Genomic DNA, 57,671 nt, shown 5'->3' with positions numbered 1-57,671 from the left:
CGACTCGCCGGCACCTTCCGCGGCACCCCCGACGTGATGGCCGCGATGGCCGACGGCACCAAGTCGATGGCACCGACCATCGTCCTGTTCTTCGCGATGTCCCAGTTCCTCGCCTACTTCAAGTGGACGAAGCTGGGCGACATCCTCGCTGTCAAAGGCGCCGAGACCCTGCGCGACCTGCACCTCAGCGGCTGGCTCGTGCTGCTCGGCGTCGCCGTGCTGATCGCGGTGATGAACCTGCTGGTCACCAGCGGCTCCGCACTGTGGGCGCTGGTCGCCCCGGTCCTGGTGCCGATGCTGATGCTCGTCGGCGTCCACCCGGAGGCCACCCAGGCCATGTACCGGGTCGCCGACTCGGTCACCAAGTGCATCACGCCGATGAGCCCGTTCTTCATGATGGCCGTCGCCTACCTGCGGCAGTACCGCAAGGACGCCGGCATCGGCACCCTCGCCTCCTTCACCCTCCCGGTGGCCGCCGTCGCCTGGGTCGCCTGGGTCGCCTTCTTCCTCGCCTGGTACCTGCTCGGCATCCCCTTCGGCATCGGCTGAGCCGCCCGTCCACCGTTTCGACCCGATCCGTCCGCACGAGAAAGTCGATCATGAACCCCGCCACAGTTGCCCTCACCGACCGCGCCCACGAGGTCTCCTCGGAGATCGTCACCGACATCATGACCCTCGTCGGCCAGGAGACCAGCAGCTACGACCTGGCCGGCCTGGCGGCCGGTCGGGACCTCCTGCACGATCTGGCCGTCCACCGACTCGGGCTGCCCGGCGAGGAGCACCGCCACCGCGGTGGCGAGCGCGGAGACACCCTCACCCTGACCTACCCCGGCACCGGCCCCGGGCACGTCGCACTGGTCGGCCACTACGACACCGTGTGGCCCACCGGCACCCTCGCCGGCTGGGCGCCGTCCGAGTCGGACGGCCGGGAGAGGCTCAGCGGGCCGGGCATCTTCGACATGAAGACCGGCCTGGCCCAGGGCATCTGGGCCCTCAAGCTCGCCCGGGAGTACGGCGCCCCGGTGCCCACGGTCACCTTCGTCTTCAACGGCGACGAGGAGGTCGGCTCCCGGTCCTCGCGCCCGGTGATCGAGGAGGTCGCGCACCACGCCGACGTGACGCTGGTGCTGGAGCCGAGCGCGCACGGCGCGGTCAAGACCGCCCGCAAGGGCAACGGGACCTTCCGCGTCACCGCCAGCGGCGTCGAGGCGCACGCCGGGCTCGCGCCCGAGGACGGGGCCAGCGCCATCACCGCGCTGTCCGAGTTCGTGGTCGCCGCCGCAGCCGTCGCCGCCCCCGACAGGGGCACGACGATCAACCCCGGGCTCATCACGGGCGGCTCCGCCGCCAACGTCGTCGCCGGGCAGGCCACCGCGAGCGTCGACATCCGGGTCAGCAGCGAGGCCGAACGGGAGCGCGTGGACACGGAGCTGGAGGCCATCAAGGTCAGCGACCCGCGCGTCCGCATCGACATCGACCACGCCTGGAACCGGCCCCCGATGACCCTCAACGCCGCCTCCGCCCCGCTCCTCGGCCTCGCCCGCGAAGTCGCCCGCGAGCAGGGCCGCGACGGACTGCCCGCCGCCGCCGTCGGCGGCGCCAGCGACGCCAACTTCGTCGCCGCCCTCGGCCTGCCGGTGCTGTGCGGCATGGGCGCGGTCGGCGACGGCGCCCACGCCCAGGGCGAGTTCATCTACCCCGACACGGTCCCCGCGCAAACAGCCCTGATCGCGGGCCTGCTGGGACGACTGGCCGAACCCCTGCGCGGCTGAGCGGCGAACGCCCGCGCCCAGCCTCGCTGTGCCGTCGGCACAGCGAGGCTGGGCGCGGCAGGGTGAATCCCCTGCGGCGGGCCCGTGGTCGCTCGTCCGGCAGGTGATCAAATATGCGCGAAAGAGCTCCGAATCAAGCAGATTCGCGCTAACGTCACCGCTGTCCGGTCAGCGCGGCGGGCGACGGTGAGTGGTCACGATGCCCGACGCCCAGCCAGCTGGACGCCCGCGTGCGCACGGGAGTTGACCGGATCGGAACCTGCCCACCCCCTCGGAGGAACCGACCGTGATCACGCAGAAGCTCTTTCCGAGCGTCCGAAACCGGCGGCGAACGCCGGGCGGGCTCACGGCCGCCGTCATGGCCGCCGCCGTCTCGCTCGTGGGCGCCGTCGCCGGACCCGCCACCGCCGCCACGCCCTCCGCGGCGGCCTCCACGACGACCGCCACGACGGACTCCGCGGCGCTGCCGCGTCCGGACCACGTGGTCATCGTGATGATGGAGAACGAGGACTACGGCGACGTCATCGGCAACATCGCCCAGGCCCCGTACATCAACTCCCTTGCGCAGACGGGTGCGTCGTTCAGCGACGCGCACGGCGAGTGGCACCCCAGCCTGCCGAACTACTACGCCCTCCTGTCCGGCTCCACCCATGGGCTGACCAACAGCACTCCCCCGTCACCCGGTTCGGTCGACGGGGACAACCTGCCCAACGAGCTGATCCAGCACGGCCTGGGCTTCGCCGACTACTCCGACGAAGCCACCCCCGCCGCCTGGCTGCGCTTCGCCGACCTGCCGGGCACCGCCACCGCCCCCAACCCGGTCGACAAGTGGCTGACCTGCCCGTCCCCGACCGCCGGCCAGGACTGCGGCTTCCCCACCGCAGCCGCCGGCTACGCCGCCCTGCCCGCCGTCACCTTCGCGCACGGCAACGAGCACGAGTCCATGCACGACGGCAGCATCCCGGGCGGCGACACCTGGGTCAAGAACGTCTTCGGCGGCTACGCGGAGTGGGCCAAGACCCACAACAGCCTGCTGATCGTCACGTGGGACGAGGACAACTTCACCTCCGCCAACCACATGCCCACCGTCTTCTACGGCGCGAACGTCCACCCGGGCAGCTACAGCGAGACGATCAACCACTACAGCATGCTCCGCACCGTCGAGGACATGTACGGCCTGCCCCACCTGGGCGACGAAGCCGACGTGGCACCCATCCTCGACGTCTGGGGCCGCACCACCTTCGGCACCGGCAGCGGCCCCGGCCCGGTGACCGGCCTGAACAACTGGTGCCTGGACGACAGGAACGGCTCCACCGCCGACTTCACCCCGGTCACCCTCGCCGCCTGCACCGGCGGCGCCGGCCAGAACTGGACACTGCCCGGCGACGGCACGGTGCGGGCCCTCGGCGCGTGCCTGGACGTCCTGCACAGCGGCACCGCCAACGGCACCGTCGTCCAGCTCTACCACTGCAACGGCGGCGGCGCCCAGCAGTGGGTCGCCCGCGCCGACGGCACCCTGATGAACCCCCAGTCCGGCAAGTGCCTGGACGACCCCGGCTACAGCCTCGGCAGCCCCCAGCTGATCATCTGGGACTGCAAGGCCGGCGACAACCAGAAGTGGCACCTCCCGGCGTAGGCCCGGGGCAGCGGCGGAGGCGGCGGCATACCCATGTCGCCGCCCCTCGTGACGATCACCCGGCACGACCGTGGCGGTACGGGCAGCGCGGGCGCGGACACCGTCGCCCTCGGTTCCGCCCTGGCGCTGCTGGGTACAGGCGGCCTGACATCCCGTCAAAGTCGACCCACCGGCGGCGGAAGGACGACAGTTTCGCTCGCCGCATCCGGTCGTCCCATGAGACGATCGAGGATATGTATTCGCTCCGCGGTATAGGTATAAACGATACGGCCGAGAACACCTACCTCCTCCTCGTCGAGCGCGGCCCGCTGACCCGTGCCGAACTGGCAGGCGCCCTGCGGGTGACCTCGCACGCCATGAGCAAGGCCGTCGACGAACTGACCGGCCTCGGCCTGGTCGAACCGGACGGCACACGGCTGGTCGCCCGACCCCCGCGCGCCGCGCTGGACGTCGTGGTGGACAAGCGCACCAAGGAACTCGCCGCCCTGCACGACGGCGTCGAGGAACTGTCCCGCTTCTGGCGCGACCACCACCACGCCGACGGAGCCGACTACATCGAAGTCGCCCGGACGGAGGCGGCCCGCAGCGCACTGGTCCGGCGGCTCTACGACGAGGCCACCGAACGGGTGCGCGGCCTGACCATCGGCTTCACCGGCCGATCCGCACGACCCAACGTGCTGGCCCCCGGCTGCCGGGAGGCGCTGACCCGCGGCGTCACGTGCACGGTCGTCTACGGGTCCCGGGTACTGCGGGACGGGGCCGCCCGGCAGGCCGTCCGGACCTCCGTCGACCTCGGGGAACGGGCCCGCGTCTTTCCCGAGGTCCCGCTGAACATGGGCATCTGCGACGACCGGTTCGCCCTCGTGTGCCCCCCGGCCGGCGACTGGGACCGTCGGCACCACATCCTCGTGCGGAGATCGGACCTCCTCGACTCGCTGATCGGCGTGTTCGAGTCGTTCTGGCAGATCGCCGTCCCGCTGCCGGCCGCCGCCGAGGCGGCGGACGACGCCGGGACGGCTCCCGAAGTCGAGAGCCGGCAGCTGCTCACCTACCTCAGTGGCGGTCTGACCGACGAGTCGATCGCCCGCGAGATCGGCGTCAGCGAGCGGACGGTGGCCCGCCGCATCACCCGCCTCCAGGAGCTCCTCGGCGCGCGGACGCGGTTCCAGCTCGGCGTCCAGGCCAGCCGTCGCGGCTGGCTCTGAGGAGCCGAGCCGTGCGGTACCCCGCGGCGGGCGACGACCGGCCTGATACCGCGCTTCCACCGCGGCCGGCGGTACGGGCTGCCGCCGTCGGTGGGTCTCGTCGCGGTGGACCCGCACGTCCGCGGCCCGGGTGCGCGGCCCGGGTGCGGTGCGGGGCCCGCACCGGCGCCGGGCCGCGCACCCGGGTACGTCCTCAGTTCGTCGCGTCCGGCTTCACGAGGTCGGGCAGCTTCGCGTCGAAGAGCTCGCCGAGCTTCAGCGAGGGCAGGATGTGGCCCTGGTCGGCGGCGTCGTTGACGACGCTCGCGGCCCACGTGGACGCCGCGAGGCGCTGGTTGGGCGTGCCGTGGTGCCCGTAGCTGCGGAAGCCGCAGTCGCCGACCTGGTAGTAGGACTGCTCGGAGGCCAGCAACCGCTTGCTGTTGAGGGCCTCGCCGCGCGAGTGGGTGAGGAAGTACGTGCCGAACGCGTCCGCCATCATCTCGACGCGGCGGCTGGCCTCCGGCCCGGTCAGTGCGGTGTTGGAGATCAGGTTGTCCTCGAACTGCACGTGGTGGCCGAACTCATGGGCGAGGATGCTACGCGGAGCGGTGTCGCCCAGACCCACGGCTGCCATGCCCTGCAGGATGCCGTCGCCCACGACGATGTGGTCGGAGAGGCCCCGCGGGTGCGAGCTGCCCTTCTCGGTGTAGGCGATCGCGTTGAAGGTGAAGTACGGGTTGGCGCCGCCCTTGAGGGCGGGCTCCGAGTTGATGAGCTCGATGAGCCACCGGGCCACGGGGAGCTTGCCCTCGACGCTGCCGATGGGAACCTGCATGTACAGGGCGCGGGCCAGCCGTTCCGGGGAGGAGAAGACGTCGCCGCCGTGCATCGGCACGATCTGGATGTCGTCGGAGTTGATGTCCCAGAACTTCTTGAGATCCTTCCCTTCGGACCTCAGCTCGTTGGTGTACTCGCCGTTGACGCCGAAGGTGGTGGACTTGGGATCGTCGGCGGTCAGCATCGCGTCGTACATGGCGAGGGTCCCCACCCCGATCATTGGCAGGGCATACCGGAAGACCGGGTCGGCGTCCTTGAGCGTGTCCCTCGCGTAGGCCGTCAGCGCCGTGTTGTTGCACTGGTAGTCGCCCGGGTTGATGACGCCGTCGAGGATGTTCGCCCACGGGGTGTCGTCCACGCCGAACTCGGCGGCGGTGGCGGCGGCCCGCTCCTGCCAGCCGGCCGGCATCGCGGTCAGGATCTTGTCGACGAGATCCCGCTGATGCGGAGTGAGCGAGGAGGTGTCGAGCCCGTAGGCGGAGGCCGCGGCGCCGGCGGTGGCCGTCGTGCCGTCCGCCGCCGCTGCCGGCAGGGAGGCGCCGAGGGCGCAGGTGGCCGCGGTGACAACGGTGACGGCCCAGGCGAGCGTCTTCTTCACGAGAACTCCTTCTGCGTACCGGAGCCGACACGCCTGCTCGCCCTGTGGGGCGCACGAGGCGGTCGGCCGTGCCGTCGGCAAGAGTGCGTGGAGAAGCACTTCCGGAGACAGCCGTCTGCACTGTCCGAATCCGGCATGACAGGAACTCGACATACTCCACACGTCAGCGGGAATCCGCTATGTGACCGTCTCTCACGTCGGAAAGCCGAGCAGGTCACCGCCCTCCTCATCGTGCGCCGCGTCCCCCGGCTGAGCGCTGAATCCGCCGCTGGTCAGGGCAAGTTGTTCACCGCCTGGCGTTACCCCCCCGTCTTCACCGACAGCCCCTTCACCACGCTCCAGACCGAGCTCCAGCACCTGGCAGCACACGGTCGTCGAGCAGGTGATCGCGGACGGCAAGTCCGGCGTGCGTCAGTGGAAGCTTCTACGATCCGTCGTATGCCGGTCGGCACGTACACCACAACCAGCCTCGGAGATGCAATGAACGGCGCGTACTCGCCCGTCGCGGAGCTCAACCTGCTGAAGGACTTGCAGGACAGGCTCGGCTTTGAGTACTACGCCGAAGGGTTCGAGCTGTTCGAGTACGGAGACACCTCTGGGCTCGTAGCCGGCTGGTCGAAGGAGCCGGAATTCACCACCCGGCTTGTTCCCTTCGCACAGGCCAACGGGACCGGTTCGTTCTACGCGCTCTGGCGGCTCGACGACCGAGCGGACCTCGCCACCCTGCCCGTAGTCGTTTTCGGGGACGAGGGCGGACAGCATGTCGTCGCGCGCAATCTGCGGGAGCTGCTCCAGCTCCTCGGTTTCGACTCGGAGATCTCGGTGTGGTGGGACAGTGCCTACTTCTACCGCGGGCGGGACCACCGGAACAGCAAGGGCCACGGCGAATTCGTCGCCTGGCTCGACCGGCAATTCGGCCTGCCCGTGACACAGGACCCGGACGCCGTCGTCGCAGCAGCACAGGCGGAGCTGGGGCAGCGGTTCACCGACTGGGCTCAGCCCTTCCTACCCGACTGACCGGGCAGACGCCCCCGCCGGGACTCACGCCGACACCATCGGCCGGCCGACGTCGGCGGGATCGTCCAGCACGGCACGCCGATCAGGAGCGGCGATCAACTCCGACACAGGCCCTGCGTCCGGTGAGCAGTACAGCCCTCAACGACACACTCCCGGTCCACGGCAACTGGGGATCACACACCCTCCTCGATCACCGTCAGGTGGACGGGCGCCACGTCGCCATCTGCTCTCGGAAGGTCGGGCAACTGACGATGTCCTTCTTGCCGCACTGGAGGGCATGGAGCAGGAGCTGGTGGGCGTGGTCGAGGTCGACCATGCGCTGCTCGATCTCGACGAGCTTGCCGCGGATCACGGCCTGCCTGCGCGGCTGGTCCTGTTGGAACTCACCGATCTCGGCCAGACTCAGTCCGGCCTGCTGGAACTTGCGCAGCAGCACGATCCGTTCCGCGGCCTGCGGCGGATAGCGCCGCTGCCCGCCCTGCCGTTCGGGCGCGGGCAGCAGGCCGTGGCGCTCCCAGAACCGGATGGCCGACGCGGGTACTCCGGTGCTTTCGGCGAGCTGACCGATCGTCATGCGCACGCTTCGCTCCTGCCTATCGCCGTGTCCGCCCCGCGCTTGACTTGAACCTTAGTTCAAGTCGCAGAGTGATGCGTGCGCAGCGGAGGCGGAAGGGCCGGCCGCTGGCCGAGGAACTCGGAGATGACGAGATGACAGCCACAACTGAACTGAAGAGCCGGGCTCACCAGCTCGTCGAGGCCGCCAGGGAGCTGTTCGTGGCGGGGGTGATGTCGCACTCCGGGCACGCCAACCTGAGCGTGCGGCTCGACGCCGAGCGCTTCCTGTTGACCCCGGGGTTCGTCCGCGACCTGCAGCCCGACCAGTTGGCGACCGTCAGTCTCGACGGGCGGGTCCTGGCGGGAGAACTGCGGTCCGTCAGCGTCGAGATCATCACCATGCACAGCGTCGTCTACCGCGCCCGCCCACACGTGGGCGCGATCATCCACACCCACTCGCCCGCCGCGACGGCCTTCGCGGTGGCCCACCGGCCGCTGCCCTGCCGCACCGAGCCGATGCTGCGCTTCGGACAGGCCGAGGAGGTACCGGTGGTGCCGTGGGGGCCGCGCGGGTCGGACGTGTCGGTCCGGGGTATCGCCGAGGTCCTGGAACGACGCCCGACGACCTCCGCAGTCCTGCTCGCCAACCACGGCCTGCTGGTCTTCGGCCCGGACGCGGCGGCCACCGGCCAACTCGTGGTGGCGATCGAGGAAAGCGCCGAAGCGGAGCTCGCCGCAGCGGCGATCGGCGGGGCCGTGGACTTCCCCGAAGGCGCCCTGGAGTCCGTCCGAACCTCGATCGCACGGGTCGCGTCATGACCGTCGAAACAGACCACGCGGACCAGACTGACCGCACGGACCACGCCTTCGCGCAGCGCGCCGAAGCCCTACGTGAGCGCTATCGCGCGACGCTCGGCCTCGTCCCCGGCGCGGTGGAGGACCGCCTGCGGGTGGCCCAGACCTTCGGCCGGCTCCCCACCGAGGAGACCTTCGCGGCACTGCGACACCTCGTCCTGACCGACAGCCCACTCGGCGGACGGGTTCAACAGCTGGTCCACTTCGGGCAGTTGCTCGCTCTCGGGCGCGCCGACCCGGCTCGGATCCACGCCCGCGGAGCGCTCCACGCAGGCGCCGCCATCGCCGACCTCGTCGGAGTCGCCGAGACCTCGCTCATCACCTCCGGCGCGCCGGCCTACGCGCTCGGCATCGAGATCGTCGTCGAACTCCTGCGGACCGAGGATTCGAACGGCCGGGAGCCAAGGCCGACGGCGTCAGAGCCGACCTTGGCAGCATCTTCTGTGGTCACGACGCCTGCCGCCGGGCCCGTCCCGTAGCGGAGAAATCGACGACCGGGAGTTGGCCGCGTTTCTGGCAGCCAGGGCGTTCCTTGCGAGCCGCTACCTGGTGGGGCGCGCTCAGCTACCGCCGGAGGAGGTCTCAACTGTCGATGCCCTCGACCGCATCAGGTTTCTGGCCGACCTGAGCCACAACGGTCGTTGGCCGCCAGGCCACGCGTCCGGCGGCCCTTCCGAGGAAAGCTCGCCAGTAGGCGGGAGCGGGCCATGCGGGAACTCGTGTACAGAGCCAGCCAGGACTGACTGGATTTTCGCCCCCCAGATACCTGACGCCGCGCCAGGAGCGGCCGCACATCGCGCCGCGCGACGAAGTCAGCTGCGGCCGCCTCATCATCGCCCGACTCATCCGGCACTTGGGCCGCCTCTGGACCTGTCGGCGCGCACTTGATCGATGACAGAAGCGTCAAGTGCGAACCCTTCAGCCGGAATCTGAGATCACGACGAGCAACCATCGAACCCGTAGCAGTGATCGACAGATCGGACACATGGGCAGGAACAGCGCATACAGTCACCAGCTCCCGGCACCGAGTAGCCTCCGCACACGGAGTCGAACCGTGAAAACCGTGAGACGAATGTGAGAGGCAGGCCGCAGCACACGCCGAAGGCCGCTTCCTCGCGAACGAGAAAACGGCCTCTGACCTGCGACAATGGGGCGAACCCCTGTCGGGACGACAGGATTTGAACCTGCGACCCCTTGACCCCCAGTCAAGTGCGCTACCAAGCTGCGCCACGTCCCGTGGTCTGGATGCCCGGTAGCGGGGCCTGGGGGGCTCTGCCGTGGGCTTCTCGACCTTGTCTCCGGTTGTCCCGGCGACGTGGAAAACAATACAGCACGTCGAGGGGTGCTCGCTGCAGGGTTGCACGGTTGGGGGGGTGGGTCAGGGGGTGGGGTGGCGGGCGTCGTAGGTGAGGAAGGCGGGGCGGCGGGCGGCGAGGAGGAGGACGGCGGCGACGCAGGCGAGGCCGCCGGTGATCACGGAGGTGGCGGGGTTGGTGAGGGCGGCGACGCCGCCGGACTCGAAGTCGCCGAGGCGGGGGCCGCCGGCGACGACGACGACGAAGATGCCCTGGAGGCGGCCGCGCATCTCGTCGGGGGCGGCGACCTGCATCATCGTGTTGCGGAAGATCATGCTGACGGTGTCGGCGCAGCCGGCGACCGCGAGCAGGAGGAGGCCGAGCCACAGGTTGTGGAGCGCGCCGAAGGCGGCGATGGCGAGGCCCCAGGCGGCGACGGCGGCGAGGACGGCGGCGCCCTGGCGGTGGACGCGGCTGACCCAGCCGGAGAAGAGGGCTCCGATCAGGGCGCCTACGGCGGGGGCGGAGACCAGCAGGCCGACGGTGCGGGCGTCGCCGCCGTAGAAGGTGAGCGCGATGGCCGGGAAGAGGGCGCGCGGCATGCCGAAGATCATCGCGGCCAGGTCGGCGAGGAAGCTGATGCGCAGGTTGGGCTGCTCGCGCAGGAAGCGGAGGCCGTCGAGGACGGAGGCGCGGCCCTTGCGGTCGCCGAGCGGGCGCATGGCGGGCAGGCGCCACATCGCGTAGAGGGTGCCGGCGAAGGCGACGGTGTCGACCAGGTAGGCGGCCTGGGCTCCGTAGGCGCCGATGAGGACGCCGCCGAGCATGGGACCGACGGTGAGGCCGAGGTTCATACTGACGGTGCTCAGGGCGTTCGCCGCGGGGAGCTGGTGGCTGGGCACCAGCCGGGGGATCATCGCGGAGCGGGCGGGCGAGCTGAGCGCGAAGAAGCCGGCCTGGGCGGCGACGGCGGCGTAGAGGACGGCGACCTGTCCGATGCCGGCCAGGGCCTGCACGGCGAGGACGGCGGAGACGGCGGCGAGCCCGGCCGAACCGATCAGGCCGAGTTTGCGCCGGTCGACGGTGTCGGCGATCGCGCCGCCGTACAGGCCGAAGGCGACGAGCGGGAAGAAGGAGAAGAGGCCGACCAAGCCGGTCGCGAAGGCGGAGCGGGTCTGGTCGTAGACCTGGACGGAAACGGCGACGGCCGTCATCTGCTGGCCTATGGAGGAGACGGCCTGCCCGAACCAGACCCGGCGGTAGTCGGGGTGGTCGCGCAGCGGGCTGAGGTCGGCGAGGGCCCGGCGGTACCAGGGACCAGCCTCGGCGGCCACCGGACCGGCCGCGGGACCAGACACCGGACCAGACACCGGACCGGCCGCCGGTGCCGGGACAACGACAGGCGCGGCGGCAGGCGCGGCGTCCGCCTGGGCTGGATGGGAGGGCTGGGCTGAATTGGCAGGATGATCGGTCGACACAGCCCCCCATGCTCCGCCCTGCCCTCCCCGCTCCCCGCACCGGGGTCGAGCCACGGCCGTCCTACCTGCTCAGGACCTGTCGCTCGCCCGCCTCCACCGCGAAGTCGAGCCGGTTGCCCGGCGGCGGGAACGGGCAGATGAAGTGGTCGGCGAAGGCACACGGCGGCAGGTAGGCCCGGTTGAGGTCGAGGACGGTGCGGCCGTCCGCGTCCGGGGCGGGGAGGGTGATGAAGCGGAAGCGGTAGGTGTCGATGCCGCTGGTCGCGTCCGCGATGACGCCGGTGAGGCGGTCGCCGGAGCGGGTGACGGTCAGGGTGCGGTGCTCGCCGGCGACGGTGAAGGCGATCCGCCCGGTGACGGCCAGCGGGCGCTCCTTGCCGTCCGCGTTGGGGACGAGGACGGACTGGGCACCGTCCTCCTCGAACGGGGTGAAGACCGCGGGGACGGCCCACTCCGGCGAGTACGGGTAGGCGGAGATGCCCGCGAAGGCGGTGCGGCGTGGCGCGGCCGGGTCGAAGACCCGCAGGGCGAGTTCGCCCTCGCGCTCGATCGGGACGAGCAGCAGGTCGCCGAGGGTGGCGGTGTCGGCGGCGGGATCGGTGTCCGGACGCAGCAGCGCCTCGCCGTCGACCGGCCCACCCGCGCCGCCGACGGTGATGCCGTCCCCGGCCGCCGCCCGGACCCGGACGCCCTCGGCGTCGGCCCACCAGAGCCCGGGCAGGCCGGGGATCTCGGTCGGCTCCGGCTGCAGCCAGTACGTGCCGGTGAGTGCGAGCTGGCCGTGCGGCGCGCTCACCGACGCCGCCCGGTTGTCGCTCCAGTGCTTCCAGTCCTCCGAGGCCGTCGCCGTCATCGGTACACCCTCCCGCTCCGGTTCTCGGACGGCCCGCCGTTCGGGCCGTCCGGCTCGCTCATCCACCACAACGCCGCCCGCCCGGACGGATCATTCCCGCCCGCCGCAATCGCCATCCGGCGGCAACACGGTGTCACGACGGCAACACCCCGTACACGCCGCCCGCCGGGACGACGCTCAGCCCTCAGCCGCCCCCTTGCGCAGCGGCCGGAACAACCCCTCCTGCACGACGGACACCACCAGCTGCCCGTTCCGGTCGAAGATCTCCCCGCGCGCGAGGCCACGCGCGCCGTGGGCTATCGGGGACTCCTGCTGGTACAGCAGCCAGTCGTCCGTACGGAACGGGCGGTGGAACCACATCGCGTGGTCGAGCGAGGCCATGTCGAAGTGTCTGGTGCCCCAGAGCGGCTCGACGGGGGCGCGGACGGCGTCCAGCAGCGTCATGTCGCTGGCGTAGGTGAGGGCGCAGACGTGGATCAGCGGGTCGTCCGGCAGCCGGCCGTTGGTCCGCAGCCAGACGCCGCTGCGCGCCTCGACGCCGGCCAGCTCCTCCTTGGTCCAGCGCAGCCGGTCGACGTAGCGGATGTCGAACGGCTGGCGGCGGCTGATGAACGGGGGCAGTTCACCGAGCCGGGAGCCGACCTCGTCCAGCGCGCTGGGCAGCGTCTCGGGGGCGGCGACCCCCGGTACGGGGAACTGGTGCTCGATGCCGCCCTCCTCGGGGAGGTGGAAGTCGGCGGTGAGGGCGAAGATCGACCGGCCGCCCTGGATGGCGAGTACCCGGCGGGTGGTGAAGGAGCGGCCGTCGCGGATCCGGTCGACCTGGTAGACGATCGGCACGCCGGGCACACCGGGGCGCAGGAAGTAGGAGTGCAGCGAGTGGACCGGGCGGTCGCCGTCCACCGTGCGCCCGGCCGCGACCAGCGCCTGCCCGGCGACCTGGCCGCCGAACGTCCGCTGCAGCGCCTCCTCGGGACTGCGCCCGCGGAAGATGTTCAGTTCGATCTGCTCCAGGTCGAGCAGGTCGACAAGGTCGTCGACTGGGGTACCCATGCGTGCGCTTCCTCTCCGGGCCCGCGGCCAGGGCGGAGGTCTTCCGTCCGGTTGCCGGCGCCCGTCCTGAGCGAATTCTCCAACCCACTCGAATTCTCCGGCGACCGGGGTCATTCCCGCTCACCGAGCCCAAGGAGCCGATTCACTCGAACGAGCAAGCGAACGCCGAGCCGGCAAGCGGCGAGCCGGCGAACACCGCCCGACGCGCACCACCCTCAGGCCACCCCAGTCTCGTCCGCCGCCCCCGCCACCAGCCCCGACTGCCGCACCGTGATGTTGAGCCGGCCGACCAGCCCCAGCCCCGGATCCGCCGTGCCGGCCACCGTGCGCACCACCCCGTGGTACGCGAACCGGGCCGGGCCGCCGAACACCAGCAGGTCCCCGCTGCGCAGCTCCAGGTCGGTCCACGGACGGGTCCGGGTCTCGGTGTTCCCGAGCCGGAACACGCAGGCGTCGCCGAGCGAGAGCGAGACCACGGGCGCGTCGATCCGCTCGTCGCGGTCCTGGTGGAGGCCCATCTTCGCGCCGTGCGGGTAGTGGTTGACGATCGCGATGTCAGGTTCGTACGACGCTGCGCCGGCGATCTCCCCGGCGTCCGCTCCGTACGCGTCGGCGACGGCCCGGCGGGCGAGGCTGCCGAGTTCGGGCGGGAACGGCTTGACGGGCGTACCGTCCTCGGCCGCGCTCCGATAACCGTACGGGTACCAGTGCCATCCGAGGCTGACCATCCGTACGGACATCATCCCGCCGGTGGGCATCCGCACGGCGTGCAGGCCCGCCGGCGGACGGGCCCACTCCCGGCAGGCGGCGACCAGGCGCAGCTGGGCCTCGGCGTCCAGCCAGCCGGGGAGCAGGACGGCCCCGGGGGCGGGCGCGACGCGTCCGCGCGCGGCGGAGGGCCCCGGCAGGTCACCGAACAGTTCGCCCTGGATCACCCCACCATCCTCCCGCACCGGCACCGGCAGCGGCAGCGGCAGCGGCAGCGGCAGCGGCAGCGGCAGCGGCCAGAACAGACCAGGCCAGGCCAGGCCAGGCCAGACCAGGCCGGCCGCAGACACCGGGGCCGCCACCGGGCCCCGGCACCGGGCCGATCAGCCCCAGCTCCCGCGCACAGTCGGGCCACGCCTCCCACCCCTGTCGCCGGAGGATCTCGCCACCGACGGTCGTCTGCTCCCGCCGGTTCGCGCAGTCCGGCCGGTCGGCGAAGCGCAGGCCGCCGGCGTCCTTCCAGGTGGGCGGCCAGATCTGCAGGCCGCCGTAGTAGCCGTTGCCGGTGTCGGCCCGCCAGTCGCCGCCGCTCTCGCACCGGGCGAGTCCGTCCCACACCAGGTCCGCGACCCGGGTCGCCGCGCCGGCCCGCACGGACGGCGCCGTCGCCACACCCGCCAGGACCAGCACGACGCCCAACCGCAGCACGACCCCATGCGTACGTTCGTCACACGAATGCGGCACAGCAGCCGACCCTAGACGCGCCGCCGCACCGCCCTCCCCGACACGCCGGACACGCCGGACACGCCGGCGGCCGCTCCTCCGCACAGCGGAGAAGCGGCCGAGGTGTCAGCACACTGCCGGGCCGGGAGGCCCGCTGAGCCGATGTCAGACGGCTCCGTCGGACAACAGCGTCAGACGGCACGCGTCAGACGACAGACGTCAAACGACAGGCACCGGACGAGGCATCGACGACAGGCGTCAGATGCTCAGGGTCTCGCCCGGGAGGATCAGGTCGGGGTTGCCCCCGATGACCTTGGCGTTGTTCTTGTACAGGTCGTGCCAGTCCAGGCCCTTCGCGGCGGCGATCGAGCTCAGGGTGTCACCGGACTTGACGGTGTAGCTGCCGCCCTGGGCCGGCTTGGCATCGTTCGAGCCGGTCCAGGACTTGGCGCCCTTGGCGGCGTCGTTCTTCGGCGCGGCCTTCGGGGCGTCGCTCTTCGGGGCGACGTTCTTCGGCGCGACGTCAGCCTTCGGCGCGGCCTTCGGGGCGACGTCGGCCTTCGGGGCCGGCGCCGGCTTGGCGGCCGGGGCGGCCGGCTTGGCGGCGGTCGAACCGGCGGTGGAACCCGCCGAGGTGTCGACGGCTGCCGGGGCGCCGCCCTTGGTCAGACCGGCCTTGACGGAGCACACGGGCCAGGCGCCCGGCCCCTGCGAGGCCAGGACCTTCTCGGCGACCGAGATCTGCTGCGCCTTGGTGGCCAGGTTGGCCTGCGAGGCGTAGGCGGTACCACCGAAGGCGGCCCAGGTGCTGGAGGTGAACTGCAGACCGCCGTAGAAACCGTTGCCGGTGTTGATGGCCCAGTTGCCGCCGCTCTCGCACTGGGCGACGGAGTCCCAGGTGGAGACGGAGGCGGCGGAGGCGGAGGTGGCCGTGACGAGGCCGGCCACCGGCAGGGCCGCGACAGCGGCGCCCGCCACGACAGCCATCCGGACGCGGTTGCGCTTGGTGGCGGTGGAGGTGGTGGCAGCGGCGGTCTCGTGACGGAAGGTCATGGGGTTCCTCTCGACAGCCCCGGGCGGGCATGCGGAACCAGACCCTGGAAAGGGCCGCATTCGCTTGCCGCGTCCGTCGGACGGCCGTGCACGTGTCGGACGTGCCGCTGCCGCCCCGGCCACCCAGCCGCTCGCCGACGACCTGTTCGAGCGATCACGTCGGCGGGCACCTGCCGCATCCGGCCGGAACCGGAGGGGCGGTGCGTCGGGGGTGAACCCGGGTGGCGCTCGTTGCGCCGCCAACGAAGCTACGAGCCGGTCGGCAGGGAAACCAAAACCCCACCGGTCTGCCCAGCTCAGCCAAGGGTTACCGGCGGTAATAACCGCACAATCTTGCCCGAAATGTCCGTTTAGTCGTTGATTCCTAGATCAAACACCGCAATGGCGTGACTTACCTCACGGTTTCATTCCGGCAGGCCTGCCATCGACATCGACACATTGCGACCACGAGAACACGCTGCGCGGTCGGATCAGGGGCAATTCCCGTCAGCCTCGTCAGCCACCCGTGACGCCTGACACAAGGGCCCGTTGGTCATGACGACCTCTCCGTGTCCGCCCCCGAACCACAAACCGCACCCACCCGAGGAGACCCTGTGCCGCGCATGCTCGACGTCAGCGACGAGGTCCGGTCCGAGATCGGCGACGACGAGGCGGACCGCCTCCTCGGCGGCGACCGCGCACCCGACAGCTACGAATGCACCTCGTGCCGCACCCCCGGCGACACCCACGTGGAGCCCACCAGCACCGTCCTGTTCGTCGGCGAGGAGACCGCCGTACTCGCCTTCGCCCACGCCCGCTGCATCCCGTCCCAGGTGGTGCCGGTGGCCGAGGAACAGCTGGTCGGCGCCGTTCGCAGCATCAGTCAGGCCCAGACCGGCGCCCCGGCCGCCCACGCGAGCCCGGCGATGCCCTCCCCCGCGATGCACTCCCCCGCGATGCCCACCCCGCTGGACCCCGCCCCCGCGACGGCCCCCGCCGCCCAGCCGAGCGCGCCGGGCCAGGCCGCCATCCTCGGCATCACCTGCGGGCTGGTGCTGCACGGCAAGGTCGGGCACGCCTCGCTGGTGGTCGAGCCGACCGGTCCGGTCGGGCGCCCCGGCAGTACCTCGGGCGAGGACGAGTTCCTCGACCTGCTCCAGGACGCCGGGTTCCAGCGCATCACCGACCTCGACCAGACACCGGACCAACTGCCCGGCTGGTCGGTCCTGGTGGCGATGGGCAAGCTGCACGCGGTGCTGCAGCCCGCGGCCGCCGGCGGCAGCACCGGCTGGTGGCAGGCGCACCAGCCGCTCCAGGTCACCGACGCCTGGCGGATGGCCGCCAGCCAGCTCTCCGAGGTGACCATGTACGCCGTCCCGGCCGGGATGGTCGGCCGCCAGCCGCGCGAGGACCTGCTCCGCCAGGCCCTGGAGCGGGCGGTTGCGCTGGGACAGGTGGTTGCCGCCTCCCTCCCGCTCGCCGGCACCTGAGCCGACCGGCACCGGCGGCGTCCGCGCCACCCGTGCCACCCGTGCCACCCGCAGCCACTCCCGCGCCACCGCACCCGTCGGAAGGCGGCCTCCCCGCTCGGCGTGGGCCGCCTTCCGGCCGGGCCCCGGCACCCCGCATCCCCGTGCTCCCTCACTCGTTGGCCCCTGTGTGTACAGCTACGACGTCTCCGCGTCCTCCGGCCGGTCCACCACCGCCCCCCGCTCGATCCCGGGCATGCGCCCGTCGTACGACGCGGAGCACCCGCACTCGACGACGCCGATCTACGACGAGCTGTACTCCGAGTACCGACGGCTGTTCCGCGCGCTTCCGGGCGACCGCTCGGGCGAGGAGAGCCTGACGTTCACGGGCTTCGCGGTCCGCGACGGCTACCCCGTACTCGGCGACCCGCGCCCGTACCCGCCCCAGCACCAGGCCTTCCACACCTACGGGGGGCAGGTGCCAGGCCTACCGCAGTTCATGCCGAGCCAGCAGCCCGGCCACACCGGAGGCCACAGCACCGGCCACAGCACCGGCCACGCCGACGCGCAGGCCACCAGCCACGGCGCCACCGGCCACAGCCCCGTCAGCCATACCGCCCATGCCACCCACACGGGCCAGACCGGCCACAACGCCCCCCAGGCACACCACCACCCCCACCCCGAGCCCGCCGCCCCCACCAGCGACGGCTTCGGCCAGGCTGCCCCGGCGGCCGCCGTCCCGCAGCACCACCAGTCCCCCGGCCCCCAGTTCACCAACGGTCAGGGCTGGGTGGCCGCCGGCTACCTGGGCACGATCCCGCACCCGATGCCCGCGCCGCCCCCGGCACCCTCCCCCGCGATGGGCACCGCCACCGGAGTCGCCACCGTCCCGCCCACCGGCGGCCGCCACCGCCAGATGCTCTCCCTCCCCCCGGGCCGCAACGGCGAGCACCACTGACAGGCCACCACCGACAGCAAGCGAGGGCCCCGCCACGACCGTGACGGGGCCCTCGCCCACACCTGCTACCGGAACCGGAACCTGCCGACCGCTGTCGGTGGTACCCGCCGGCGCTCTACTTCTTCTTGCGCTTCTCCCGCACCCGCACCGAGATCGAGATCGGCGTCCCGACGAATCCGAACTCCTCGCGCAGCCGGCGCTCGATGAAGCGCCGGTAGCCGGCCTCCAGGAAGCCCGAGGCGAACAGCACGAACCGCGGCGGACGGATGCCCGCCTGGGTGCCGAACAGGATGCGCGGCTGCTTGCCGCCGCGGATCGGGTGCGGGTGGGCGGCCACCAGCTCGCCGAGGAAGGCGTTCAGCCGCGCGGTCGGGATGCGGGTCTCCCAGCCCTCCAGCGCGGTCTCGATCGCCGGGACGAGCTTCTCCATGTGCCGGCCGGTCTTCGCCGAGACGTTGACCCGGGGGGCCCACTGCACCTGGACGAGGTCGCGCTCGATCTCGCGCTCCAGGTAGTAGCGGCGCTCCTCGTCCAGCTGGTCCCACTTGTTGTAGGCGATGACGACGGCTCGCCCGGCCTCGACAGCCATCGAGATGATCCGGGTGTCCTGCTCGGCGAGGGTCTCGCTGGCGTCGATCAGGACGACCGCGACCTCGGCCTTGTCCAGTGCGGAGGAGGTGCGCAGCGAGGCGTAGAAGTCGGCGCCGGCGGTCAGGTGGACCCGGCGGCGGATACCGGCGGTGTCGACGAACTTCCAGGTCTTGCCGCCGAGTTCGATCATCTCGTCGACCGGGTCGCGGGTGGTACCGGCCAGTTCGTTGACGACCACCCGCTCCTCGCCGGCGACCTTGTTCAGCAGGCTGGACTTGCCGACGTTCGGGCGGCCGATCAGCGCGACGCGGCGCGGTCCGCCGGGGGCGGCGTCGCCGAAGGTCTGCGGCGGGGCCTCGGGCAGCGCGGCCATGACGGCGTCGAGCAGATCGCCCGAGCCGCGGCCGTGCAGCGCGGAGACCGGGAACGGCTCGCCCAGGCCCAGCGACCACAGGTACGCGGCCTCGGCCTCGGTGGACGGGCCGTCGACCTTGTTGGCGCACAGCACGGTCGGCTTGCCGGCCCGGCGGATGAGCTTGATCAGGGCTTCGTCGGTGTCGGTGGCGCCGACGGTGGCGTCGACGACGAACAGCACCGCGTCGGCCTGCTCGATGCCCAGCTCGGCCTGCGCGGCCACCAGCGCGTCGATACCGAGGACGTCGATCTCCCAGCCACCGGTGTCGACGACCTTGAAGCGGCGGCCGTTCCAGCTGGCCTCGTAGGTGACCCGGTCGCGGGTGACGCCCGGCTTGTCCTCGACGACGGCCTCGCGGCGGCCGATGATGCGGTTCACCAGGGTCGACTTGCCGACGTTCGGGCGGCCGACGACGGCCAGCACCGGCAGCGGGATGTGCTCGGCGCCGTCGAAGCCGTCCACGCCGTCGACGTCGAAGCCCTCCTCGGCGGCGAGGGCCATGAACTCGGCGTAGTCGGCGGCGTCCAGTTCACCAGGGCTGGTGTCGGAGTGCTCTGCGGTCATGTTCGTCTGTTCCGTTTCCCGGCCCGGCCCTTCCCAGGGGCGTGCCGTGCGTACCTGCCCCGCTCGGGGCAGCGCGATTGGTTCTCCGCGGCGCCTCGGCGGCACCACGGCTCATTCGGTCGTCGTACCGACGACATGTCCGGTCGGATCGACGTATGACGTATCCGGTCGGATCGACGTATCCGGTCCGATCGACGTGTTCGGTCACACCGATGTGTCCGGTCAGACCGACGACATCCCGGCCCGCTCCTCCACGAGCGCGGCGATCCGGTCGATCACCTGCTCCAGGGTGAGCTCGCTGGTGTCCACCAGGACGGCGTCCGCGGCCTGGGCCAGCGGGGCCGTCTTCCGGGAGGAGTCGGCGGCGTCCCGGCGGGCGAGGTCGGCGGCCATCGCGGTGATGGTCGCCTCGTCGACGCCCTTGGCGCGCAGCTCGGCCGCCCGGCGCTCGGCCCGGGCCCGCTCGGAGGCGGTCAGGAAGACCTTGACGGTGGCGTTCGGGAACACCACCGTCCCCATGTCCCGGCCCTCGGCGACGATGCCGCGCTCGGCGACCTCGGCGCAGCCACGCTGCAGCTCCACCAGCCGGGCCCGCACCGCCGGCACCGCGGACACGGCGCTGACCTGCGCCGTCACCTCGGGGCCGCGGATCGGTCCGGAGACGTCCTGGCCGTCCACCGTGATGGTGGGGCCGTCCGCGGCCGTGCCCGACACGATCACCGGCTTGCCGCACGCGACGGCCACCGCCTCCGCGTCGGTCACGTCGACCTCGTTGGCCAGCATCCACCAGGTCATCGCCCGGTACATGGCGCCGGTGTCCAGGAAGCTCAGGCCCAGCCTGGCGGCCACCGCCCGCGAGACGGTCGACTTGCCGGAGCCGGAGGGTCCGTCGATGGCGACGACGACCGGGGCGTGCGCTCGGTCGGCAGTATCCACGGGGCGAACCTCTCTCTAAACACTGGACCCGGGAGCCTGGGCAGGCACACGACCGGGGATTGTCTCCCTCAAGGTTAATGGACCGCCGACACACCCCGACCCCGCCCGCCTCAGGCCCCGGCAGCCTCCGCCTCAGGCCTCGGACCCACCTCAGGACTCGGTCCCGCCCGCTGGATCTGCAGAACGGCGTTCCCGAGCCGGGGCCGCAGGTACTCGCCGTCCCGCTCGATGCCGAGGACGCCACCCACGAAGGTCATCGGGAGCTCGGTGCCGAGGCGGTCCCAGACGAACGGCACCTTCGAGACGTGGGACGGGAAGTCGTTCGGCACGAAGCGGTCCCGGTGGTAGGGCGCGTTCGCCGCCTCCCACCAGCCGAAGGACTCCCGCAGCCGGGGGCCGGCCGCCGTCCGGGTGTGCGCGAAGAAGGTGGTGAGCCAGCCGGTCACCTGCGGGCCGCCGGACATCGACTCCCACTTGTGGAACGAACGCCAGAAGCACTCGTCCACCGGGCCGCCCGCCGCCGTCGCCGCGATCTCGTCGACCACCGGGCGCAGCTCGGCGAACCACGGCGCCAGCAGGTCGAAGCGCGCCGCGAGCTCGCCGACCCGCGCCGCCAGCAGCGCCCAGTCCTCGGCCGTGCCCTCCAGCCGGATCCGGGGGATGCCACAGCGGGTCTCCCAGCGGAAGTCGTAGTACGGGCTGACCACGTCCATCAGCGCCACCAGCGCCGAGGACTCGTCGTCCGGGCTCGTCGTCGAGAACGTCGGTTGGAACAGCTCCACCAGCTCCGACCCGACCGCCTCCGTCAGCGGCTCCCGCACCAGCCGGATCGACCGCGCCCAGTCCGGCCCCGACCCGAGCAGACCGTCGTCCCGGACCACGATCTGCCGCTTCACCCCGGGAGGCGCCGTGAACAGCCCTTCGTACACCGAGGCGTTCAACCGCACGTGCACCGCCACCTCGTGCACCACCGCGTACCAGAGCACGTCCGGCGACAGGCTCAACGGCAGGTGCTCGGCGAAGGCGGCGTGGGCCGCCCGCACCAGCAGGCTCCAGGTGGGCTCCGGCTCCGCGAACTCGGGGTACAGCGGCTCCGGCCTGGGCAGTTCGACCAGCGTCTCGACGCTTCGGTGGCGGATCCGGAACCCTCCGCCCACCACCGCCCGCAGGAACCGCTCGTTCCCCAGGTCCTCCAGCCGGCCGGAGGACCCGTGCCGGGTCTCGCCCAGCGGCAACTCGATGATCATTTCCCCCCTGCCGACAAACCCCTCAGTAGCGACTCAGCAGCCCCTCAGGCCCGGAAGGCTTCCGCCCCCTCAGCCCCTCGGCCCCGAGGGGCCCTCAGCCCCAAGGGCCCTCAGTCCCGGACGCTCCACCCGCTCGCCCGCAGCGCCACCGTGAGCGGCTTGACCGCCCCCGGCGCCACCGACAGCTGGACGAAGCCCACCTGCTGCCCGGTCGAGTGCTCGATGACGACGTCCTCGATGTTGACCCCGGCCGCGCCGACCTCGCCGAACAGCCGGCCCAGCTCGCCGGGCTGGTCCCCGAGCACCACGGCCACCGTCTCGTAACGGGTGGGCGGCGCGCCGTGCTTGCCGGGGATGCGGGCCTGGCCGGTGTTGCCGCGCCGCATGACGGCCTCGATCCCGGCCGCGCCCACCCGGCGCTCGCCCTCCTCGGCGGCGTCCAGGGCGCGCAGCGCGGTGACGGTGTCGCCGAGGTCGGCGGCCACCTCCTCCAGGATGTCGGCGACGGCACCCGCGTTGGCGGAGAGGATGTCGACCCACATGCCGGGGTTGGAGGCGGCGATGCGGGTGACGTCCCGGACACCCTGGCCGGAGAGCCTTATGGCGGTCTCGTCGGCGTGCTCCAGCCGGGCGGCGACCAGCGAGGACACCAGCTGCGGGGCGTGCGAGACCAGGGCGACGGCGCGGTCGTGCGCGGCCGCGTCCATCACGATCGGCATCGCGCCGCAGAGCGCGACCAGCTCCAAGGCGGCGTTGAGCGTCTCGGTGTCGGTGTCGTCGGTGGGGGTGAGCACCCAGGGCCGGCCCTCGAACAGGTCGGCGCGGGCGGCCAGCGGGCCGGAGCGCTCGCGGCCGGCCATCGGGTGGCTGCCGATGTAGTGGACGGTGTCGCAGCCGAGCGCGGCGACCTCGCTGCGCGGACCGGCCTTGACGCTGGCGACGTCGGTGTACCAGCGGGCCAGGTTGCGGCGCTGGCAGTCCGCGAGCACCTTGCCGACCAGGGCGGGCGGGACGGCGATGATCGCCAGGTCGACCGGGCCCTCGGCCGGCTCGGTGGTGCCGGCGCCGAGCGAGGCCGCGGTCCGGGCGGCGTCCGGATCGGCGTCCTCCAGGTGGACGGTCAGCCCGCGGCCGGCCAGGGCGAGCGCGGCGGAGGTGCCGATCAGTCCGGTACCGACGACGACGGCAGTGCGCATGGCGGGTCGCGCTCCTTCTCGAATTCTCGGGTACGCGGGTACTCGGGGTCTCTGGTTCTCGGGCCGGCCGGGCTCCCGAGACGGGCCGGGAGCACACCCGCCCCATCCTCTCGCATCCACCCCACCGGCGCCCCCACCACCCACCGGGTGGGCAACCGCGACGGACCCACCCCCGTCCCACCGCGTGCGGACGCACGGCGGGCCCCGCGGCGGGCACCCACGCCGCGCCCCGCGAAATCCGGCGACGCCCGCACCGAAGCCGGGCAGACTGGCCGCCAACGCGGCGCGGGCGACACGCGGAACACGGCACGCGAACGAAGGGGTTGCGCATGGACGATCAGCACAGCGGCGACGATCAGCACGGCGCCGACAACCGGCACAGCGTGGACAACCGGCACAGCGTGGACAACCGGCACGGCGTCGACAGCCGGCACGACGACGACGATCGGCACGGCGGCGGGGCCGGGCAGTCGAAACCGCCGGCTGTCCCCGCCCACCCGTCCGTCCTGGACTCGGTCGCGGTGTACGCCGAGGGCGCGGTGTGCCGCCGCCGGGCCAGCGTCCCGGTCCCGGCCGGCGGCCGGCTGCGGCTGACCGGCCTGCCGTCCTCGCTGGACGGCCGCTCGCTGCGCGCCCGGGTGCTCGGTGGCCCGGCCGGGGCGGCGGTCACCGAGGCCCGGCTGGAGCTGCTCACCGAGTTCCACGAACCGGCCGAACTCCCCCGGCTCCGCCGCGAGTTGGACGATGCCATGGAGCGCCAGAGCACGCTCACCGAGCGCCACCGGCTGGTCCTGACCGCGATCGCCGAGACCTCCGCGCTGCGCGCCGTGCCGCCGCAGCGACGGCGCGAGGAGCCGCTGCGCCGTACGCCCGCCGACGCCTGGCTGGAGCTCGCCGACTTCGTCGACGAGCGCCTGGACCGGCTCCAGGAGCGCGCCGAGGAGCTCACCCGGGAGATCGAACTCGCCGACCACGAGCGTGAGTTGGCCGCCGACCGGCTGGACCGCGCGTCCACCGCCGGCCCCGCCCTCCCGATCGAGACGGCCGCCACCGTCCTGCTCACCCTCACCACACCCACCGCGGAAACCACCACGGAGCCCGCCCCGGAAGCCTCCCCCGGCCCCACCACGGAAGCCGCCCCGGAACCCTCCGGACCAGCCCCCGCCGAGCCCCCCGCCCGACTCGACATCGAGCTGGAGTACGGCGTCCCCGCCGCCCGCTGGGTACCCGCCTACCGCCTCTCCTATCGCCACGGCGCCGACACCGGCCGACTCGTCCTGCGCGCCGCCATCGCCCAGCAGACCGGCGAGGACTGGTCCGGCGTCCGACTCGCCCTCTCCACCGCCGACCTCGACCGCCGCACCGACCTGCCCCGGCTCCGCTCGCTGCGGATCGGCCGCAGCCAGCCCGCCCCGCCGCCGTCCGGCTGGCGCGAGCCCCCGGCCGGCCTGGCCGACCTCTTCACCGGCTACGACGCGGCCGGCACCGGCTCCCGCCCGACCCCGCGCCACGCCGCCGCACTCCCCGTCTCGGCCCCGGGCCCGTACGGCTACACCCCCGAGGTCGGGAGCCTCGGCGGCGCCCGGGCCTCCGGTCCACGCCCGGCCGCCCCCGAGCTCGTGGCCGACGCCGCCCGGCTGGCTTCCCCCGCCTCGCGCGGCGGCACCCTGGACGTCAACGAACCGGTCCCGGCGCCCCCGCCCACCCCGACCGGCTTCGCCGGCTACGGCGCCGCACCCGCCTCGATGCCTCAAGCCCCGCTGCCCCAGGCCTCCCCGCCGCCGCCCGCCCCCGTCGCGCCGGGCGGCGCGCCCCCGCCGGACCTGCAGCCCGCCGCCCGCCGTTCCCGCCACCGCGGCTACCGCGGCTACAACGGCAGCGACGGCACCGTCGCCGAGGCCCCCGTCACCGGCTTCACCCCGGACGCCGCCCTGCTCGACTATCCCGACCTCGTCCTCGCCGGTCCCGACGCGCCCGCCGCCGAACGCGGCACCCTGCGCGCTCCGGCCGAGCGGGTCGGCCGCGAGCAGCTGGCCGCGACGGTCCCGGGCGGCTCCGGCGGCGAGCGGGTCCGCCACCTCGTGCTCCCCCGGCACGCCGTCCCGCCCCGCGTGTCGGCCGGCTCCTTCGATCACCGCTTCGACTCCACCGCCCCCGCCGACATCCCGTCCGACGGCACCTGGCACACCGTCACGATCGACGAGATCCCGGTGTTCATCCGCCCGGAGTACGTCACCGTCCCCTCGGTCGAGGAGAAGGTGTACGCCACCCTGGTGCTCGCCAACCGGACCGACCGCGCCGTGCTCGCCGGCCCGGTCGAGGTCACCGTCGACGAGGAGTTCCTGCTCACCGCCGCCCTGCCCACCCTCGCCCCCGGTGGTGAGCGGCGCCTGGGCATCGGTGTGACCGAGAGCATCGAGGTGGCGCGCCGCACCGAGCTGCACGAGTCCACCGCGGGCATGCTGAACAGCAGCACCGTGCTCGACCACCGGGTGCACGTCCAGCTGGCGAACCGGCTCGGCCGCACCGTCACCGTGGAGGTCCGCGAGCGCGTGCCGGTCACCTCCGACGCCGAGATCCGGATCGAGGAGCGGGCCGACTGGCACGCCCCGACGGTCTCCACACCGGACTGCCCGCCCAGCACCCGGCTCTGGCGGGTCGACCTGCCGCCCGGCGGCCGCACCGAGCTGGACGGCGGCTACCAGATCAAGATCCCGGCCGGAAAGGCCATCGTCGGCGGAAACCGGAGGAACTGAACGATGACCGGAGCGACCATCCCCCTCCCCGTCTCCGCCGTCACCTGCCTGGAGGACCGCAGCCAGGTCGAACGCACGGCCACCGTCGACCTCGCCGCGGGCGTTCAGCGGCTGCGGCTGGGCCCGCTCACCGCACTCGCCGTCGACCGCACCCTGCGCGCCGAGACCACCGCCTCCGGCACCCGCGTGCTGGACGCCCGGATCGTCCGCGACTGGAGCCCGCGCGCCCCTCTGCCACCCGGCCCGGACGACTCCCGGCTGCGCCGCCGGCTGCACGAACTGGAGACCGAGAGCCGCCTCGCCGACCGGACCCGCGCCCGGCTGGAGGCCCGGCTGGCACTGCTCGCCCAGCTCTCCGCCGACCTGCTGCGCGAGGTCGGCGAGGGCGCCGGGATCGGCGAGATCGAACGCACCCGCTGGGCCCGCGAACTGGACCGGGTGGACGTCGAGCGCGAGCGCCACGGCGAGGAACTGCGGGCCACCCACTCCCGTCTGCGCCGCCTGGAGCAGGAGCGCTCGCAGGCCCTGATCGCCCTCGACCAGGCCGAGGAGGACCCGGCCGAGCTGATCGCCCACCTGGAGCTCACCGTCGAGGCGGCGCAGCCCGGCCCGAGCGGGCTGACCGTCACCCACCTGGTGCCGTGCGCGCTCTGGCGCCCCTCGTACCGGGCCACCCTGGACGGCGGGAGCCTGCGGCTGGAGTCGGAGGCGGTGGTCTGGCAGCGCACCGGCGAGGACTGGACCGGCGCCCGGCTCACCTTCTCCACCGCCCGCTCGGCCCTCGCCACGGACCCGCCCGCCGTCACCGAGGACGTGCTGTCGTTGCGCGAGCGCACGGCGGAGGAGCGCCGCACGGTCGAGGTGGAGCTGCGCGAGGAGACGATCAGCACGCTCGGCCCCGCCGCCGGCGTACCGGGGGTGGACGACGGCGGGGAGGTCCGGGTGCTGCCCGCGCCCGCCCCGGCCACCGTGCCCTCCGACGGCCGGGCTCACCGGGTGCCGCTCGGCGCCTTCACCGGGCCGGCGAACAGCGAGTACGCCTGCGCGCCGGAGCTGTCCCCGCTGGTGACCCAGGTGGTCCGGTTCCGCAACGCGGCCGGGCACCCCCTGCTCGCCGGCCCGGTCGAGCTGGTCCGCGGCAGCGGCTTCACCGGCCGGGGTGAGCTGGGCTTCACCGCCACCGGCGCCGAGGCCGAGCTGGCGTTCGGCAGTTCGGACGGCTACCGGGTGGTCCGCGAGACCGAGGAGCGCCAGGCCACCGCCGGGCTCACCGGCCGCCAGACGACCACCCGGACGGTGCGGCTGCACCTCTCCCGCTTCTCCGGCCCGGAGGAGCGGGACGAGCAGGTCGTCGCGGTCCGCGAACGGGTGCCGGTCTCCGAGGTGTCGGCGGTGGAGGTGCGGCTGCGCAAGGAGGAGTGCTCCCCCTCGCCGGACTCCTTCGACGCCGCGGGCATCCTCCGCTGGGACGTCCCGCTCGGGCCCGGCGCCCGCCGGACGGTCACGCTGGTGTACGAGATCGCCGTGACCGCCAAGGTCGCCGGCCTCTGAGCACCCCGACCCCGACCACCCCGACCCGACCACCCCGACCCCGGGCTCCACGCCGATCCGCTCGTGACGACCACTCAGGACCAGACCAAACCGGGTAGAACAGGAACATGATCCTCCACCTCACCCCCCTGGACGACTGGCTGTCCGACCCCGGTCGGCCGTACACCGCCGCGTCGCTGCTCACCGACGGGTTCATCCACTGCTCGGCGGACGAGCAGACGGCGCTCGCGGTGGCCAACGCCTTCTTCGCCGATACTCCCGACCCGCTGATGGTGCTGCTGATCGAGGAGTCGCTGGTGGAACCGATGGTCAAGTGGGAGGCCCCGCACGGCGCACCGCCGCCCGGGGCCACCCCCGGCGCGCTGTTCCCGCACGTCTACGGACGGCTCAACCGCTCCGCCGTCCAGGGCCTGCTGAAGGTCGAGCGCGGCCCGGACGGCCGCTGGGCGAGCCTCACCCCCTGGAGCTGACGACCCCTGCGGCCCGCTCGGTCCTGATCAGAGCCGGCCCTGATCAGAGCCGGCCCTGATCAGAGCCGGCCCCGGTCCAGAACCGGCCCCGGCTCAGAGCCAGCCCCGCTCCCGGGCCGCCATGCCGGCCTGGAAGCGGGTGGTGGCGCCCAGCGACCGCATCAGGCTCTGCAGCCGGCGCTGGGTGGTCCGGGCGCTCCAGCCGAGCGACCGGGCGATCGACTCGTCGGTGAGGCCGGCCGCCAGCAGGCCCAGCAGCTTGCGGTGGTCGGCCTCCGGCTCCAACGTCGCGTCCCCGGTGCCGATCGCGGCCTGCAGTTGGACGGCGCGCTCCCACTCCGCCTCGAACAGCGTGTCCAGCGCCTGGAGCAGGGCGGAGGGGTGGATGACGTACGCGGCGTCGAGGACGCTGTCGCCCACGCTGATCGGGATGATCGCCATCCGGTCGTCCGACATGATCATCTTCATCGGTAGTGACGGCCGGACCCGGGCCTCCTCGCCGTCCGCCACACCGGCCAGGATGTTCCGCTCCAGCCGGCCCGGCCAGGCCACGGCGTCCCGGTCGTAGATGGTCCGCAGCCGCAGGCCCTCCCGCAGCCGCCGCCGCTGCAACGGGATCGGGGCCACCGGGTCCTGGATGTACGGCGGCCGGTCGAAGCCGCGGACCTGGTACTGGCTGGTTTCGGTGATGTGCTCCAGCCGCTGCGCGATCGCCTCGCCGCCGGTCAGCACCTCCACCGAGTGCGCCGGGTCGGTGTACCGGGAGGCTTCCCGGAAGGCGTCCATCAGGCGGTGCATCTCGGCCCGGGCGTGCCGTAGTTCGGACTCGCGGTGGCCGATCAGGGTGCCGATCGCGACGTCGGGGGCGACCGGCAGGTAGCGCTGCCGGTCCACCGGCGCCCGGGTCGCCATGCCCTGCTGCGCCAGCCGGTCCAGGGCGCGCACGCCCTGCTGGAGCGTCAGGCCGCAGCTGGCGGCCAGCTCCTCCGCGGTGGACTGCGGATTGGCCACCAGCGTCGCGTAGACCAGTCCGTCCGGCTCGGCCAGTCCCAGTGCGCTGAGTGGTGCATCGGACACGACGCCGTCTCCCCCGTTCGCCCCCACCGGCGCCCGCCCTGGCGCAGTCCCGCCACTGGGCGGGTGGTGGTCCGGTGGCCATCCTCTGCCACGGATCATGACGCTGACAAGGCCGTGACCAGGGGTTGCGGCCCGCCTCACAGCCCGCCCCCGCCGAACGGCTGAGGGCCTCCCCGTCACTCGACGGGGAGGCCCTCAGCAGAAACCCGAATATACCGACCGGTCTACATATCGCCCGGGTTCCATACCGACCGGTCTATAGAAATATACCGACCGGTCTACAGACCGACCTCGCGCATCAGCTGCCCCACCTCGGGGTTGGTCAGGCGGCGCAGCCAGCCCGACTTCTGGTCGCCCAGCGCGATCGGACCGAAGTGCGTGCGCACCAGCTTCTCGACCGGGAAGCCGGCCTCGGCCAGCATCCGACGGACGATGTGCTTGCGGCCCTCGTGCAGGGTCACCTCGACCAGGTAGTTCTTGCCGACGTTGGAGATCACCTTGAAGCTGTCGGCGCGCGCGTAGCCGTCCTCCAGCTCCACGCCCTGGGCCAGCTGCTTGCCCAGGTCACGCGGGATCGGCCCCTGGATGGCGGCCAGGTAGGTCTTGGTCACGCCGTACCGGGGGTGGGTGAGGCGGTGGGCCAGCTCGCCGTGGTTGGTGAGCAGGATGATGCCCTCGGTCTCGGTGTCCAGCCGGCCGACGTGGAACAGCCGGGTCTCCCGGTTGGTCACGTAGTCGCCGAGGCACTGCCGCCCGTCCGGGTCCTCCATGGTGGAGACCACGCCGGCCGGCTTGTTGAGCGCGAAGAACAGGTACGACTGGGTGGCGACGGTCAGGCCGTCCACCTTGATCTCGTCGTTCTGCGGGTCGACCCGCTTGCCCTGCTCGGTGACGCGCTTGCCGTTGACCTCGACCCGGCCCTGCTCGATCAGCTCCTCGCAGGCGCGGCGGCTGCCGATGCCGGCCCGGGCCAGCACCTTCTGCAGGCGCTCGCCCTCGGGCTCGCCGAAGGTCTTGGGCAGCTTGACGGCGGGCTTGTCGTGCCGGGCGAGGACGGCGTCCTCGATCTTGGCCTGCAGTTCACGCGAGCGCTGCGGCTGGCGGCGCGGGTCGCCCGGGGCACCCTGGCCCTCACGACGCGGACGCGGGGCCGGGCCGGGGCGCCGGCCGGCGAAGCCGCCGCGGGCGGGGGTGGCGTTGGGGCCGCCGCCGAACTCGGGGCGGTCGTAGCGCCGCTCCTCGGGCCGCAGCGGGCGGTCCGGGTACCGGCGGTCATCGCGGCGATCGTCCCGCCGGTCGTCGCGACGGCTGTCCCGCCCGTACGAGCCGGAGCCGCCCCGGGAGCTCGAACCCGAGCCACCGCCGTACGAACCGCCGCGCGAACCCGAACCCGAACCACCGCCGTACGAACCCCCACGGGAGCCCGAACCCGAACCACCGCCGTACGAACCCCCACGGGAGCCCGAACCCGAACCCGAGCCGCCGCGGCCGCTGCCGCCGTAGGAGCTGCCGCCCCGGCCCCCGCCCTGTCCGCTGCGACCGCTGCCGCCGCCGCTGCCGTTCCTGCCGTTGCCACTGCTACGCATCAAAGTGTCCGTACGTCGTTCCGTCTGGGATGTGCGGTCGTTTCGGCCGACCTCACCGCCCCCTACCGATCAGGCGCAGCCCGACCGGCCTCGCCACTGCCGTCCACGACCTGTACGGCAGCGGCGGCGACCGCCTCCGCGATCATCGTGCCCTCCAGGGACTCCGCTTCCACGTCGTCGACCTCGGGCAGGAAGGGAGCAAGCTCCGGCAGCTCGTCCAGGCCGCGGAGCCCCATCCGTTCCAGGAAGTAGTTCGTCGTCCGATACAGGATCGCACCTGTTTCGGGCTCGGATCCGGCCTCTTCCGCCAGTCCTCGCTGTACCAGGGTACGCATCACGCCGTCACAGTTCACACCACGGACGGCGGAAACCCGGGATCTGGACACCGGTTGCCGGTAGGCGACGACCGCCAGGGTCTCCAGCGCGGCCTGCGTCAGCCGGGCCTGCTGGCCGTCCAGCAGGAAGCGGTCGACGGCCGGCGCGCAGGTGTCCCGGCTGTAGAACCGCCACCCGCCGGCGACCAGCCGCAGGTCGAATCCCCGGCCCTGGGCGGTGTACTCGGCGGACAGTTCGCGCAGCGCCACGGCCACCTGCGCCCGGGGTCGCTCCAGCACGCCCGCCAGCCGCTCCTCCCCGGCGGGCTCGTCGACGACCATCAGGATCGCCTCCAGCTCGGCCTTCAGCCCGGCGGCGGCCGGGCCCTCGTCCTCGACCGGATCGGTAGCGCCGGTAGTCGACGGAGCCGACTTCCGGTGCACGACCCGCGCCTCACCCTCCCCAGAGGCCGCCACCAGCGCCACAGGCGGCACAGGAGCCACCTCAGGAGCCCCGGCAGGCTCCACCACCGGCTCCGCGACCGGCACCGGCTCCGCGACTGGCTCCGGCAGCAGCTCGAAGGCCGGCTCCAGCCACTCCTCGGCCCGCGGCCGCCCCGGCAACCCGAGCGGGCGCCGCACCGGCCGCCCGCCGCCCTCGCTCGCGCCACCCCCGCTCCCGCCACCGCTCCCGACGCCCCCGCTCCGGCCGCCCCCGCCCTCGTTCCCGCCGCTCATCGACTCTCCTCCCGCTCACCCGCCGGCCGATCGAACTCGTCCGTCACCTCGACCGAGCCCCGATCCGCCTCCGCCACCCAGCGCACCAGCAGCTCGCCCAGCGCCTCCGGCTGCTCGAAGGCCAGCACCCGCTCCCGGTACAGCTCCAGCAGCGCCAGGAAGCGGGCGACGACCACCAGGTCGTCCGGCGCGTCCGCGACCAGCCGCTGGAACGACGCCTCGCCCAGCTCGGTGAGCAGCCCGACCACCAGCCCGGCCTGCTCGCGCACGCTGACCGGCGGGCTGTGGATGTGGTCGACGTACACGACCGGCTTCGGCTTGGGCTCCATGGCCTTGGCCGCCAGCTGTGCGAGCCGCTCCGGGCCGACGGTGATCACCACCTCGGGCAGCAGCGCGGCGTGCCGCGGCTCCAGCCCGACGGTGCGCGGGCGCCGGGCCAGCTCGGCGGCCCAGCGCTCGCCGAACAGGGCCGCCGCCCGCTTGTACGCCCGGTACTGCAGCAGCCGGGCGAACAGCAGGTCGCGGGCCTCCAGCAGCGCCAGGTCCTCCTCGTCCTCGACCTCGGCGGCGGGCAGCAGCCGGGCGGCCTTGAGGTCGAGCAGGGTCGCGGCGACGACCAGGAACTGGGTCGCCGCGTCCAGGTCCCAGTCCGGGCCCATCGCCCGGATGTGCGCCATGAACTCGTCCGTGACGGTGGCCAGCGCCACCTCGGTGACGTCGAGCTTGTGCTTGGCGATCAGGCTGAGCAGCAGGTCGAAGGGGCCTTCGAAGTTGTCCAGCCGTACCTGGAAGCCGCCCCGCGACGGGTTCTCGTGCTCGGTCGCGTTCACGGCGGTGGCGGGTGGTTCGGCGGTGCTCGGCATGACGGTCCATCTTCACCCGGCCCGGCCGCCCGCCCCGTCCCGGGGTCGTCGACACGCCGTCGACACGCCGCCAGCACGCACCGTCACGCACCATCACGCCGTCGACACGCGCTCGTCGCGCACGCGTCGCGCACTCGGCAGGCCGTCGACAAGCCGTCGACGCGCAGTCGCCCCGCCGCCGAGCAGCACCGGGGCGCCCGCCGAGGCCCGGGAGGGGGCCTACCGGCCGCGCAACCGCCGGACCAGGATGGAGGCCTCACCGCGCTGCTCCAGGTCCGCCAGGACGACCGCGATGGCCTCCCGGACGATCCGCCCGCGGTCCACGGCCAAGCCGTGCTCGCCGCGCAGCACCAGCCGGGTGTGCTCCAGGTCCATGAGCTCCTCGGCGGACACGTACACGGTGATCTTCTCGTCGTGCCGCTCGCGCCCGCTGGGGCGGCGCGGCGCCCGACCGCGCGGCCGGGCGCGCCCGGCGGTGCCGGGCTGCTCCTCGGCGGCGCCGGGGTGCTGGCGGCCGATCGGCGCGACGGCGGCGCCTCGACCGCCGGAGGCGGCCTGCGCGGTCCCCTGGGGCCCGGCCGCCGTGGCGGAGCGCTGGGCGGGCGGCTGCACGGACGCCGGTGCGCCGGTGGCCGGCTGCTGGTCCTGGGACGGCTGGCGCCCGGCCTCGCCGGTGCGCTGGGCGTCCCGGGCGCCCTCGGCGCCCTCCGTGCCGTCGCCGGTCCGCGCGGTCTCCGGTCTGGATGCCTCGGCGGCCGGACGCGGTGCGAGGGACGGCGACAACGCCATCCCGCCGGTGGTCCGGAACAGCTCGTCGGCACCCGGGAGACTCACTCGGCGGGGCGGCACCGGTCGAGCACCTCCCTGGCGAGCTGACGGTAGGCGGCGGCACCGACCGAGTTGGTCGCGTACGTGGTGATCGGCTCGCCGGCGACGGTGGTCTCCGGGAAACGGACCGTCCGCCCGATGACGGTGTGGAAGACGTGCTCGCCGAACGCCTCGACGACGCGCGCCAGCACCTCGCGGCTGTGCACGGTGCGCGAGTCGTACATGGTCGCGAGGATGCCGTCCAGGCGCAGCTCGGGGTTGAGCCGCTCGCACACCTTCTCGATGGTCTCGGTCAGCAGCGCGACGCCGCGCAGCGCGAAGAACTCGCACTCCAGCGGGACGATGACGCTGTGAGCGGCGGTCAGCGCATTGACCGTCAGCAGGCCCAGCGAGGGCTGGCAGTCGATGATGACGTAGTCGTAGTCGGGCAGCAGCGGCTTCAGGGCGCGCGCCAGCGCGGACTCCCGGGCCACCTCGCTGACCAGCTGCACCTCGGCGGCGGAGAGGTCGATGTTGGACGGCAGCAGGTCCATGCCCGGCACGGCCGTCTTGAGCAGCACCTCATCGGCCGTCAGGCCCCGCTCCATGAGCAGGTTGTAGACGGTGACGTCGAGCTCCATCGGATTGACGCCGAGGCCGACCGAGAGCGCGCCCTGCGGGTCGAAGTCGACGAGCAGCACCCGGCGGCCGTACTCGGCCAGCGCGGCGCCCAGGTTGATGGTCGACGTGGTCTTGCCGACGCCGCCCTTCTGGTTGCACATGGCGATGATCTGCGCGGGGCCGTGCTCGGCGACCGGCGCGGGGATCGGGAAGTACGGCAGCGGCCGGCCGGTCGGGCCGACCCGCTCGCGGCGCTGGCGCGCGGCGTCGGGGGCCAGCGTGGCGGCGTACTCCGGGTCCGGCTCGTACTCGGCGTCCGGGTCGTCGTAGGCGCCGTAGGCGAACTCGCCGTAGGCCAGGCCGTAGGCCGCCAAGTCGGCGTCGTGATCGGTCACCGTGGTCACCTGTGCTGTGTTCTGGCGTGCTTCGAAGGTACGGAGTGCGACCGAGCCGACCTCGGCCGAGCCCACGGAGGGCTGCCGGGCCCCGGACTCCTCACTCGGCTGGCCGGCGGTGCGCTCCGCCAGTCCTGGCTGACCACCCCCGGGAGCAAATGTCGACTCATTCACAAGTCGTCTTACCTCCTTGGGCATCCAGGACTCTATGTCGATTCGTCAGCGTGGCAGCATGCCAACGGTTTGCGACTCTAGGCCGTTCAAGGCGTTCGCAGCAACACAATCCACGGTAGTGGGCAGGATGTGTCGACTATCGGGCGGGCCGATGTCAAGGGATGAGTAGGCCGTTGACCCTAACGTTTCTGCGGTGGGGTGAGACGACCGACGGAAATTGACGACAGAGCGACCCACCCACAACACCGCCTGCTCACGGGCATGGCGAAGCCCCCGACCCGAGGCGATCGGGTCGGGGGCGAACGACCGCAGGGCGGTCTACCGGATCAGGCGAGCACGCTCTCCAGCGAGACCGACTCCAGGCCGAAGGCCTCGGCCACGGCCGGGAAGGTGATCTGGCCCTCGTGCACGTTCAGGCCCTTGGCGAGCGCCGGGTCACGGCGCAGCGCCTCCTTCCAACCGCGGTTGGCCAGCTCGACGACGTACGGCAGCGTCGCGTTGGTCAGCGCGTAGGTGGAGGTGTTCGGGACCGCGCCCGGCATGTTGGCCACGCAGTAGAAGACCGAGTTGTGGACCTGGAAGGTCGGCTCGGCGTGCGTGGTCGCGTGCGAGTCCTCGAAGCAGCCGCCCTGGTCGATGGCGATGTCGACGAGCACGGAGCCCGGCTTCATGCGGGAGACCAGCTCGTTGGTGACGAGCTTCGGGGCCTTGGCACCCGGGATCAGCACGGCACCGATGACCAGGTCGGCCTCGACGACGGCCTTCTCCAGCTCGAAGGTGTTGGAGACGATGGCCTTGATCTTCGTGCCGAAGATGCGGTCGGCCTCGCGCAGCTTGTTGATGTCGCGGTCGAGCAGGGTCACCTCGTAGCCCATGCCGATCGCGATGGTGGCCGCGTGCCAGCCGGAGACGCCGCCACCGATGACGACGGCCTTGGCCGGGTGGGTGCCGGGCACGCCGCCGGGCAGCACGCCGCGGCCGCCGGCCGGACGCATCAGGTGGTACGAGCCGACCTGCGGGGCGAGACGGCCCGCGACCTCGGACATCGGGGCGAGCAGCGGCAGGGCGCCGTTGCCGAGCTGCACGGTCTCGTACGCGATGGCGGTGGTGCCCGAGGCGATCAGCGCGTCCGTGCCGGGGCGGTCGGCCGCCAGGTGCAGGTACGTGAAGAGGGTCTGGCCCTTGCGCAGCCGGTGGTACTCGGAGGCGATGGGCTCCTTGACCTTCAGCAGCAGGTCGGCCGTGGCCCACACCTCGTCGGCGGTGGGGAGGATGGTGGCGCCGGCAGCCACGTACTCCTCGTTGGGGATCGAGGAGCCGACACCGGCGTTGTCCTCGATGTAGACCTCGTGTCCGTTGCGGACCAGCTCATGCACGCCGGCGGGCGTGATGGCCACGCGGTACTCGTGGTTCTTGACCTCGCGGGGGATGCCGACCTTCACGGCTAAACACGTCCTCTTGCCATGGGGGTCCCTACCGGAGAAGACCGGCGGGCGACGCGCACGTGGGGAAGCCACCGGGGCAGCCCGGGGCGGGGATCGCTGCGCGACTGAGTTCGAGTGTAATGAAGCCCAGTCGGCGTGTCAGCCTTCCAAAGTGAATAAATCTGCCGAACACATTGGCAGGTTCGTAGGCTTCCCCTGCGATCTTCCCGCCAAAGATGTGCTAACCGGGCATCTTCGACAATACCTCCGAAAGACCCCTCACCACCCGGCGTCGACGCGTTCCCGCAGGTCCGCGAGGGCGGCCCCGACGGCCTCCCGGCCACGCTCGTCGCCGAGCCTGCGCAGCACCGCCAGCGCGGCCCGGTACTCGCGGTCCGCCTCGTCGAAACGGCGCTGCGCGGTGTGCGCCTCGGCCACTCGGGCGAGCAGCCGGGCCTCGGCGGCGTGGTCCCCCATCGACTGCCGCAGGCCCAGCGCCCGCCCGTACCAGTCGGCGGCGCGCACCGCGTCACCGAGCGCCCGGTGGCAGCCGGCCGCACCCTCCAGGGCCCGGGCGCAGAGCGGCTCGTCCGCGGCCGACCGGGCGTGCTCCAGGGCGGCCCGGTAGTGCGTGACGGCCTGCTCCCAGCGACCGGCGGCGGCCTGCAGGTCGCCCAGGTTGAGCAGCGCGGCCGAGGCCCGGCGGGGTCTGCCGTGCCGCTCGGCGACGGTCAGCACCAGTTCGTGCAGCCGGTAGAGGTCGGCGGGGGCGGCGGCGCCGGTCAGCGGCAGGGTCCGCAGCAGCGCGGTCACCAGCCGGCCCGCCGAGCCGTCCAGGTCGCCCTGGCCGATCGCGTCGGCCACCGCCCCGAGCAGCAGATCCCGCTCGCCGAGCAGCCACTGCCGGGCGTGCGCGGCCGAGTCCAGCCGCAGGGCGGCGGGCAGCGGGTCGGGCCCGGGGCCGCTCGCCGGGTCCAGCAGGGCGCGGGCCGACTCGGTGAGCCGGACCAGCCGCTCCAGCAGCCGGGCCCGGGCGAGCTCGGTCTCGGCGGGCCGGTCCTCCAGCTCGCGCAGCCGGACCAGCCTCGGGTAGAGGCGGCCGGGGACCCGGTAACGCGGGCTGCCGTCGGCGGCCGGGGCCTCCTGGCCGAGCAGCTCCCGCTCGGCCAACGCGGCGAGCGTCGCGGCCGCCTCCGGCGCCGGGCAGCCGACCAGGGCGGAGGCGGTACGCGGATCCGCGGTCTGCGCCGGGGCCAGGGTGAGGGTGCGCAGCATCCGGGCCTGGGCGGCCGGCAGCGTGCCGTACAGCAGGGTGAACGCGCCGATCAGCGGGTCGCTGTCCGGCACGGGCACCGGCTCTGCGGGCTCCGGGCCGGACTTCACCCAGGCCGTCCGGTCCCCCGCCGTCCCACCGTCGGCGGGCTCCGGCGCCGGAGCCTCGGCCGGTCTCTCCCCCTCCTTCACGAACGTCGAGGACGCCGAGGCCCCCGCGAACGCCAGGGGCCCTGCGGACGTCGAGGACACCGGGGACGACGGAGGCTTCGCGGCCTTCCCGGCCGTCGAACCCGGTACGGGCTTCCCGGGCTTTTCCGGCCTCCCGGAATTTCCGGGGTTTCCGGGCTTCCCCGATTGCCCGGCCTGCCCCGGCTTCGCGGCCTTAGCGGCCTTCGAGGCCTCCCCCTTCGGCGCCGCCGCCCGCGCCGACTCCTCCATCACCACTCGGGTGAGCTCGCGCGCCGCCTCGGTGACGGCCGTCTTCGGATCGCCCCGCAGCCACCCGGCCATCAGTCGCAGCGCCGCCGGCCGGGCCGCGCAGGCCTCGGCCAGGTCGGCGCCGCCGACCGGGTCGCAGGAGATCCGGGTGCCGCCGACCAGGTCGGCGAGCAGTTCGCCGGAGGCCTGCCGGTCGAGCCCGCCGAGGATCACCGGGTCGATGTCCTCGATGCCGGTGAGCGGCCCGGCGGTGGTGGCGAGCACCAGGCAGCCGGGTTCGTCGGCGAGCAGCGGCCACAGCTGCCCGGCGTCCCGGACGTCGTCCAGCACCAACAGCACCTTCCGCCCGGCGAGCGCCTGGCGCAGCGCCACGCAGGCGGGCTCGTCCCGCCCGTCCTCGGTGGTGCCGGGCAGCGGCACGGGGGCCTCGGGGTCGAGCTGCTCCAGCAGCAGTCGGGCGGCCCGGGCGGGCGGCACGCGCCCGCCGTCGGGGGCGGACAGCCGGGCGAAGAGCACGCCGTCGGGGTAGGCCGGGGCGGCGGTGCGGGCGAAGCGGACGGCCAGCGTGGTGCGGCCCGATCCGGGACGCCCGGCCAGGACCAGCACCGGGCTGCGGCCGACGGCCGGGCGGGCTGCGCCGGCCCGCAACGCGGCCAGTTCGGCACGCCGTCCGACGAACAGCGCGGGCCCGCCCGGCAGCCGGTCGAGGCCCGGAACGGCCCCGGCGGGCGCGTCGGGGCCGGGGTCCATCGTCGCCGTCTTCCTCGCCACCCGTGTCACTCCCGACGTCATCCGGCGCTCAGCGGAGGCGGCCCCAGACGGGCGCCCTGTCTGCGAAGCGTAGTTCGACCGTCAGGCTCAACCGAGGTGACATCCGGTCGTACGAACCGGTAAATCACCCCCGCGGATCAACAGCTGGGTGCATCCGGGTCGGCAGCGGGGGTACGGGCCGTTCGCCCACTCACCCCTCGAAGGGCCGGGCCGGCCACGGCGAGTCCGCCGCACGAAGCCCGTCCAGCCCGTCCGGGCCGGTGAGCGCGGCGTGCACGGCGAGCGTGCCGGTGACCAGGGTCGGGTTGTGGAGCCGCCCTGCCTGGATCAGCCGGATCAGTTCGGGCACCGGCACCCAGGCGACCTCGATCTCCTGTTCCTCGCCCTGCGCCGCGTAGCGCTCGCCCTCGGCCTCCGAGAGGTCGGTGGCGAGGAACATCCGCAGCGCCTCGTCGGTGCCGCCCGGGGAGGTGTAGTAGTCGGCGAGGATCCGCCAGGTGTCGGCCTTGCAGTGCGCCTCCTCGTACAGCTCGCGCTGCGCGGCGTGCCACGGGTTCTCGCCGGGCACGTCGAGCAGGCCGGCCGGCAGCTCCCACAGGCGCTGGCGGACGGGGTGGCGGTACTGCCGCAGGACCAGCACCCGCTGCTTGTCGTCCAGGGCGAGCACGGAGACCGAGCCGGGGTGGGTCTGGTAGTCGCGGCGGGCCCAGCTGCCGTCGGGCATCCGGACCTCCTCGCTGCGCACGCCGGTGACCTTGCCCTGGAACGGCGTCCGACTCTCTCGGACCTCCCACTCCTCGGCCGCGTCGGCGATCACCAGGTCGCTCTGCTCGTCCATCGTTCTCCCCTTTTCGTCAGTACGACACAATCTAACGCCGAACGGCGGCCCCGCGGGAATCGCGGGGCCGCCGTTCGGTGAACGACGGACGACGTGCGTCGCCCTACTCGGCCAGGCCGGTCTTGATCTCGATGGCGGCCTTGACCAGGCCCGCGAACAGCGGGTGCGGGCGGGTCGGGCGGGACTTCAGCTCCGGGTGGGCCTGGGTGGCCACCAGGTACGGGTGCACCTCGCGCGGGTACTCGACGTACTCGACCAGGTCGCCCTTGGGAGAGAGGCCGGAGAACTGCAGGCCGGTCTTCTCCAGGTCCGCGCGGTAGGCGTTGTTGACCTCGTAGCGGTGGCGGTGGCGCTCCTCGACGTACTGCTCGCCGCCGTAGACCTCGCGGACGATCGAGCCCTCCGCGAGCTTGGCCGGGTACAGGCCGAGGCGCATGGTGCCGCCCAGGTCGCCCTTGCCGTCGACGATGGCCAGCTGCTCGGCCATGGTGGAGACGACCGGGTGCTTGGCCGCGGCGTCGAACTCGGTGGAGTTGGCCTCGGGCAGGCCGGCCAGGTTGCGGGCCGCCTCGATGACCACGCACTGCAGGCCCAGGCACAGGCCGAGCAGCGGGATCCGGTTCTCGCGGGCGTAGGTGATGGCGCCGACCTTGCCGTTGACGCCGCGGTCACCGAAGCCGCCGGGGATGCAGATCGCGTCCACGTCGCCGAGCTGCGCCTGGGCGCCCTCGGGGGTCTCGCAGTCGTCCGAGGTGACCCACTTGATCTCGACCCGGGCGTTGTTGGCGAAACCGCCGGCGCGCAGCGCCTCGGTCACCGACAGGTACGCGTCCGGCAGGTCGATGTACTTGCCGACCAGGGCGACCTTGACGATGTGCTGCGGCTCGTGGACGCGGCGCAGCAGGTCGTCCCAGGTGGTCCAGTCCACGTCACGGAACGGCAGGTCGAGCCGGCGCACCACGTAGGCGTCCAGGCCCTCGCCGTGCAGGACCTTGGGGATGTCGTAGATCGACTTGGCGTCGATGGCCGCGACCACCGCCTCCTCGTCCACGTCGCACATCAGCGAGATCTTGCGCTTGATCGCCTGCGGGACCTCACGGTCGGCGCGCAGCACGATCGCGTCGGGCTGGATGCCGATGTTGCGCAGCGCGGCGACGGAGTGCTGGGTGGGCTTGGTCTTCAGCTCGCCCGAGGGGCCGATGTAGGGCAGCAGGGAGACGTGCACGAAGAACACGTTGTCCCGGCCGACCTCGTGGCGGACCTGGCGGACGGCCTCCAGGAACGGCAGCGACTCGATGTCGCCGACGGTGCCGCCGACCTCGGTGATCACCACGTCGACGTCCTCGGTCGCCATCCGGCGGATCCGGGACTTGATCTCGTTGGTGATGTGCGGGATGACCTGGACGGTGTCGCCCAGGTACTCGCCGCGTCGCTCCTTGGCGATGACGGTGGAGTAGACCTGGCCGGTGGTGACGTTCGCCGAACCGTGCAGGTTGGTGTCCAGGAACCGCTCGTAGTGGCCGATGTCCAGGTCGGTCTCGGCGCCGTCGTCCGTGACGAAGACCTCACCGTGCTGGAACGGGTTCATGGTGCCCGGGTCCACGTTGAGGTACGGGTCGAGCTTCTGCATGGTGACGCGCAGGCCGCGGGCCTTGAGGAGCGCGCCGAGGCTGGAGGCGGTGAGGCCCTTGCCGAGCGAAGAGGCGACACCCCCGGTGACGAAGAGGTGCTTGGTCGTCACGGCGCGGCCGTTCGCTGCCTTGCCGGAATGGGGCTGTGCCAAGAGGGGGCTCCCGTGGGTCGCGTGTCGGAGGTGACGTGGGCGGGATGGCTCTCGGCTCGCCGGGCGACGGGAGGCCGGTGCGGTGCACGGCGCTCGGGGGGTCGTCGATTCGGCTGGTCCGGGGCGTTTGATCCCACCGGTCCACGGGATACCAGGGTATCAGTGACCCGACCGGGACGCCTTCCGGCCCGCTCGCGGCGCACCCGGGGCGTGCGCGGGGCGCACCACCGGCGCATCACGCGGCGCAGGAGTCACACCGGTCGCACCACGGCCGGACCGGGCCACTTCGGGGCACTCCGTTCGGGCCATGACAGCCCCTCCGCAGGGACCAGCCGGAACTGATCCGTCCGGACCATCCTGTCCGGCGGCCTCGCGATGCACGGCATTTCCGCCGAATTGTGGCGCCACACGAGGCTGCGCCCGCGTGCTTCGCCCCTTTCGTCCGTCGTAAGCTGCACGGACGCATCGCCGACAGCACGAGCACGCGGAGGGCGTGGGAGGTCAGGACACTCCCGGTCCCCGATGCGCGACCGGACCTCCCCGTATTTGCAGCTCCTCCCCACCCACTCCAGGGGCTCGACCGAGCCCCGCGCGGACACTCCAGCAAGGCCCGCCACCACCCCCCGGCGGGCCGGACGTCCCGGGGTGGACCTCCGGCCCCGCAGACCGCTCGCTCCTTCGGATCGCCGATGCGTCGTGACCACATTGCGAACTGGAGATCCACGTGGCCGGCCGTATCGAGGACTACGCACTCATCGGGGACATGCAGACCGCTGCCCTGGTCAGCAGGGACGGGGCGGTGGACTGGCTCTGCCTTCCCCGCTTCGACTCGCCGGCCGTGTTCGCCGGCCTGCTCGGCACCGATGAACACGGCTTCTGGCGGATCGGCCCGGCCGAACCCGTGGTCACTGAGGTCCCCACCCCCGCGGCCGCCCCCACTCCGGCCGCACCCACCCTCGTCCGCTTCACCGACACCGCGGACCTGAGGGTCCCGCCGCCCACCGCGGCCGCCCCCGCGGTGCCCGCCGACCGCCGCCGTTACCGGGGCGACTCGCTGATCCTCGAACAGGAGTGGGACGCCCAGGGCGGCACCGTCCGGGTGATCGACTTCATGCCCCCGCGCCCGCTGGCCGGCCGCGACGCCGTCCCCCAGGTGATCCGGATCGTCGAGGGCGTGGCCGGCGCCGTCCGGATGCGCTCGGCGGTGCGAATGCGCTTCTCGTACGGCCGCATCGTGCCCTGGGTGCACCGGGTCGAGCAGGCCGACGGCGGTCACCGCACCGTCGCCATGGCCGGGCCCGACTCGGTCTGGCTGGACGGCGAGGCCCAGACCTACGGCCGCAACCTCACCACCTACGCCGACTTCACCGTCACCGCCGGCGAGCGGATCGCCTTCGCGCTGACCTGGCAGGCCTCCCACCTGGAGGCGCCGAAGGCCCCGGACGCCGAGGAGATGCTCGACGCCACCGCCGACTTCTGGCACGAGTGGGCCGAGCAGTGCACCTACCAGGGCCCCTACCGCGAGGCCGTGGTCCGCTCCCTCATCACCCTCAAGGGCCTCACCTACGCCCCCACCGGCGGCATCGTCGCCGCCCCCACCACCTCGCTGCCCGAGGACATCGGCGGCGAGCGCAACTGGGACTACCGCTACACCTGGCTGCGCGACGCCGCCATCACCCTCTCCTCGCTGCTGCGCACCGGCTACCGCGACGAGGCCCGCGCCTGGCGCGAGTGGCTGCTGCGGGCCGTCGCCGGGGACCCGGAGAACCTGCAGATCATGTACGGCATCGCCGGCGAGCGCGAGCTCACCGAGTCCTCGCTGGACTGGCTGCCCGGCTACGAGGGCTCGCAGCCCGTCCGGGTCGGCAACGGCGCGGCCGGGCAGCTCCAGCTGGACGTCTACGGCGAGGTCGTCGAGGCCCTGCACCTGGCCCACATGACCGGCCTGGTCCGCAACGACCACGCCCACCACCTCCAGCTGCGCCTGATCGAGTACCTGGAGGACCACTGGCAGGAGCCGGACGAGGGCATCTGGGAGGTCCGCGGCCCTCGCCGGCACTTCGTCCACTCCAAGGTGATGGCCTGGGTGGCCGTCGACCGGACGATCAAGCTGCTGGAGCAGACCCCCGAGGACGCCCCCACCGACGGCCACCTGAAGCGCTGGCGCGAGCTGCGCGACACCATCCACCGGGACGTCTGCGAGAAGGGCTACGACCCGGAGCGCAACACCTTCACCCAGTACTACGGCGGCCGGGAGCTGGACGCCTCGCTGCTGCTCATCCCCCAGGTCGGCTTCCTCCCGCCGGACGACAAGCGGGTGATCGGCACCATCGAGGCGATCCAGCGCGAACTGTCCACCGAGGACGGCTTCGTGCTGCGCTACCCGACCCACGACGAGAGCGGCACCAACGTCGACGGCCTCTCCGGCCACGAGGGCGCCTTCCTGGCCTGCTCGTTCTGGCTGGCCGACGACCTCGCCATGATCGGCCGGGTGCAGGAGGCGCGTGAACTGTTCGACCGGCTGCTCGCGCTGCGCAACGACATCGGCCTGCTCGCCGAGGAGTGGGACCCGCGGCTCAAGCGCCAGGTCGGCAACTTCCCGCAGGCCTTCAGCCACGTCCCGCTGATCGACACCGCGCTGCGGCTGACCGCCTGCGGCGGCGCCTACCTGTCCGCCCAGCCGGACGGCCTGGCGGCCGAGCGGGTCGAGCAGGCGACGGTCTAGGGCGTGTCTGACCATTCGCGTCGGATCAGCGTGCGGCGTCTGGGTGCGTGCATCGCAAGGCGGAGGAGGGAGTCCATGCGGTGGGGGCACCTCCCGGCCGCCAGGCTGGGGGCCATCGGCGACCGACGACAACGCGGCGAGGTGCGTGCCCAGACGCCGCACGCCCGGCGGGAATGGTCAGACCCGCCCCAGGGGCGTCAGGGGCGCTGGACCAGCTCGTCGTAGGTGCTGAGCACCTGGGCGACGGTGGCGGCCTCGTCCGGCCAGGTCTCGGCCTGCTGCCGGCCGGCCGCCACCAGCCGCTCACGGCGGGCCGGATCGGCCAGCAATCCGCGCACCGCCGCGCCGACCGCGACCGGGTCGCCGGCGGGCACCAGCACGGCCGCGTCGCCGACCAGTTCGGGGATCCCCCCGACGGCGGTGGAGACCACCGGCACCCCGGCCCGCATCGCCTCCTGCACCACCAGCGAGCGGGCCTCCCAGCGGCTGGAGACCACCACCACGTCGGCGGCGGCCAGCAGGTCGGGCACGTCGGTGCGGTAGCCGAGCAGCCGCACCGGCAGCTTCTCGGCGGCCACCCGCTCGCGCAGCCCGGCCGCCTCCGGGCCGTCCCCGGCGAGCAGCAGCAGCGGCTCCGGGTCCAGCACGGACAGTTCGCGGGTGGCGTCCAGCAGCAGCCCGAAGGCCTTCTGCGGGACGAGTCGGCCGACCGCCAGCACCAGCGGCCGGTCCGGGCCGTCGCCGAGCAGCGCGGCGCGCGCCGCGGCGCGGTCGAGCCGGCCCTCGGGCATCGGCGGGGCGGCCACCGGGCCGAGCCGGGCGTCGGTGGCGCCCAGCTCGCGGGCCCGGGCGACCAGGTCGGAGGAGGCGCCGAGGACGAGGTCGGCGGCGCGCGCCACCCGGCGCTCCATCAGCCGCTGCAGGCGGCGCTCCATGCCGGTGGCCAGCAGCGCGTGGTGCGAGGTGACCACCAGCGGGGTCTCCGGGCGCAGGCCCGGGAAGCGGCCGGCGGTGCGCAGGGCGAGGTCGGCGAGCAGCCCGGCGCGCAGCCCGTGCGCGTGCACCACGTCGGCGCCGGTGAAGGCCCGGCGCAGCTCGCCGATCGCGGTGGCGTCGCTGCGGGCGCCGGCGGTGGGGGTGATGTCGACGGTGTGGAACCGGGCACCGGTGCGGGAGAAGCCGAACAACGCGTCCGTACCGGCCGGGGCGCAGACCGTGACGGTCACACCGTGCGCGACCAGGCCCTGCGCCAGGGAGCGCACGTGGGCACCGATACCGCCGGTGCTGGCGGCCAAAACGAGTACCACGTGCAGCTGCCCCGGTTCGGGGGTGGCCGCGGCGGCCCGGGCGGCGGAATGGTCCACGTTCTCTCGCATCCGACTCGATCAGGTTCGCGCGCCGCGTCGCGAGGGTTGCCCGCCGACGGCGCTCGGGACTGGAAAGCCAATGTCCAGCCGCCACCATGCCAGGTCGGCGGCCCTCTTGGACAGTCGGCGCCACCGGGGACGCGTCGTCTTCTGTCCGCAAGGGCCACCAGGCCCTGTCGGCGGGTCGGGCCCCCGGCTAGGGCTTGTACGACAGACGGGACCTAGCGGTGGCGCGGGGCCCGGGCGGCGGCCAGCAGCTCCTCGGCGTGGGCGCGGCCGAGCTCGGAGTCCTCCAGGCCGGCCAGCATCCGGGAGAGTTCGCGCACCCGCTCCTCGTCGTTCAGCACCTTGACGCCGCTGCGGGTCACGGTGCCGTCGTTGGTCTTCTCCACCACCAGGTGCCGGTCCGCGAAGGCGGCGACCTGCGGGAGGTGGGTGACCACCACGACCTGGGCGGATTCCGCCAGTTTGGCCAGCCGGCGGCCGATCTCGACCGCGGCCTTGCCGCCGACGCCCGCGTCCACCTCGTCGAACAGGTAGGTGGGGACGGGGTCGGCGCCCGCGAAGACCACCTCGACCGCGAGCATCACGCGGGACAGCTCACCGCCGGAGGCGCCCTTGGCGATCGGACGGGGCTGGGCGCCCGGGTGCGGGGCGAGCAGGACCTCGACCTCGTCCACGCCGTGCGGGCCGTAGGCGACGGTGCGGCCGTCGACCTCGATCCCCGACAGGTCGTCGACCTGGGTGATCGAGAAGGTCACCCGGGCGTGCGGCATGGCCAGCTCGGCGAGTTCGGCGGAGACGGCCTCGGCGAAGCGCCCGGCCGCGCCCTGCCGGGCGGCCGACACCTCGGCCGCCAGCTCGGCCAGTTCGGCCCGCAGCGTGGTCTCCTGGGCGCCGAGCTGGTCGATCCGGTCGTCGTCGCCGTCGAGTTCGGCGAGCCGGGCAGAGCCCGCCTCGGCCCAGGCGAGCACCTCGGCGAGGGTGTTCTCCGGGCCACCGTACTTGCGCAGCAGCTGGGCCAGGACGGCCCGGCGATCCTCGACGGAGGCGAGCCGGACCGGGTCGGCGTCCAGGTCGTCCGCGTATCCGGCCAGGTCGCCGGCCACGTCGGCGAGCAGGTAGCCGACCTCGTTGAGGCGGTCGGCGAGGGCGGCGAGGCGTTCGTCGTGGTGGCGCACGGCGTCCAGGGCCCGGCGGGACTGCGCGAGCAGGGTGCCCGCGTCCAGCGCCTCCGGGTCGGCCGGGTCGCCGGCCAGGGCGGCATGGGCGAGGGTCGCGGCGGAGGACAGCGCGTCGGCGTGGCCGAGCCGCTCGGCCTCGGCGGCCAGCTCCGCGTCCTCACCGGCCACCGGCTCGGCGGCGGCGATCTCGTCCAGGCCGAAGCGCAGCAGGTCGGCCTCCTGGGCGCGCTCGCGGGCCCGGGTGGTCAGCTCCTCCAGGGTGGCCGAGACCTCGCGCAGGCTGCGGTAGGTCTCCCGGTAGCGGGCCAGCGGCTCGGCCACCGCCTCGCCCGCGTAGCGGTCCAGCGCGCCGCGCTGGCGGGCCGGGCGCAGCAGCCGCTGCTGGTCGGTCTGGCCGTGCACGGCGATCAGGTCCTCGCCGAGTTCGGCGAGGACCCCGACCGGGACGGCCCGGCCGCCGACGAACGCCCGGGAGCGGCCCTCGGCGGAGACGGTCCGGCTGATCAGCAGGGCCCCGTCGTCCAGTTCGGCCCCGGCCTCGACCGCGCGGGCCGCCACCGGGGAACCGGCGGGCAGCTCCAGCCGGCCCTCGACGACGGCGCGTCCGGTGCCGTTGCGCACCAGGCCCGGGTCGGCGCGTCCGCCCAGCAGCAGGCCGAGGCTGGTGACGACCATGGTCTTTCCGGCGCCGGTCTCACCGGTCACGGCGGTGAAGCCGGGGGCGAGTTCGACCACCGCGTCGTCGATGACCCCAAGATCCCGTATCCGCATCTCGTCCAACACGGAGACGACCTTACGAGGTTCCACCCCCGGCGCGCGACGAGCGGCAACGGCGCGCGGCAACTCCGTGCCCTGAAGTTCATCCCTTCCGGGGCGTTTGCCCGGGTGTCGGCACCGTGCACCACGGCAGGAAGAACTGCGCGAGCGGACCGATCGCCAGTGCGTACGCGACCGTGCCGACGCCGGCGGTGCCGCCCAGCAGGACGCCCGCGACCAGCACCGTCACCTCGATGCCGGTGCGGATCAGCCGCAGCGAACGCCCGGTGCGCCGGTGCAGGCCGGTCATCAGTCCGTCGCGCGGGCCGGGGCCGAGGCGGGCGCCGATGTAGAGGCCGGTGGCCAGGCCGTTGAGCACGATCGCGGCCGCCATCAGCGCGATCCGGGCGGGCAGCCCGTCCGGGCCGTCGAGCAGCCGCAGCGTGAGGTCCATCGAGGCGCCCAGCACCAGCACGTTGGCGACGGTGCCCACGCCCGGGCGCTGGCGGATCGGGATCCACAGCAGCAGGACCAGGACGCCGCAGATGGTGACCCAGGCGCCCACCGAGAGGCCGACCGCGCGCTGCAGGCCCTGGTGGAAGACGTCCCACGGGTCGAGGCCGAGGCCGGAGCGCAGCATCAGCGCCATGCTCGCGCCGTACAGGCAGAGGCCGACGGCGAGCTGCGGGATCCGGCGGCCCAGGGCGTGGGTGTCGCCGAGCAGACGGACGGCGAACGGGGCCCGGCCGGTGTCCGGGGCGGGTGTGGGCGTGTTCGTGGTGGCCATCGGGCGCTCCTGCGGGTGGTGCTGCACTCCGGGGTGGCCCCGGCGGTGGCGGACTCGACAGCCGCGCTGCCATGATGGTCAGGCCAATAGCGCCCACTCCAGGGCCAATTTCGAGCAAGTGGACTGATCAGCCTTGGCCGACTGGCACACCACCGTCACGCCGCCCGCGCTCGCCCGGCTGCTCGCCGCCGCCCGGCTGCCCGAACCGGCCACCGCCCGCCGCCCCGCCTACCGGGCCCTCGCCGGGCAGATCCGGCTGCTGGTCACCGAGGGCCGCCTGCCGGTCGGCGCCCGGCTGCCCGCCGAACGCGAACTCGCCAGCGCCCTGGCGCTGAGCCGCACCACCGTCGCCACCGCCTACGAGACCCTGCGCGCCGACGGCTACCTGCTCAGCCGCCGCGGCGCCGGCAGCTGGACGGCCCTGCCCGAGGGCGCCCCGCCGCCCAGCGACGCCCTGCACCCCGTCCCGCCGGACGAGCAGGGCCGCACCCTGGACCTCGGCGTCGCCGCCCTGCCCGCCCCGCAGCCCTTCCTGGGCGAGGCGGCCGCCCGCGCCGTCGAACAGCTGTCCTGTTACGCCGCCGGGCACGGCCACTACCCCACCGGCGTCCCGGTGCTGCGCGAGGCCATCGCCCGCCGCTACACCGAGCGCGGCCTGCCCACCACCCCCGACCAGATCCTCGTCACCACCGGCGCGATGGGCGGGCTGCACCTGATCCAGCGGGCGCTGATCGGCCGCGGCGACCGGGTCGGCGTCGAGGCGCCCAGCTACGCCCACACCCTGCAGGCGCTCCGGATCACCGGCGCCCGCCTGGTGCCGGTGCCGTACGGCTACCGGCCCGAGCCGGAGTGGGACCTCACCGAGTGGCGCCGGGTGCTGCGCGGGGCCGCGCCCAAGGTCGCCTACGTGATCCCGGACTTCCACAACCCGACCGGCGCGCTGATCGGCGAGGAGCAGCGCCGCGAACTGCTGGCCGCCGCCCGGGCCGCCGGCAGCATCGTCCTGGTCGACGAGACCACCGCCGAACTCGGCTGGGGTGTACCGGAGTCCGTCCCGATGCCGCGCCCGATGGCGGCGCTGGACCGGACCGCCCAGGTGGTCACCGTCGGCTCGGCCGGCAAGCTGCTGTGGGGCGGCCTGCGGATCGGCTGGGTCCGGGCCGCGCCCGCGCTGGTGCGCCGACTGGCCTCCGACCGGGTCTACAGCGACGTCGGCACCCCGGTGCTGGACCAGCTGATCGCCGCCGACCTGATGGGCGAGCCGCTGCCCGCCGTCCGGGCGCACCAGCTGGACCGGCTGCGGGCGACCGCGCACGCCTTCGCCGCCGCACTGCCCGAGCACCTGCCGGGCTGGACGTTCGCCCAGCCGCCCGGCGGGCTCTCGCTCTGGGTCTCCACCGGCGGGCTGTCCGGCGCGGCGCTGGCCCAGGCCGGGGAGCGCGGCGGGGTCCGGATCGCCGCGGGCAACCGGTTCGGCTCGGACGGCGCGTTCGAGCACCACATCCGGATCCCGTTCACGGTGCCCGCCCCGGCCGTCCCCGCCGCCGTGCGGCGGCTCGCCGCGACGGCCGCCCGGGCGGCGGCGGGCGGCCGGTTCGGTCCGGCCGACGGCGCCCCGCCGCTGGCGGTCTGACGAGCCGTCAGCAGTGGGTGTTCGACCGGCCGCGCCAACCCGTCACCGGCAGCGCGAACTTGGCCACCAGCCGGTCGGTGAACGGCGCCCGGTGCAGCCTGGCCAGGCGCACCGGGGTCTGCCCCCGGCGGACCTCCACCCGCGCGCCGGCGGGCAGTTCGACCGAGCGCCGCCCGTCGCACCAGAGCACGCCGTGCGGGGTCTTCGGCTGCACCTCGACGGCCAGCACCGAATCCGGCGAGGTCACCAGCGGGCGGGCGAACAGCGCGTGCGCGGAGATCGGCACCATCAGCAGCGCCTCCACCTCCGGCCACACCACCGGCCCGCCGCCGGAGAACGCGTACGCGGTGGAGCCGGTCGGCGTCGCGCAGACCACCCCGTCACAGCCGAAGTTGGAGACCGGGCGGCCGTCCACCTCGGTCACCACCTCCAGCATCCGCTCCCGGGACGCCTTCTCGATCGAGGCCTCGTTCAACGCCCAGTCCTGGTGCACCACATCGCCGTTGGTGCGGACGATCACGTCGATCGTCATCCGCTCCTCGACCTCGTAGTCCGCGTCCACCACCCGCTCGACCACCACGGCCAGATCGTCCCGCTCTGCCTCGGCGAGGAAGCCCACCCGGCCCAGGTTGATCCCGAGCATCGGCAGCCCGTGCTCACGGGCCAACTCCGCCCCGCGCAGCAGCGTCCCGTCCCCGCCGGCGACCAGGATCAGCTCGCAGCCGTCCGCCGCCCCCGGCCCGCCGGGCACCTTCTCGACCCCGTCCGGCAGGTCCAGGCCCACCGCCTCGGAGGCGAGCAGCCTGATCCGGATCCCGGCCTTCAGCAGCCCGTGCACCAGGGCCTCGACGCTGCGCAGCGCCGTCTCCCGGCCGGTGTGCGCGATCAGGAAGACCGTACGTTCGTCATCACTCATGCCGCTGCCCTCTCCCTCACGCCTGCCGGGTCGCCTTCGGCCCCGGTAACGGCCGCGTCACACAGCATGACGGACCGGACGTCCCCTGAGCACCCTATCGGGGCCCCTCCGCGACGGCCCGGTCCGCGTCCGCGGGATCCAGTTGCGGGGCGTCCCGGCGCAGCCAGAGGAAGTACTCGACGTTCCCGGACGGGCCCGGCAGCGGGCTCGCGGTGACGGCGCGCACGCCCAGCCCGAGCTCCCACGCCTGCCCGGCGACCTGGCGGACCATCTCGGCGCGCAGCTGCGGGCTGCGCACCACCCCGCCGCTGCCCAGCCGCTCCTTGCCGATCTCGAACTGCGGCTTGACCATCAGCACCAGGTCCGCGTCCTCGGCCGCGCAGGCCGCCAGCGCGGGCAGCACCAGGCCCAGCGAGATGAACGACAGGTCGCCGACCACCAGGTCGACCGGGGTCCCGCCGATCAGCTCCGGGGTCAGCTCGCGGACGTTGGTGCGGTCCATCACCGTCACCCGCTCGTCGCTCTGCAACGACCACGCGAGCTGCCCGTAGCCGACGTCCACCGCCAGCACGCCGGCCGCGCCCGCCCGCAGCAGGACGTCGGTGAACCCGCCGGTGGAGGCGCCCGCGTCCAGCGCCCGGCGGCCCTCGACCACCAGGCCCTGCGGGACGAAGGCCGCGAAGGCCCCGGCCAGCTTGTGACCGCCGCGCGAGACATAGTCGGGGTCGTTGTCGTCCTTGGCCACCACGACCGCCGCCGAGGTCTCCACCTGGGTGGCCGGCTTGGTCGCGGTGGTGCCGCCGACGGTCACCCGGCCGGCCGCGATCAGCTCGGACGCGTGCTCACGCGATCGGGCCAGCTTGCGGCGGACCAGCTCCGCGTCGAGTCGGCGTCGTGCCACTGCCACTGGTGTTTCAGCTCCTACGGGTCCAGCGGATCATTCCTGGTCGAGCGCGGCCAGCGTGTCGGCGAGCCGCTGGTGAACATCTTCGTACACCTCGACGTGTGCTTCGGCCGGGACCCCGTCCAGGGCCTCCAGCCGGGCCAGTCCGGCGTCCACGACGGGGTGGCCGGTCGGGGTCAGTTCGACGCCGAGCGGTTCGACGGTTTCAGCTGGTCCGGTCATCGGGCTTCTTCGTGCTGGTGGCCTTGCGGACGGTGGTCTTCTTCGTCGCCGTGCGCTTCGCGGGCGCCTTGGGCTGCGCGGCCGGCTCGGCGGCGGCCTTCTTCGCGGTCGCGGTCTTCTTGACGGCCGTCTTCTTGACCGTCGTCTTCTTGGCGGCCGACTTCTTCGCCGTGGCCTTCTTGGCCGTCGTCCGCTTCGCCGTCGCCTTCTCCGCCGACGTCTTCTCGGCCGCCGGCCCGTCGGCCGTCTCCCCGCCTGCCGTCGACCTGTCCGCCGCCGGGGCCTTCCTCGCCGGGGTCCGCTTCGCCGCGGCCTTGCGCGCAACCGCAGGCTGCACCGGCGGGACCGGCGGGTCGACCTCGACCGGCTCGTCCACCTCCACCCGCTCGGCCACTATCGGCTCCCCCATCGCCCAGGCCGCCGACTGCCCGTCCGCGCTCTCCCAGCCGCGCCCGAACAGGTCGTCCGCCCGGGGCGCCGGCGTCGGCAGCTCCGCCTCGTCCGCCCCGGCCGGCCCCGCCGCCGGCACGGCGTCCTCCTCGACCTCGCGCAGCTTGCTCTCCAGGTAGGCGAGCACCACTCCGACCTTGGTCACCTGGTCGCCGACCCTCTCGAAGGCCTTCTCGACCTCGCCGCGCGCCACCCCGACGGCCAGGTCCACCCCGGCCCGTCCGGCGGTGACCGCCTCCTCCGCCAGCGTCTGCAGCGTCTTCGCCGACGGCGGGAACTGCCCGCCGAGCCGGCGCTCGACCTCGGTGACGTCGACCCCGCTCCGCTCCAGGATCGTGGCCGCCGTCCCGACGACCCGCTTGCCGACCTCCTCCACCAGCCCGGCGGCGACCTCCACCACTCCCCGCACCGTCCTCGGCAGCATCCGGGTGCCTCCTTAGCGCCTGCGCGCATCGCTTCGTCGCCGTCGGTACCCGGGCCGATCCGGGCACCCCACTGACGACGCTACCGCCAAAACCCGCCTGCGGTACCGTGGCCTGGCAGTGACCACCGCCGTCACGCGCCGAAACCACCAGGGAACCCAGCGAGGGGAACCGCCGCCATGGCCAACGCCGAGGAGTGCCGGGAGGCACTGGAGCAGCTCAGCCGGAACATGGCGAAGTCCACCGGCGACGTCCGCACGGCGGCCGCCCTCGACCGCTCGCTCAGCTGCCGGATCACCGACCTCGACCTGACCTTCACCGGCCGACTGCGCGACGGCCGGATCCAGGACCTCGCCGCCGCCCCCGGCGCCCCGGCCGGGAAGGCGGAGATACGGCTCACCATGAGCAGCGACGACCTGGTCGCCCTGGTCGGCGGCCGGCTCAACTTCGCCTCCGCCTGGGCAGGCCGCCAGGTCCGGCTGGAGGCGGGCTTCCGCGACCTGCTGCGGCTGCGCACCCTGCTCTGACGCCCGCTGTCGCGACCTGCGGCCGGGGCCGGAGCCAAGGCCGGGCCGCGCCCGGGCTCAGAACCCCAGCTCGTCCAGCGCCTTGTGCCCGTCGGCCGGTGCGCCGTCCGCGTCCAGCGCCGTCCACGCCGCCGCGCACAGCGCCCGCAGGCCGTCCCAGCGGTCCCCGCCGCCGTCCAGCCGCAGCACGCCGCCCTCGGCCGACGCGACCCAGCCGCCGCAGCCGAAGCCGCCGGCCGCGGGCGTGACCGCCGGGTGCGGCACCAGCAGCCCGCGCAGGTCCGCCGCCAGGTAGGTCGGCCGGTGCTCGGCCGGGGCCGCGAGCAGCTGCGCCGGGGTGGTCACCCCGGTGAACACCAGCAGGCTGTCCACCCCGCCGTTGAACGCGCCCTCGATGTCGGTGTCCAGCCGGTCGCCGACCACCAGCGGCCGCCGCGCGCCGGTCCGCAGCACGGTCTCCCGGTGCATCGGCGGCTGCGGCTTGCCCGCCACCACCGGGTCCACCCCGGCGGCCGCCCGCACCGCCGCCACCAGCGTCCCGTTGCCGGGCGCGATGCCGCGCGCGGTCGGGATGGTCAGGTCGGTGTTGGAGGCCACCCACGGCAGCCCGTGCTGCACCGCGTACGCGGCCTCCGCCAGCTGCGCCCAGCCGACCGAAGGGTCGTAACCCTGGACCACTGCGAGCGGCTCCTCGGCCAGCGAGCGGACGGCGACCAGCCCGCGCTCGGCCAGCGCCTCCTCCAGCCCCGGGCCGCCCACGACCAGCACCTTCGCCCCGGCCGGCACCTTCTCGGCGACCACCCGGGCGGCCGCCTGCGCCGAGTTGATCACGTCGGCCGGATCGGCCGGCACGCCCAGCCCGGTCAGGTGCTCGGCCACCACCCGCGGCGGGCGGGAGGCGTTGTTGGTCACGTACGCGAGCCGCATCCCGGCCGTACGGGCGACCGCCAGCGCGTCCACCGCGTGCTCGATCGCGTGCGGGCCCGCGTAGACCACGCCGTCCAGGTCCAGCAGCGCCGTGTCGTACGCCTCGGTCAGCGGCTGCTCGCTGCCGCCGGGGGCGGTCCGTCGCGCGGTGGTGGTGGCCGTCTCGGTCATGGCTGCGCTACCTCATTCACTGCGTCGTTCGCTTCATCGGGTGCTCCCGCGTTCCGTTCGGGTGCCCCCGCGTTCACCGGGTACCCCGGGCCGGTCAGACCTCGTCGTCCGCACCGGGTTCGCCGGCCGACCGGGCGTCCGGGTCCGGCGGGGGCGCCAGGTACCCGGGTGCACCGGGCAACAGCGGGCCGAACGCCCCGGCGCGGGCCGCCAAGGTCGCCCGGGTCTGCCGCAGCGCCGCCTGGTAGTGCTCGGTGCCCGGCCGCATCGCCACGGCCAGCGCCAGGTGCTCGGCGGACGTCTCGAAGTCGCCCAGCCGGGCCGCCGCGACGCCCCATCCGAACTGAGCGTAGTCGTCCGACGGGTCGGCCAGCGCGACGGCCCGGAAGTTCTCCAGCGCCGCCTCGTACGAACCGGTGTCGAACTGGGCCCGCGCCAGCGTCTCCCGGATGCTGCGCGAGTGCGGCTCGGCCGCCGCCGCCCGGGCCAGCAGCTGCTCGGCGGCCGCCGGGTTGCCCTGGGCCAGCAGCCTGCCACCACGCCGGAACCAGTCGTACACGTCCCCGGTCGGCTCGCCGGAACTCCCCTGCGCCGGGACACCGCCGTGTGCCGGAGCGCCCTCGCCGGCGGCGCCGTCCGGCCCTGCCGCCCCGCCCGGGCTGCCGCCGTCCACCCGTTCCTGCCCGTCGTCCATGCGGTACCTCGCCCTCGGTCACACACCCGCCCCACAGATCGGCACGGGTATTCCGATCTCTCAACAACGCGTACCCGATTACGATGCCCAGAATGAGCGCACCCAGTGCAGAAGACGGAGTCGAGACTCCGGAGGGCGGCCCCGGCGATCCCGGGCACGTCGCCACTGCAGGCCTGTCCCTGTCACCCTTCCGAGGCCTGCGCTACGTCCCCGACCGGGTCGGCGCCCTGGCCGCGGTCATGTCCCCGCCGTACGACGTCGTCGACCCCGGCCGTCGGCTCGACCTGGAGACCGCCGATCCGCACAACGTGGTCCGGCTGATCCTGCCCCGGCCCGAGCCCGAGGACGCCGGCGACCGGCCCGACCGCGACACCAAGTACCGGCACGCCGCCCGGCTGCTGCGCGCCTGGCAGCGCGATGGGATCCTCGCCGCCGACCCGCAGCCCGCTCTCTACGTCTACGAGCAGCGCGTGCCCGCCACCGGCGACTCCCCCGAGGTGCTCCAACGCGGGCTGATCGGCGCCCTCGCGGTGAGCGGCCGCGAGGCCGGCGTGGTCCTCCCCCACGAGGACGTCATGCCCCGACCGGTCGCCGACCGGGTCGGCCTGATGCGCACCACCCGGGCCAACCTCGAACCGCTGCTGCTCACCTACCGGGGCAACGGCGGCGCCTCCGGCGTCATCGAGCGGACCGTCCAGGGCGAGCCGCTGCTCTCCACCGCCACCAGCGACGGCACCCACCACCGCCTCTGGGCCGTCGCCGACCCGGCCGAGATCGCCGAGATCAGCCGCGACCTCGCCACCTGCCGGGCCCTGATCGCCGACGGCCACCATCGCTGGGAGATGTACCTCCGCCTCCAGCGCGAGCACCGCCACCTGCCTCGCAGCCCGTGGGACCGCGGCCTGGTGCTCCTGGTGGACACCGCGCGCTACCCGCTGCGGGTCCGGGCCATCCACCGCGTGCTGTACCGGCTGCCGGTGGCCGAGGCACTGGAGAAGCTCGGCGACCAGTGGATGGTCAAGGAGGTCCCCGGCCCGCTGACCGCCGCCCTCCAAGCCCTCGCCGAACAGAAGCGGCACGGCGGCAACGGCTTCATACTGACCGGCGGGGACGGCGTCTACTGGCTGCTCGGCGAGCCCGAGGAAGCACTGCTCGACGCCACCGTGCCGCACGACCGGCCCGAGGAGTGGCGCCGCCTGGACGCCACCGTCCTGCACTCCACGCTGCTCGACCGCACCTGGCACGTCCCCGACGGCCCGGACGACATCGGCTACCTGCACACCGCGGCGGCCGCCGAGCAGGAGGCGGCGCGCACCGGCGGCACCGCCGTGCTGCTGCACCCGGTCCGGGAGAGCGCGGTCCGCAGGCTCGCCGAACAGGGCGTCACCATGCCGCGCAAGTCCACGTCCTTCGGTCCGAAGCCGGCCACCGGACTGGTGCTGCGCAACCTCGAACTGGGCTAGGGCCACCCGCCCCCGAAACGCCGTGAGGCCCTGCCGCTCCCCCGGAATGTCCAGGGGAGCGGCAGGGCCTCACTCGTCGGTCGAGCTCAGCTCCGGGTGTCGTTCCCGGCCTCGTCCTCGGCCTTGGCGTCACGCGCGGGCACCACGCCGTCGAACTCCTCGTCGATCTCGAGGTCGTCCTCGTCGTAGTACTCCTCGACGTCCTCCTCGTCCTCGAAGATCACGCGGTCGTCGGAGACCTCCCCGCCGCGCTTCTTCGCCGGAGCCTCGGCCTGCTCGGCCTCCCCCTCGGCCACCTCCGGGTCGAGCGCGTCCACGAACTCGACGCCGTCGATCTCGGCCAGCCGCTCCGAGGCGTTGGTGCTGCCGTCGGTGTCGGCCTCGGCCGCCTTCGCGAACCACTCGCGGGCCTCGTCACCACGACCGGCCGCGATCAGCGCCTCGCCGTAGGCGTACCGCAGGCGCGCCGTCCACGGGTGCACGGCGCTGGAGGCCAGCTCCGGGCTCTGCAGGGTCACGACCGCCGCGTCGAACTGCTCCATGTCGCTGCGGGCGCCGGCCGCGACCAGACGCATCTCGACCTGGCCGGCCTTGTCCAGCTGCTTCACCTCGGGCTCACCGGCCATCGCCAGCGCCCGCTCCGGACGGCCCAGACCGCGCTCGCAGTCGGCCATCACCGGCCACAGGTCCGCCCGGCCGGTCATCCGGCGAGCGGCACGGAACTCGGTCAGGGCCTCGGAGTACCGCTGCGTCATGTACGAGGCGAAACCGGCCGCCTCGCGGACGGCGGCCACGCGGGAGGCCAGCCGGAGCGCGACGCGCGAGAACTGGTAGGCCTCCTCCGGCTCGCTGTCGAGCAGACGGGCCACCATCACCAGGTTGCGGGCGACGTCGTCCGCGAGCGTCTTGGGCAGGCTCTTGAGCTCCTGGCGCACGTCCGCGTCCAGCTCGAAGCCGGTGACGTCCTCCGGGATCGGCAGACGCTTGACGGGCTCGTAGTTGCCACGGCGGTCGTCGTAGTCCCGGTGGCCGCGGTCGCCGCCACGGTCGTCACGACGGTCATCGCGGTTCCCGCGGTAGCCACCGCCACCCTGGCGGTCGTCGCGACGGAAGCCGCCACGGTCGCCACGGTCGTCGCGGCGGAAACCGCCACGGTCGCCACGGTCATCGCGGTTGAAACCGCCACCGGACGGTCGGTCGTCACGACGCGGACGCTCGTCACGGTCATCACGACGGAACCCACCCGGACGGTCATCGCGACGGAAACCACCACCGCCGGAGGGGCGGTCGTCCCGGCGGAAACCGCCACGGTCGCCACGGTCATCACGGTTGAAACCGCCACCGGACGGACGGTCGTCACGACGCGGACGCTCGTCACGGTCATCACGACGGAACCCACCCGGACGGTCATCGCGACGGAAACCACCACCACCGGACGGACGGTCGTCCCGGCGGAAACCACCACCGGAGGGGCGGTCGTCACGGTTGAAACCGCCCGACGGACGGTCGTCACGACGGAAACCACCACCGGAGGGGCGGTCGTCACGACGCGGACGCTCGTCACCGGAGGGGCGGTCGTCACGACGGAAACCACCACCACCGGACGGACGGTCGTCACGGTTGAAACCGCCGGAGGGGCGGTCGTCGCGGCGGAAGCCGCCACGGTC

The 57,671-nt window shown here is 73.4% G+C and carries 49 protein-coding genes and 1 tRNA gene (1 of these 50 running past the window's edge); 17 read left to right on the top strand and 33 right to left on the bottom strand.

Annotated elements, in window-relative coordinates; genetic code table 11:
* The 4 genes from ACIO5E_RS28410 to ACIO5E_RS28395 form a co-directional block, all read left to right on the top strand.
* On the top strand, positions 1-549 hold the final stretch of the coding sequence (locus tag ACIO5E_RS28410) for an AbgT family transporter (RefSeq protein WP_400673122.1). Its footprint begins 1,014 nt before the window's first position; 549 of the gene's 1,563 nt are visible here — the last part of the coding sequence; its start codon lies off the left edge, out of view; its stop codon occupies positions 547-549.
* Between the two features lie 50 nt (positions 550-599).
* The gene (locus ACIO5E_RS28405) at positions 600-1,772 is read left to right on the top strand and encodes a M20 family metallopeptidase (protein ID WP_400673119.1); all 1,173 of its coding nucleotides are present in this window, start codon (positions 600-602) and stop codon (positions 1,770-1,772) included.
* Between the two features lie 286 nt (positions 1,773-2,058).
* Positions 2,059-3,408, top strand: coding sequence for a ricin-type beta-trefoil lectin domain protein (locus ACIO5E_RS28400; RefSeq protein ID WP_400673116.1), 1,350 nt, complete (start codon positions 2,059-2,061; stop codon positions 3,406-3,408).
* Positions 3,409-3,641: 233 nt separating this feature from the next.
* On the top strand, positions 3,642-4,613 hold the full coding sequence (locus ACIO5E_RS28395; RefSeq protein ID WP_400673113.1) for a LuxR family transcriptional regulator: 972 nt from the start codon (positions 3,642-3,644) through the stop codon (positions 4,611-4,613).
* A 193-nt stretch (positions 4,614-4,806) separates the two neighbouring features.
* Here ACIO5E_RS28395 and ACIO5E_RS28390 read toward each other — a convergent pair whose 3' ends face one another.
* On the bottom strand, positions 4,807-6,030 hold the full coding sequence (locus ACIO5E_RS28390; RefSeq protein ID WP_400673110.1) for a hypothetical protein: 1,224 nt from the start codon (positions 6,028-6,030) through the stop codon (positions 4,807-4,809).
* Positions 6,031-6,468: 438 nt separating this feature from the next.
* Between ACIO5E_RS28390 and ACIO5E_RS28385 the strand changes: the two genes are divergently transcribed.
* Entirely contained in the window at positions 6,469-7,047 is a 579-nt protein-coding gene (locus ACIO5E_RS28385) for a hypothetical protein (protein ID WP_400673107.1), read from the top strand.
* A 196-nt stretch (positions 7,048-7,243) separates the two neighbouring features.
* On the opposite strand, the gene ACIO5E_RS28380 is transcribed toward ACIO5E_RS28385, so the two are convergent.
* Complete coding sequence (locus ACIO5E_RS28380) at positions 7,244-7,621, bottom strand: MerR family transcriptional regulator (RefSeq protein ID WP_400673104.1); 378 nt, start codon at positions 7,619-7,621, stop codon at positions 7,244-7,246.
* Between the two features lie 134 nt (positions 7,622-7,755).
* Here ACIO5E_RS28380 and ACIO5E_RS28375 point away from each other — a divergent pair, with 134 nt between their 5' ends.
* Together ACIO5E_RS28375 and ACIO5E_RS28370 are read left to right on the top strand one after the other, a co-directional pair.
* The gene (locus tag ACIO5E_RS28375) at positions 7,756-8,421 is read left to right on the top strand and encodes a class II aldolase/adducin family protein (RefSeq protein ID WP_400673102.1); all 666 of its coding nucleotides are present in this window, start codon (positions 7,756-7,758) and stop codon (positions 8,419-8,421) included.
* Positions 8,418-8,936 (top strand): carboxymuconolactone decarboxylase family protein, encoded by a 519-nt coding sequence (locus ACIO5E_RS28370; protein ID WP_400673099.1) that lies wholly within the window; start codon positions 8,418-8,420, stop codon positions 8,934-8,936. The genes ACIO5E_RS28375 and ACIO5E_RS28370 overlap by 4 nt, the downstream gene beginning before the upstream one ends.
* Before the next feature lie 684 nt (positions 8,937-9,620).
* On the opposite strand, the gene ACIO5E_RS28365 is transcribed toward ACIO5E_RS28370, so the two are convergent.
* From ACIO5E_RS28365 to ACIO5E_RS28335, 7 genes are all read right to left on the bottom strand, one after another.
* A tRNA-Pro gene (locus tag ACIO5E_RS28365) sits at positions 9,621-9,694 on the bottom strand.
* Between the two features lie 141 nt (positions 9,695-9,835).
* Entirely contained in the window at positions 9,836-11,110 is a 1,275-nt protein-coding gene (locus tag ACIO5E_RS28360; RefSeq protein ID WP_400673097.1) for an MFS transporter, read from the bottom strand.
* A gap of 181 nt (positions 11,111-11,291) precedes the next feature.
* Positions 11,292-12,083: a DUF1684 domain-containing protein gene (locus ACIO5E_RS28355; protein WP_400673094.1), complete on the bottom strand. Its 792-nt coding sequence runs from the start codon at positions 12,081-12,083 to the stop codon at positions 11,292-11,294.
* Between the two features lie 177 nt (positions 12,084-12,260).
* The gene (locus ACIO5E_RS28350) at positions 12,261-13,136 is read right to left on the bottom strand and encodes an acyl-CoA thioesterase (RefSeq protein WP_400673091.1); all 876 of its coding nucleotides are present in this window, start codon (positions 13,134-13,136) and stop codon (positions 12,261-12,263) included.
* 215 nt (positions 13,137-13,351) lie between these two features.
* Entirely contained in the window at positions 13,352-14,068 is a 717-nt protein-coding gene (locus ACIO5E_RS28345; protein ID WP_400673562.1) for an alpha-ketoglutarate-dependent dioxygenase AlkB family protein, read from the bottom strand.
* A complete protein-coding gene (locus ACIO5E_RS28340; protein WP_400673088.1) occupies positions 14,046-14,552 on the bottom strand; it encodes a transglycosylase family protein in 507 nt (168 codons plus the stop codon). Before ACIO5E_RS28340 ends, ACIO5E_RS28345 begins: the two co-directional genes overlap by 23 nt.
* 273 nt (positions 14,553-14,825) lie before the next feature.
* Entirely contained in the window at positions 14,826-15,620 is a 795-nt protein-coding gene (locus ACIO5E_RS28335; RefSeq protein ID WP_400673087.1) for a transglycosylase family protein, read from the bottom strand.
* A 593-nt stretch (positions 15,621-16,213) separates the two neighbouring features.
* Between ACIO5E_RS28335 and ACIO5E_RS28330 the strand changes: the two genes are divergently transcribed.
* Positions 16,214-17,089 carry a hypothetical protein gene (locus ACIO5E_RS28330; RefSeq protein WP_400673084.1) on the top strand — a complete coding sequence of 292 codons (876 nt, stop codon included), beginning with the start codon at positions 16,214-16,216 and terminating at the stop codon, positions 17,087-17,089.
* Between the two features lie 169 nt (positions 17,090-17,258).
* Complete coding sequence (locus tag ACIO5E_RS28325; protein WP_400673082.1) at positions 17,259-18,026, top strand: hypothetical protein; 768 nt, start codon at positions 17,259-17,261, stop codon at positions 18,024-18,026.
* A gap of 115 nt (positions 18,027-18,141) precedes the next feature.
* Here ACIO5E_RS28325 and der read toward each other — a convergent pair whose 3' ends face one another.
* The 4 genes from der to ACIO5E_RS28305 form a co-directional block, all read right to left on the bottom strand.
* Positions 18,142-19,596 (bottom strand): ribosome biogenesis GTPase Der, encoded by a 1,455-nt coding sequence (der, locus tag ACIO5E_RS28320; RefSeq protein ID WP_400673080.1) that lies wholly within the window; start codon positions 19,594-19,596, stop codon positions 18,142-18,144.
* Positions 19,597-19,818: 222 nt separating this feature from the next.
* Positions 19,819-20,532, bottom strand: coding sequence for a (d)CMP kinase (gene cmk / locus ACIO5E_RS28315; protein WP_400673077.1), 714 nt, complete (start codon positions 20,530-20,532; stop codon positions 19,819-19,821).
* A gap of 110 nt (positions 20,533-20,642) precedes the next feature.
* The gene (locus ACIO5E_RS28310; protein WP_400673074.1) at positions 20,643-21,779 is read right to left on the bottom strand and encodes a DUF4419 domain-containing protein; all 1,137 of its coding nucleotides are present in this window, start codon (positions 21,777-21,779) and stop codon (positions 20,643-20,645) included.
* Positions 21,780-21,889: 110 nt separating this feature from the next.
* Positions 21,890-22,975, bottom strand: coding sequence for a prephenate dehydrogenase (locus ACIO5E_RS28305; RefSeq protein WP_400673071.1), 1,086 nt, complete (start codon positions 22,973-22,975; stop codon positions 21,890-21,892).
* Positions 22,976-23,304: 329 nt separating this feature from the next.
* Here ACIO5E_RS28305 and ACIO5E_RS28300 point away from each other — a divergent pair, with 329 nt between their 5' ends.
* From ACIO5E_RS28300 to ACIO5E_RS28290, 3 genes are all read left to right on the top strand, one after another.
* The gene (locus tag ACIO5E_RS28300; RefSeq protein WP_400673068.1) at positions 23,305-25,731 is read left to right on the top strand and encodes a DUF4139 domain-containing protein; all 2,427 of its coding nucleotides are present in this window, start codon (positions 23,305-23,307) and stop codon (positions 25,729-25,731) included.
* 3 nt (positions 25,732-25,734) lie between these two features.
* Positions 25,735-27,282 (top strand): mucoidy inhibitor MuiA family protein, encoded by a 1,548-nt coding sequence (locus tag ACIO5E_RS28295; protein ID WP_400673065.1) that lies wholly within the window; start codon positions 25,735-25,737, stop codon positions 27,280-27,282.
* Positions 27,283-27,389: 107 nt separating this feature from the next.
* Positions 27,390-27,752, top strand: a complete 363-nt coding sequence (locus ACIO5E_RS28290) for a DUF952 domain-containing protein (protein WP_400673062.1) — start codon at positions 27,390-27,392, stop codon at positions 27,750-27,752.
* Positions 27,753-27,845: 93 nt separating this feature from the next.
* Here ACIO5E_RS28290 and ACIO5E_RS28285 read toward each other — a convergent pair whose 3' ends face one another.
* From ACIO5E_RS28285 to ACIO5E_RS28240, 10 genes are all read right to left on the bottom strand, one after another.
* A complete protein-coding gene (locus tag ACIO5E_RS28285) occupies positions 27,846-28,829 on the bottom strand; it encodes a helix-turn-helix domain-containing protein (protein ID WP_280685963.1) in 984 nt (327 codons plus the stop codon).
* Positions 28,830-29,107: 278 nt separating this feature from the next.
* Complete coding sequence (locus ACIO5E_RS28280; RefSeq protein WP_400673059.1) at positions 29,108-30,415, bottom strand: pseudouridine synthase; 1,308 nt, start codon at positions 30,413-30,415, stop codon at positions 29,108-29,110.
* 62 nt (positions 30,416-30,477) lie between these two features.
* Positions 30,478-31,098, bottom strand: a complete 621-nt coding sequence (locus ACIO5E_RS28275) for an SMC-Scp complex subunit ScpB (RefSeq protein ID WP_400673559.1) — start codon at positions 31,096-31,098, stop codon at positions 30,478-30,480.
* Between the two features lie 365 nt (positions 31,099-31,463).
* Positions 31,464-32,330 (bottom strand): segregation and condensation protein A, encoded by an 867-nt coding sequence (locus ACIO5E_RS28270; protein ID WP_400673057.1) that lies wholly within the window; start codon positions 32,328-32,330, stop codon positions 31,464-31,466.
* 219 nt (positions 32,331-32,549) lie between these two features.
* On the bottom strand, positions 32,550-33,164 hold the full coding sequence (locus tag ACIO5E_RS28265; RefSeq protein ID WP_400673054.1) for a hypothetical protein: 615 nt from the start codon (positions 33,162-33,164) through the stop codon (positions 32,550-32,552).
* Positions 33,161-34,228 (bottom strand): ParA family protein, encoded by a 1,068-nt coding sequence (locus ACIO5E_RS28260; protein ID WP_030245868.1) that lies wholly within the window; start codon positions 34,226-34,228, stop codon positions 33,161-33,163. Before ACIO5E_RS28260 ends, ACIO5E_RS28265 begins: the two co-directional genes overlap by 4 nt.
* 425 nt (positions 34,229-34,653) lie before the next feature.
* Positions 34,654-35,769, bottom strand: coding sequence for an alanine dehydrogenase (ald, locus tag ACIO5E_RS28255; RefSeq protein ID WP_400673051.1), 1,116 nt, complete (start codon positions 35,767-35,769; stop codon positions 34,654-34,656).
* A 261-nt stretch (positions 35,770-36,030) separates the two neighbouring features.
* Positions 36,031-38,235, bottom strand: a complete 2,205-nt coding sequence (locus tag ACIO5E_RS28250; RefSeq protein ID WP_400673048.1) for a tetratricopeptide repeat protein — start codon at positions 38,233-38,235, stop codon at positions 36,031-36,033.
* Between the two features lie 190 nt (positions 38,236-38,425).
* A complete protein-coding gene (locus tag ACIO5E_RS28245; protein ID WP_400673557.1) occupies positions 38,426-39,055 on the bottom strand; it encodes an NUDIX domain-containing protein in 630 nt (209 codons plus the stop codon).
* Positions 39,056-39,176: 121 nt separating this feature from the next.
* Entirely contained in the window at positions 39,177-40,856 is a 1,680-nt protein-coding gene (locus ACIO5E_RS28240) for a CTP synthase (protein ID WP_400673045.1), read from the bottom strand.
* Positions 40,857-41,580: 724 nt separating this feature from the next.
* Between ACIO5E_RS28240 and ACIO5E_RS28235 the strand changes: the two genes are divergently transcribed.
* Positions 41,581-43,581, top strand: a complete 2,001-nt coding sequence (locus ACIO5E_RS28235; RefSeq protein ID WP_400673042.1) for a glycoside hydrolase family 15 protein — start codon at positions 41,581-41,583, stop codon at positions 43,579-43,581.
* 197 nt (positions 43,582-43,778) lie between these two features.
* On the opposite strand, the gene ACIO5E_RS28230 is transcribed toward ACIO5E_RS28235, so the two are convergent.
* The 3 genes from ACIO5E_RS28230 to ACIO5E_RS28220 all read right to left on the bottom strand — a co-directional run bounded on the left by ACIO5E_RS28230 (position 43,779) and on the right by ACIO5E_RS28220 (position 47,675).
* Positions 43,779-44,957, bottom strand: coding sequence for a glycosyltransferase family 4 protein (locus ACIO5E_RS28230; protein ID WP_280685953.1), 1,179 nt, complete (start codon positions 44,955-44,957; stop codon positions 43,779-43,781).
* Positions 44,958-45,169: 212 nt separating this feature from the next.
* Positions 45,170-46,903: a DNA repair protein RecN gene (recN, locus tag ACIO5E_RS28225; RefSeq protein WP_400673555.1), complete on the bottom strand. Its 1,734-nt coding sequence runs from the start codon at positions 46,901-46,903 to the stop codon at positions 45,170-45,172.
* An 88-nt stretch (positions 46,904-46,991) separates the two neighbouring features.
* Positions 46,992-47,675, bottom strand: coding sequence for a YitT family protein (locus ACIO5E_RS28220; RefSeq protein WP_400673038.1), 684 nt, complete (start codon positions 47,673-47,675; stop codon positions 46,992-46,994).
* A 133-nt stretch (positions 47,676-47,808) separates the two neighbouring features.
* Here ACIO5E_RS28220 and ACIO5E_RS28215 point away from each other — a divergent pair, with 133 nt between their 5' ends.
* Positions 47,809-49,308, top strand: a complete 1,500-nt coding sequence (locus tag ACIO5E_RS28215; RefSeq protein WP_400673035.1) for a PLP-dependent aminotransferase family protein — start codon at positions 47,809-47,811, stop codon at positions 49,306-49,308.
* A 7-nt stretch (positions 49,309-49,315) separates the two neighbouring features.
* On the opposite strand, the gene ACIO5E_RS28210 is transcribed toward ACIO5E_RS28215, so the two are convergent.
* The 4 genes from ACIO5E_RS28210 to ACIO5E_RS28195 all read right to left on the bottom strand — a co-directional run bounded on the left by ACIO5E_RS28210 (position 49,316) and on the right by ACIO5E_RS28195 (position 52,224).
* Complete coding sequence (locus ACIO5E_RS28210) at positions 49,316-50,224, bottom strand: NAD kinase (RefSeq protein ID WP_400673032.1); 909 nt, start codon at positions 50,222-50,224, stop codon at positions 49,316-49,318.
* Positions 50,225-50,318: 94 nt separating this feature from the next.
* The gene (locus tag ACIO5E_RS28205) at positions 50,319-51,125 is read right to left on the bottom strand and encodes a TlyA family RNA methyltransferase (RefSeq protein WP_400673552.1); all 807 of its coding nucleotides are present in this window, start codon (positions 51,123-51,125) and stop codon (positions 50,319-50,321) included.
* 36 nt (positions 51,126-51,161) lie between these two features.
* Positions 51,162-51,350 carry a hypothetical protein gene (locus ACIO5E_RS28200; protein WP_400673030.1) on the bottom strand — a complete coding sequence of 63 codons (189 nt, stop codon included), beginning with the start codon at positions 51,348-51,350 and terminating at the stop codon, positions 51,162-51,164.
* A complete protein-coding gene (locus ACIO5E_RS28195; protein WP_400673028.1) occupies positions 51,334-52,224 on the bottom strand; it encodes a histone H1-like repetitive region-containing protein in 891 nt (296 codons plus the stop codon). The genes ACIO5E_RS28200 and ACIO5E_RS28195 overlap by 17 nt, the downstream gene beginning before the upstream one ends.
* A 177-nt stretch (positions 52,225-52,401) precedes the next feature.
* Here ACIO5E_RS28195 and ACIO5E_RS28190 point away from each other — a divergent pair, with 177 nt between their 5' ends.
* Positions 52,402-52,749 (top strand): SCP2 sterol-binding domain-containing protein, encoded by a 348-nt coding sequence (locus tag ACIO5E_RS28190; protein WP_400673025.1) that lies wholly within the window; start codon positions 52,402-52,404, stop codon positions 52,747-52,749.
* 57 nt (positions 52,750-52,806) lie between these two features.
* Here the strand turns inward: ACIO5E_RS28190 and ACIO5E_RS28185 are convergent, their stop codons facing one another.
* Positions 52,807-53,847, bottom strand: coding sequence for an HAD-IIA family hydrolase (locus tag ACIO5E_RS28185; RefSeq protein WP_400673023.1), 1,041 nt, complete (start codon positions 53,845-53,847; stop codon positions 52,807-52,809).
* 94 nt (positions 53,848-53,941) lie between these two features.
* Positions 53,942-54,541 (bottom strand): tetratricopeptide repeat protein, encoded by a 600-nt coding sequence (locus tag ACIO5E_RS28180; RefSeq protein WP_400673020.1) that lies wholly within the window; start codon positions 54,539-54,541, stop codon positions 53,942-53,944.
* A gap of 92 nt (positions 54,542-54,633) precedes the next feature.
* On the opposite strand from ACIO5E_RS28180, the gene ACIO5E_RS28175 reads away from it, so the two are divergent.
* Positions 54,634-56,004: a DUF1015 family protein gene (locus ACIO5E_RS28175; RefSeq protein WP_400673017.1), complete on the top strand. Its 1,371-nt coding sequence runs from the start codon at positions 54,634-54,636 to the stop codon at positions 56,002-56,004.
* A gap of 86 nt (positions 56,005-56,090) precedes the next feature.
* On the opposite strand, the gene ACIO5E_RS28170 is transcribed toward ACIO5E_RS28175, so the two are convergent.
* Positions 56,091-56,939: a tetratricopeptide repeat protein gene (locus ACIO5E_RS28170; RefSeq protein ID WP_400673014.1), complete on the bottom strand. Its 849-nt coding sequence runs from the start codon at positions 56,937-56,939 to the stop codon at positions 56,091-56,093.
* A 90-nt stretch (positions 56,940-57,029) separates the two neighbouring features.
* On the opposite strand from ACIO5E_RS28170, the gene ACIO5E_RS28165 reads away from it, so the two are divergent.
* Positions 57,030-57,671: hypothetical protein (locus tag ACIO5E_RS28165; protein ID WP_400673011.1), on the top strand; the 642-nt coding region annotated here is incomplete at its 3' end.

It is taken from the genome of Kitasatospora sp. NPDC087314 (assembly GCF_044744365.1).
Lineage (GTDB): Bacteria > Actinomycetota > Actinomycetes > Streptomycetales > Streptomycetaceae > Kitasatospora.
The sequence above is the reverse complement of the archived record's forward strand: the minus strand, read 5'-3'. Positions and strand labels throughout refer to the sequence as shown.

Excerpts from the sequence above, each read along its gene's own strand:
- ACIO5E_RS28195 (WP_400673028.1), bottom strand. The coding sequence starts at position 52,224 with ATGCTGCCGAGGACGGTGCGGGGAGTGGTGGAGGTCGCCGCCGGGCTG.
- ACIO5E_RS28185 (WP_400673023.1), bottom strand. The coding sequence starts at position 53,847 with ATGACCGAGACGGCCACCACCACCGCGCGACGGACCGCCCCCGGCGGC.
- ACIO5E_RS28405 (WP_400673119.1), top strand. The coding sequence starts at position 600 with ATGAACCCCGCCACAGTTGCCCTCACCGACCGCGCCCACGAGGTCTCC.
- recN (WP_400673555.1), bottom strand. The coding sequence starts at position 46,903 with ATGCGGATACGGGATCTTGGGGTCATCGACGACGCGGTGGTCGAACTC.
- ACIO5E_RS28380 (WP_400673104.1), bottom strand. The coding sequence starts at position 7,621 with ATGACGATCGGTCAGCTCGCCGAAAGCACCGGAGTACCCGCGTCGGCC.
- ACIO5E_RS28280 (WP_400673059.1), bottom strand. The coding sequence starts at position 30,415 with ATGCGTAGCAGTGGCAACGGCAGGAACGGCAGCGGCGGCGGCAGCGGT.
- ACIO5E_RS28200 (WP_400673030.1), bottom strand. The coding sequence starts at position 51,350 with ATGACCGGACCAGCTGAAACCGTCGAACCGCTCGGCGTCGAACTGACC.
- ACIO5E_RS28295 (WP_400673065.1), top strand. The coding sequence starts at position 25,735 with ATGACCGGAGCGACCATCCCCCTCCCCGTCTCCGCCGTCACCTGCCTG.
- ACIO5E_RS28310 (WP_400673074.1), bottom strand. The coding sequence starts at position 21,779 with ATGATCATCGAGTTGCCGCTGGGCGAGACCCGGCACGGGTCCTCCGGC.
- ACIO5E_RS28190 (WP_400673025.1), top strand. The coding sequence starts at position 52,402 with ATGGCCAACGCCGAGGAGTGCCGGGAGGCACTGGAGCAGCTCAGCCGG.
- ACIO5E_RS28370 (WP_400673099.1), top strand. The coding sequence starts at position 8,418 with ATGACCGTCGAAACAGACCACGCGGACCAGACTGACCGCACGGACCAC.
- ACIO5E_RS28385 (WP_400673107.1), top strand. The coding sequence starts at position 6,469 with ATGCCGGTCGGCACGTACACCACAACCAGCCTCGGAGATGCAATGAAC.
- ACIO5E_RS28220 (WP_400673038.1), bottom strand. The coding sequence starts at position 47,675 with ATGGCCACCACGAACACGCCCACACCCGCCCCGGACACCGGCCGGGCC.
- ACIO5E_RS28355 (WP_400673094.1), bottom strand. The coding sequence starts at position 12,083 with ATGACGGCGACGGCCTCGGAGGACTGGAAGCACTGGAGCGACAACCGG.
- ACIO5E_RS28230 (WP_280685953.1), bottom strand. The coding sequence starts at position 44,957 with ATGCGAGAGAACGTGGACCATTCCGCCGCCCGGGCCGCCGCGGCCACC.
- ACIO5E_RS28175 (WP_400673017.1), top strand. The coding sequence starts at position 54,634 with ATGAGCGCACCCAGTGCAGAAGACGGAGTCGAGACTCCGGAGGGCGGC.
- ACIO5E_RS28375 (WP_400673102.1), top strand. The coding sequence starts at position 7,756 with ATGACAGCCACAACTGAACTGAAGAGCCGGGCTCACCAGCTCGTCGAG.
- ACIO5E_RS28305 (WP_400673071.1), bottom strand. The coding sequence starts at position 22,975 with ATGCGCACTGCCGTCGTCGTCGGTACCGGACTGATCGGCACCTCCGCC.
- ACIO5E_RS28335 (WP_400673087.1), bottom strand. The coding sequence starts at position 15,620 with ATGACCTTCCGTCACGAGACCGCCGCTGCCACCACCTCCACCGCCACC.
- ACIO5E_RS28300 (WP_400673068.1), top strand. The coding sequence starts at position 23,305 with ATGGACGATCAGCACAGCGGCGACGATCAGCACGGCGCCGACAACCGG.
- ACIO5E_RS28180 (WP_400673020.1), bottom strand. The coding sequence starts at position 54,541 with ATGGACGACGGGCAGGAACGGGTGGACGGCGGCAGCCCGGGCGGGGCG.
- ACIO5E_RS28270 (WP_400673057.1), bottom strand. The coding sequence starts at position 32,330 with ATGCCGAGCACCGCCGAACCACCCGCCACCGCCGTGAACGCGACCGAG.
- ACIO5E_RS28290 (WP_400673062.1), top strand. The coding sequence starts at position 27,390 with ATGATCCTCCACCTCACCCCCCTGGACGACTGGCTGTCCGACCCCGGT.
- der (WP_400673080.1), bottom strand. The coding sequence starts at position 19,596 with ATGACCGCAGAGCACTCCGACACCAGCCCTGGTGAACTGGACGCCGCC.
- ACIO5E_RS28395 (WP_400673113.1), top strand. The coding sequence starts at position 3,642 with ATGTATTCGCTCCGCGGTATAGGTATAAACGATACGGCCGAGAACACC.
- ACIO5E_RS28210 (WP_400673032.1), bottom strand. The coding sequence starts at position 50,224 with ATGAGTGATGACGAACGTACGGTCTTCCTGATCGCGCACACCGGCCGG.
- ACIO5E_RS28350 (WP_400673091.1), bottom strand. The coding sequence starts at position 13,136 with ATGGGTACCCCAGTCGACGACCTTGTCGACCTGCTCGACCTGGAGCAG.